Origin of the sequence: Pseudomonas sp. GM25 (assembly GCF_000282255.1) — a bacterium.
Classification (GTDB): domain Bacteria; phylum Pseudomonadota; class Gammaproteobacteria; order Pseudomonadales; family Pseudomonadaceae; genus Aquipseudomonas; species Aquipseudomonas aphyarum.
This window is the reverse complement of record NZ_AKJQ01000042.1, coordinates 1-44,884: the sequence shown is the minus strand read 5'-3', so window position 1 is coordinate 44,884 and position 44,884 is coordinate 1. Positions and strand designations below refer to the sequence as shown.

Annotated in this window: 3 protein-coding genes; all 3 read right to left on the bottom strand. The window is 64.1% G+C overall.

Annotated features, from left to right (window positions below; translation table 11 throughout):
• A partial coding sequence (locus PMI24_RS16915; protein ID WP_007955994.1) for a non-ribosomal peptide synthetase occupies positions 1-12,184 on the bottom strand: 12,184 nt, incomplete at its 3' end.
• Positions 12,181-34,764 (bottom strand): non-ribosomal peptide synthase/polyketide synthase, encoded by a 22,584-nt coding sequence (locus tag PMI24_RS16910; RefSeq protein ID WP_007955993.1) that lies wholly within the window; start codon positions 34,762-34,764, stop codon positions 12,181-12,183. The genes PMI24_RS16915 and PMI24_RS16910, both read right to left, overlap by 4 nt.
• Positions 34,761-44,884 (bottom strand): non-ribosomal peptide synthetase (locus PMI24_RS16905; RefSeq protein ID WP_007955992.1); only part of this gene is annotated, 10,124 nt, incomplete at its 5' end. The genes PMI24_RS16905 and PMI24_RS16910, both read right to left, overlap by 4 nt.

The following is a 44,884-nucleotide window of genomic DNA, read 5'->3' as shown; positions in this document are numbered from 1 at the left end:
CGCCCATCGGTACCGGTTGCTGGCGGGCGTCGAGCACGTAGACCTGGGTGTTGGAGATCGGGCCGCCGATTGGCACGCTGTCGGCATCTTCCGCCACGTCGCGCACTTCAAACGTCGTGGCGTAGGTGGTGGTTTCGGTCGGACCGTAGCAGTGCACGATGCGCAGGTTTGGTGCCTCGGTCAGCAAGCGGCGGAAGGCGGCCGGATCGGCGCGTTCGCCGCCGCAGAGCACGATGCGCAGGCCCTTCAGCGCTTCGGGAATCAGCTGCACGTACTGGTTGAACAGCGCGGTGGTGACGAACAGGATCGTGGCGCCGGTGTTGGCCAGTTCACGTCCGAAGGCTTGCGGATCAAGCAAGGTCGCATGGTCGATCACCACCACTCGCCCACCGTTGAGCAGCGGCCCCCAGACGTCCATGGTGCTGGCGTCAAACGCCGGGTTGGAAGCGAATGCCACGCGATCCTGCGCATTGAAATCCGCATAGCCGTTGTTGATCACCAGCCGGCCGATCGCCCGGTGCGGCACCATCACCCCTTTCGGCGTGCCGGTGGAACCGGAGGTGTACATGATGTAGGCCAGCGATTCGGAAGACTGCGGCAGATCCGGGTTGTGAACCGGTTGCGCGCCTAGTTCAAGTAAATCCAGATCGACCCGGCGCTCGGTGTAATCAACCGCTTCAGTGCTCAAGGTCAGCAGCGCTTTCGCCCCGCAATCCTCAACCATGAACGCCTGACGCTCGGCTGGCGCGTTGATGTCCAGCGGCACATAAGCCGCCGCACACTTGCCGATGGCCAGTTGCGCGATCAACAGATCCAGCGAACGCGGCAACAGAATCGCCACATGCTCGCCCGGTTGCACGCCCTGCCCGATCAGATAATGGGCCAGTCGGTTGGCCCGTTGATTCAGCTCGTCATAGGTCAACGCCGCGCGGCCATGCACCGCCGCCACCGCTTGCGGATGCAGTTTCACTTGCTGCTCGAACAGACCATGAACCGTCGACCCCGACGGATAATCCCGCTGGGTCGCATTGAACCCAACCAACAACTCCCGACGCTCATCCGGCGGCAGAATCGACAATTGATCGACGCCCAATTGCGGCGTCTGCTCCAAAGCCTGCAACAGGCTGCCAACCGCAAGGTGCATGTAGTCACAGATTCGCCCGGCATCAATCCCGGCCGTGGTCAACGCGGTCAGGCTGAAGTCTTCGCCCAGGTCATCGACGCTCAGGCTCAGGCGGTAGTTGCTGCGCTCTTCGGCATCGAGCAACTGCATGCCCTGCCATGCCGCCACGACCTCGGCGGACGGTGTGCCTCCGCCACCACTGTGGCGGTAATTGAACAACGCATTGAACAGCGACGCCCCCGGCGCCATGGCGCTGCAACGCTGCACCAGCGCCAGCGGCGCGTGTTCGTGATGCAACAAGCGGTTCAAGCGCTGATGGGTCGCCAGCACGGCCTCTCTTACCGATTGCCCGACCAGATCGATGCGCAGCGGCAAGGTATTGATGAACACCCCCAGCGCCCGTTCGGCCCCTTCACCGCCGTGCAGCCGGCCAAGCAGCACCGTGCCGAACACCACGTTTTCACGCCCAGACAATTGCCCCAGCACGTTGGCCCAGGCCAGGTGCATCAGGCTCGCGGCGCTGACGCCCAGACGTCTGGCCTTGGCCCTGACCCGCTGGCTCAACGCGGTGTCCAGCAACCGCTGCGCATGCCCGTTGCCGTTGTCCGCGACAGAGCCCTGGCCATACGGCAGGGTCGGTTCGTCGATATCGCCGAGCATCTCGCGGAAGAACGTTTCATGTTCCTCTTCGCTCAACCCCGAGCGCGTGCGGGCGACATAAGTGCGATATGGCACCGGTTCGGCCAGTTGCCGCACCTGGCCGAGCAGGACTGCCTGCATCTCGTGGCGCAGCACTTCCAGCGCAATGTGATCCATGACCAGGTGATGGAACAGCAACAACGCCACCACGCGCCGGTTGACCGCATCCCAGCCGTGCACCACGCGCATCAGCGGCGCCTGCGTGACAGCCATGCGGTACTGCCGGGCATCGAAGCGGCTGCGCAATTGGCTCAGCGCATCCACATCAGCGGCGTCCAGTTCGACCGTTTCACACACCAGCGATGCCTGGCGCCAGACCACTTGCACCGGCTCTTGCAGACCGTCCCAGAACAGCGACGTGCGCAGGATGTCATGGCGTTCGATCACGGCCTGCAAGGCCTCGGCGAACACCCGCAGACGTGACTCATCGGCAAAGGCGAACTGCGCCTGCAACACATACGGATCGCCCTGCGGCGCCGATAAGTGATGGAACAGAATGCCGGCCTGCAACGGCGCCAGCGGGTAAATGTCCTGCACGTTGGCCGCGCCGCCGGGAATGCTGGCGACGATGCGGTCGATGGCGGGCTGATCCAGTGCAACCAGTGGCAGCATGTCCGGGGTGATGTGTTTGCAGTCCGGCGCGATGCGGTTGGCCGGGACTTCGGTCTCCGTCTCATCGCCGACCGCGGCGGCCAGTGCGGCGAGCGTCGGCTGATTGAACAGCACGCGCACGTCGGCGGCCAGACCGACATGGCGCATCCGCGCCACCAGGTTGACGGCCATCAGCGAGTGTCCGCCCAGTTCAAAGAAATTGTCGTGGCGCCCTACCCGTTCCACGTTGAGCAATTCGGCCCAGAGTCCGGCGAGGAGGATTTCCACCTCGCCGACCGGGGCTTCGTATTCGCGGGTGATGACCGAGGCCTGATCCGGGGCCGGCAGCGCCTTGCGGTCGAGTTTGCCGTTGGGGCTCAGTGGCAGTGCATCGAGGTGCACGAACACTGCGGGCACCATGTAATCCGGCAGGTGTTCCAGCAGATGGCTGCGCAGCACGTCGATTTCCAGACCGGCGCCGGTGTAGTAAGCCACCAGACGTTTATCTCCCGGCACGTCCTCGCGGGCCAGCACCGCGGCTTCCTGCACGCCGCTGATGTCGGTCAGGCGGGACTGGATTTCGCCGAGTTCGATACGCAGGCCACGGATCTTCACCTGATCGTCGTTGCGGCCCAGGTATTCGATGTTGCCGTCCGCCAGATAACGGGCGACGTCGCCGGTGCGGTACATGCGGCCATTAGGCTGGAATGGATCCTGAAGGAAACGCTCAGCGCTCAATTCGGGACGATTCAAGTAACCGCGAGCCACTTGCACGCCACCGATGTACAGCTCGCCGACCACGCCTTGCGGTACTGGTTGCTGCTGGGCATCGAGGATGTACATGCGGGTATTGGCGATCGGTTTGCCGATCGGGGTGTTGTCCGGTGTGGTGTCGATTGGCCCGGCGCAATCCCAGGCCGTAACGTCCACTGCCGCTTCGGTCGGGCCGTAGAGATTGTGCAAGCCACTGTTCGGCAATTGCTGCTTGAAGCGCCGCACCAGACTGCCCGGCAACGCTTCACCGCTGCACATCACCTGACGCAAACCATGGCAACGCGCGGTGTCGCCATGGGCGAGGAACACGTCGAGCATCGATGGTACGAAGTGCAGCGTGGTGATGCGTTCGGCTTCGATGACTTCGCTGAGGTACAGCGGATCCTTGTGGCCGCCCGGACGGGCCATGACCAGTCGCGCGCCGGTCATCAGTGGCCAGAAGAACTCCCAGACCGATACGTCGAAACTGAACGGAGTCTTTTGGAGGACCGCATCTTCAAAACCAAGGCGATAGGCGTCCTGCATCCACAACAAGCGGTTGACCACCCCTGAATGCTCGTTGATCACACCTTTCGGCTGGCCAGTTGAGCCGGAGGTGTAGATCACATACGCCGTGTGCTGCGGAGTCAGTCCATCGACCGAAAGATTATCGGCCGACAACGATTGCCAGGTGTCGTGATCCAGATCGACCACCGGCACCGCCACTTCACCCAACAACCCACGAGTCGAACCCTGCACCAACACCGCCGACGGCGCGCTGTCCTCCAGCATGTAGGCCAGACGCTCCAGCGGATACGCCGGATCCAGCGGCACATAACCGCCGCCAGCCTTCAAAATGGCCAGCAATCCGACCACCATCTCCAACCCGCGCTCGACACAGATCGCCACCCGCGCATCCGTGCCAACGCCCAAACAGCGCAAGTGATGCGCCAAACGATTGGCCCGAGCATTCAGCTCGGCATAACTTAGTCGCTGTTCACCGGAAAGCACCGCCACAGCCTGCGGCGACCGCGCGACCTGCGCCTCGAACAGACCATGAATGCTCTGCTGAAGGTCGTAATCAACATCAGTGGCATTGAAGCCATGCAGCAAATGCCGACGCTCATCCTCCGCCAGCACATCCACCTGCTCCAGCAACGCCTGATCGTCGCCGACCATGGCCTGCAACAGCTGCTGCAAGTAACCGGCATAACGCTGAACCGTCGATTCATCGAACAGCGCCGTGGCGTATTCCAGCGAACCCCGGATCACACCCTGGGCCTCGCCCAACGTCAGCGACAGATCAAACTTGGCAAAGTGGCTCGGCTCGGCCACCCCTTCCAGCGTCAGGTCACCGAGGGCCAGCGTTGCACCGCTGCCACTGTCCCAGCTCAGCAGCGTCTGAAACAACGGGCTGTGAGACAGGCTGCGCACCGGCCGGGTGATTTCCACCACCTGCTCGAACGGCAGATCCTGATGGGCCTGCGCTCCCAGCGTGCACGCCTTGACCCGCGCCAGCAGCGCCTCGACGCTCAGCGCGCCCGAGGTGTCGATGCGCACGGCCAGCGTGTTGACGAACAGCCCGATCAGCCCTTCGATTTCCGCCCGGTTACGGTTGGCGACCGGCGAGCCGATCACCACGTCCGACTGCCCGGACAAGCGACCGAGCAACATCGCCCACGCGCTCATCACCGCCATGTACGGTGTCACGCCGTGTCGTTGGCACAGCGCCTTGAGGCCTGCGCTCAAACGCTCATCCAGCCGGATGTCGACACTGCTGCCGGCGTAATCCTGCTGGGCCGGGCGTGGACGGTCGGTCGGCAACATCAACAGTGCCGGCGCACCGGTCAGGGTCTGCTGCCAGTAATCGCTCTGACGTTGCAAGACTTCACCGCTCAGCCAGCGGCGCTGCCACGCGGCGTAGTCGGTGTACTGCAACACCAGCGGCGGCAGCGGATCGGCCTCGCCATGGCTAAACGCCTGATACAGCGCCATCAGTTCGCGGGTCAGCACACCCATCGACCAGCCATCGGAGACGATGTGGTGCAGGGTCAGCAACAGCACATGATGATCATCGGCGAGTCGCACCAGACGCCCGCGAATCAGCGGATCGTCCTGCAAATCGAACGGCCCCGAGGCTTCGCCCTGAATCAGCGCCTGCAAGGCTTCGTCGGCCTGCGGGTGCTGGCGCAAGTCTTCGACCCGTAACAGCACACCGCTGTCGAGCGGCGCGATCAGCACCTGGGCTTCCTCATTGAACTGGGCAAAGCGGCTGCGCAAGGTTTCGTGACGCTCGACGATCCGCGCCAGTGCCCGTTGCAAAGCGGCTTCGTCGAGGCGACCACGCAGGCGCAGGCCGAGCGGAATGTTGTAAGCGGTGTTGGCGCCTTCCAGCTGGGACATGAACCACAAGCGTTGCTGGGCGAACGACAACGGCAGCGCGCCCTCGCGTGGAACCGGCCTGATTGCCGGTTGCGTGCAGCGTCCAGCCTCGGCCAGGACTTCGGCCACAGCGGCGAGTTCGGCATTGGCGAACAGCTCAGCGAGGGTCAGTTCCACGCCCAGCCGCTGGCGCACCTGAGACAGCATGCGCATCGCCAGCAACGAGTGGCCGCCCAATTCGAAAAAGTGATCCTGACGCCCGACCTGTTCGACCTGCAGCACTTCGGCCCAGATCTGCGCCAGGGTGGTTTCCAGTTCACCCTGCGGCGCCTGATAGTCGCGGGTGAACAAGGCGCTGCGATCCGGCGCGGGCAACGCCTTGCGGTCGACCTTGCCGTTGGCGGTCAGCGGCAGCGCGTCGAGTCTGACGAACGCCGCCGGCACCATGTACTCAGGCAATTGGCTGAGCAAATGCGCCCGCAGTTCCGCCACGGCCAGCGGTTCGACCTGTGGCTGTTCGGTGAAATACGCCACCAACCGCACCTGGCCAGGTTCGTCTTCGCGGGCCACCAGCACCGCTTCCTGAATACCGGGCAATTGGTTGAGGCGGGTTTCGATTTCGCCGAGTTCGACCCGCACACCACGGATTTTCACTTGATCGTCGTTGCGCCCCAGGTACTCGATGGAGCCGTCGGCGCGCCATCGGGCCAGGTCGCCTGTGCGGTACATGCGCCCGTGGTTGAACGGGTCGTTTACAAAACGTTCCTCGGTCAGATCCGGACGATTCAGGTAACCCCGGGCCACACCGGCACCGCCCACATAAAGCTCCCCGGCCACGCCGACCGGCACCGGACGCCGCTGCTCATCGAGCAGGTACACCGTCGCGTTGGCGATCGGTTTGCCGATGTGCAGCGCCTGCCCCGCTTCGACGATGCCCGAGGTGGCAACCACCGTGGCCTCCGTCGGGCCGTAGTTGTTGACCACATCGAACGACTGCTGACGGTTGAATTGACGCAAGCGGTCGCCGCCGATCAGCAGCGTGCGCAGGGTCGGGTGTTCGAGGTTCTGGCTGAAGGCGTATTCGGCCACTGGCGTCGGCAGGAAACTCACGTCCAGCGGCTGTGCGCACCACCAGTCGAGCAGCGCATCCACGTCTTCGCTGCCATCGCGGGCCGGCGCCAGGTGCAGGGTCGCGCCGGCACACAGGGCCGGCCAGACTTCCCAGGCCATGGCGTCGAAGCCGAAACCGGCAAGGCTCGATGTGTGGCGACCGGCGCACAGATCGAATGCTTTGCAATGCCAGTCGACGAGGTTGCTCAAGGTGTGATGTTCGACCATCACGCCCTTGGGCAAACCGGTGGAGCCCGAGGTGTAGATCACGTAGGCCAGGTGTTCGCTGGTCAGGCCAGGCACCTGCGGATTGCCGGTTTCGGTGTCCGGCCAGACCTGCAGATCGAGGTCGATCACCGGCACGTCCAGCGCCGGCAGGCGTTCACGCAAATCACTCAGGCACAGCACGGCCACGGGCGCACTGTCGCTCAGCAGATAGTTCAAACGCTCCGCCGGGTGCGCCGGATCCACCGGCACATAACCGGCCCCCGCCTTGAGAATGGCCACCAGCCCGACCAGCGTGTCGAGCCCGCGCCGGGCGACGATGGCCACCCGATCATCGGGGCGAACACCCAACCCGATCAGGTGATGAGCCAGGGTATTGGCCTGTCGGTTCAGCTCGGCAAAGCTCAGCCCCTGCCCCTGGCTGACCGCCGCAACCGCCTCGGGACGCTCGATCACTTGCGCCTCGAATCGCTGCGCAATCGTCAGCCCCGACACAAACTCAGCGTGCGTGTCGTTGAACGCAACCAGCAACTGCTCGCGTTCGTGAGCCTGAACCATGTCGAGCTGTTCCAGTGCCGCCTGATCGTTGGCAACCATCGCACGCAGCAATTGCTCGAAGTAGCCGGTGTAACGCTGGATGGTCGACTCATCGAACAACGCCGTGGCGTATTCCATCACGCCGCGAATGCCCTCGTGGGTTTCGCCCAGGGTCAGCGACAGGTCGAACTTGGCGAAACGGGTCGGGCCGGCCACGCTTTCCAGTGCCAGCTCACCCAGCGCCAGCGCCGGGCCGACGCTGTTTTCCCAGCTCAAGGTGTTCTGGAACAACGGGCTGTGGGACAGGCTGCGCGCCGGCCGGGTGACCTCCACCACTTGTTCGAAAGGCAGGTCCTGATGGGCCTGAGCCTGTAACGTCAGCGCTTTGACCCGAGCCAGCAGCGCCTCGACGCTGAGCTCGCCGGAGGTGTCAATGCGCAGGGCCAGGGTGTTGATGAACAAGCCAATCAAACCCTCGATTTCCGCCCGGCCACGGTTGGCAATCGGCGAGCCGACCACCACGTCCGACTGCCCGGACAAGCGACCGAGCAACAGCGCCCAGGCGCTCACCATCGTCATGTACATCGTCACGCCGTGCCGCTGGCTCAGCGCCTTGAGCCCGGCGCTCAGCGGTTCATCGAGCCGGAACTCGACGCTGGCGCCGGTGTAATCCTGTTGCGCCGGACGCGGACGATCGGTCGGCAGCACCAGCAAGGTCGGGGCCCCGACCAGATTCTGCTGCCAGTAATCGCTCTGCCGTTGCAGCACTTCACCGCTCAACCAGCGCCGTTGCCAGATCGCGTAGTCGGCATATTGCAGCGCCAGCGGTGGCAGCGGATTGGCCAGGCCATGGCTGAACGCCTGATACAGCGCCATCAGTTCACGGGTCAGAACGCCCATCGACCAGCCATCGGAGATGATGTGGTGCAGGGTCAGCAGCAACACATGGTGGTCGTCGGCCAACCGCACCAGACACCCGCGAATTAGCGAATCGTGCTGCAAATCGAACGGGGTCGAGGCCTGTTCACGGATCAATGTCTGCAAGGCTTCGTCGGCGCGTGGATGCTGACGCAGATCTTCGTCCCGTAGCAGCACGCCAATGTCGAGCGGCGCAATCATCACCTGCACATCATCGTCGTGCGGGACAAAACGGCTGCGCAGGGTTTCGTGACGCTCGACGATCCGCGCCAATGCCTGTTGCAGCGCTGTTTCGTCGAGATGACCGCGCAGGCGCAGGCCCAGCGGAATGTTGTAGGCCGTGTTGACTCCTTCCATCCGCGCCAGAAACCACAGCCGTTGCTGGGCGAACGACAGCGGCAGCGCACCGTCGCGAGGCACTGGGACAATCGCCGGTTGCGAGCTGCGACCGGCCCGGGCCAGCACCTCGGCGACCGCCGCCAGTTCGGCATTGGCGAACAGCTCACTGAGGGCCAGCTCGACGCCCAGGCGTTGGCGAACCTGGGACACCATGCGCATCGCCAGCAGCGAATGCCCCCCCAGTTCGAAGAAGTGGTCCCGGCGCCCGACCCGCTCGACTTGCAGCACTTCGCCCCAGATCTGCGCCAGCGCGGTTTCCAGTTCGCCTTGCGGTGCTTCGTACTCGCGAGTGAACAGCGCCGCGCGATCCGGCGCTGGCAAGGCCTTGCGGTCGACCTTGCCGTTGGCGGTCAGCGGCAACGCATCCAGTCGCACGAACGCCGTCGGCACCATGTACTCGGGCAATTGCGCCAGCAGGCAAGCACGCAACTCAGCCACCGGTTGCGGTTCGACCTGAGCCTGTTCGGTGTAATAGGCGACGAGCCGCGGCTGGCCGGGTTCGTCTTCACGGGCCAGCAATACCGCTTCCTGAATACCGGGGAGCTGGTTGAGGCGGGTTTCAATCTCGCCCAGCTCGATGCGCACGCCGCGAATCTTCACCTGATCGTCGTTGCGTCCCAGGTATTCGAGAGTGCCGTCGCTTTGCCAGCGTGCGAGGTCACCCGTGCGATACATGCGCCCGCTGTTGAACGGATCGTCGAGAAAGCGCTCGGCCGTCAGCTCGGGACGGTTCAGATACCCCCGGGCAACCCCGGCGCCACCGACATACAACTCCCCCGCCACGCCGATAGGCACTGGACGTTGCTGTTCATCCAGCAGGTAGACCGTGGCATTGCTCACCGGCCGACCGATGTGCAGCGCCTGCCCGGCGTCGACCTTGCCCGAGGTCGCCACCACCGTGGCTTCGGTCGGGCCGTAGTTGTTGATCACATCGAAATGCTGGTGACGGCTGAACTGCCGCAGGCGATCGCCGCCGATCAGCAGTGTGCGCAAGGTCGGGTGTTCGAGGTTTTGACTGAAGGCATATTCGGCCACCGGCGTGGGCAGGAAGCTCACGTCCAGCGGCTGCGCGCGCCACCAGTCGAGCAAAGCGTCGATGTCTTCGTTGCCGTCGCGAGTCGGGGCCAGGTGCAGGGTCGCGCCGGCACACAGGGCCGGCCAGACTTCCCAGGCCATGGCGTCGAAACCGAAGCCGGCAAGGCTTGACGTGTGGCGGCCGGCGCACAGATCGAACGCGCCGCAATGCCAATCGACGAGGTTGGACAGGGTGCGGTGTTCGACCATCACGCCCTTGGGCAGACCGGTCGAGCCCGAGGTGTAGATCACGTAGGCCAGATGCTCGTTGGTCAGCCCCGGCACCTGCGGGTCGAGGGCCAGGCTCAGTGGCCAGGTGCGGCGGTCTAGGTCGATGACCGGGACGTCCAGCGTCGGCAGTCGATTACGCAGATCGCTCTGGGTCAGCACCACCACCGGGGCGCTGTCGCTGAGCAGGTAGCTCAGGCGCTCGGCCGGATGCGCCGGGTCGACCGGCACGTAACCGGCGCCGGCCTTGAGAATCGCCAGCAGGCCGGCCAGCGTATCCAGCCCTCGGCGGGCGACGATGGCCACGCGATCATCGGGGCGAACGCCCAGGCTGATCAGATGATGGGCCAGGGCGTTGGCGTGCAGGTTCAGTTCGGCGTAGGTGACCTGTTCACCGAGGAACACCGCCGCCACCGCTTCCGGCCGTTCGATGACTTGCGCCTCGAAACGTTGGTGAATTGTCAGCCCTTGCGGATAGTCGGCCCGGGTCGCATTGAAGCCGCGCAGGATCTGCTCGCGCTCCGCGTCCGGCAGGATCGATACCTGGCTGATCGGCGAATCCGGCACCTGTTCCAGCGCGGACACCAGACCGTTCAGGGCACCGAGCATGTAATCGCACACCCGCTGCGGGTCGATCTCAGTGGTGGCGAGCAGGGTCAGGCTGAAAGCATCGCCCAGGTCATCGATACTCAGGGTCAGCGGATAATTGGTGCGTTCTTCCGAGTGCAGAGTGGTGATGCCTTCCCACGCCGACAGGGTTTGTGCGCTGGCCGACCCGGCGCCATGGCTGTGACGGTAATTGAGCAAAGCGCTGAACAGCGGCGTCGGTGCGGCCACGCTGCTGCAACGCTGGGCCAGCGCCAGCGGCGCGTGTTCATGACGCATCAACGTGGTCAGGCGCGCGTGGGTCGCCTGCACGGCGCTGCGTACGCTCTGGGTGTCGACATCGACCCGCACCGGCAAAGTGTTGATGAAAATGCCCAGCGCCCGGTCGGTAGCTTCGGCGCCTTGCAGACGGCCCATCAACACTGTGCCGAACACCACGCGTTGCTTGCCGGCAAGCGTGGCCAGCACCTGCGCCCAGGCCAGATGAAACAGGCTAGCCGCGCTCACTCCGAGCTGCCGCGCCTGCCCCCGCAGGCGTTGGCCCAATGCTGACTCCACCGGCACGCTCAACTCGGTGATGCCGTGCCCGTCGCCCTGCACATCCTGCAAACCAAACGGCAAGGTCGGCTCGTCGATATCGCCGAGCATGTCGCGGAAGAACGCCTCGTGCTCGCTCTCGCTGACACCCAGTCGCGCCTGCGCCACGTAATCACGGAACGCGACCGGCCGCCCCAGCAGATTGCCCTGCCCCGTGAGGAACGCACGCATCTCATGCCGCACCACATCGAGCGCCGAGTGATCCAGCGCCATGTGATGGAACAGCAACGTCGCAACCACACGTTGCCCGGTTTCGTCCCACGCATGGGCCAGGCGCATCATCGGCGCCCGGCCCACATCCATGCGGAATTCCCGGGCATCGAAACGCTCATGCAAGTACGCCAGCGCATCGCCTTCGGCATCGATCTCTTCCACCGGCAATTCGGCGTGACGCCAGACCACTTGCTGCGGCGTATCCAGTCCATCCCATACCACCGCCGTACGCAGGATGTCGTGACGATCGATCACGGCCTGCAAAGCCTGAACGAACGCGTTCAAGCGCCCGCGATCTGCAAAGGCGAAATGCGCCTGCATCACGTACGGATCACCCTGCGTGGCGCTGACATGGTGGTAAAGAATGCCTTCCTGCAACGGCGCCAGCGGGTAGATGTCCTGCACATTGGCCGCACCGCCCGGCACGTCGGCAACCAGACGGTCGATGGTCACCTGATCAAGTTCCGCCAGGGTCAGCATTGCCGGAGTGATGCGTGTGGTGCCCGGTGCAATGCCATTGGCCGGCACCTCGACCTGACCGCTCTTGGTCGCTGAATATTGCCCGGCCTTGATCAGTTCGATCAGCGCCGGTTTGTGCTCGCGCAACAGCGCCAGCACCGCCGGATCGCTCAGCGCCTGTTTGTTGCCCTGTACCCGCAACTGGTCGTCGGTGACCGCCAACTGGATGTCTTTAGCCTTGAGTGTTGCCAACAGTTCGATCACGTTCACAGGACGATCTCCATTCTTTCCGTAATTGCGGCGTAACCGGCCAGGGTCGGTTGTTCAAACAACGCCCTGACTTCGGCTTCCATGCCTTCCTGACGTAACCGGCCGATCAGACTGACCGCCAGCAATGAGTGCCCGCCCAGTTCAAAAAAGTTGTCGTGGCGCCCTACCCGTTCCACGTTGAGCAGTTCGGCCCACAGTCCGGCCAAGAGGATTTCCACTTCGCCGACCGGTGCTTCGTATTCACGTGTGATCACAGAAGCTTGATCCGGCAATGGCAAGGCCTTGCGGTCGAGTTTGCCGTTGGGGCTCAGTGGCAGCGCATCGAGGTGCATGAACACCGCCGGCACCATGTAATCCGGTAGGTGTTCGAGCAGGTGACCGCGCAGTACGTCGATTTCCAGGCGGGCGCCGGTGTAATAGGCGACCAGACGTTTGTCCCCCGGTACGTCTTCGCGGGCCAGCACCGCCGCTTCCTGCACGCCGCTGATGTCGGTCAGGCGTGACTGGATTTCACCGAGTTCGATACGCAGGCCTCGGATCTTCACCTGATCGTCGTTGCGGCCCAGGTATTCGATGTTGCCATTGGCCAGATAACGAGCGACGTCGCCGGTGCGGTACATCCGACCATTGGGCTGGAATGGATCCTGAAGGAAACGCTCAGCGCTGAGTTCAGGACGGTTCAGGTAACCCCGCGCCACCTGCACACCACCGATGTACAACTCGCCGACCACGCCTTGCGGCACCGGTTGCTGCTGGGCATCGAGGATGTACATGCGGGTGTTGGCGATCGGTTTGCCGATTGGCGTGTTGTCCGGCGTGGTGTCGACGGGCCCGGCGCAATCCCACGCCGTGACGTCCACCGCTGCTTCGGTCGGGCCATAGAGGTTGTGCAAACCACTGTTCGGCAATTGCTGTTTGAAGCGCCGCACCAGACTGCCCGGCAAGGCTTCACCGCTGCACATCACCTGACGCAAGCCGTTGCAACGTGCGGTGTCGCCATGGGCGAGGAACACGTCGAGCATCGACGGCACGAAGTGCAGCGTGGTGATCTGCTGTTGTTCGATCACTTCGCTGAGGTACAGCGGATCCTTGTGCCCGCCCGGACGGGCCATCACCAACCGGGCGCCGGTCATCAGTGGCCAGAAGAACTCCCAGACCGAGACGTCGAAGCTGAACGGCGTCTTTTGCAGCACCGCATCTTCGAAGCCAAGGCGATAGGCGTCCTGCATCCACAGCAAGCGGTTGACCACCCCTGAATGCTCGTTGATCACGCCTTTCGGCTGACCGGTCGAACCCGAGGTGTAAATCACGTAAGCCGTGTGCTGCGGAGTCAGTCCATCGACCGACAAGTTATCGCCCGACAGCGATTGCCAGGTGTCGTGATCCAGATCGACCACCGGCACCGCCACCTCACCCAACAACCCGCGAGTCGAGCCCTGCACCAACACCGCCGACGGCGCGCTGTCTTCCAGCATGTAGGCCAGACGCTCCAGCGGATACGCCGGATCCAGCGGCACATAACCGCCGCCAGCCTTCAAAATGGCCAGCAACCCGACCACCATTTCCAGCCCGCGCTCGACACAGATCGCCACCCGCGCATCCGGGCCAACACCCAAACCGCGCAAGTGATGGGCCAAACGGTTGGCCCGAGCATTCAGCTCGGCATAACTCAGTCGCTGTTCACCGGAAAGCACCGCCACCGCCTGCGGCGTGCGCAACACTTGCGCCTCGAACAGACCATGAATGCTCTGCTCAAGGTCGTAGCCGACGTCCGTAGCATTGAGGTCGAACAACAACCGCTGCCGCTCACCCCCCTCAAGAATCGGCAAACGATTCATCGCCCGCGTCGGTGCCTGCTCCAGCGCCTCCACCAACGCCAACAGCGCCGTTTGCATGTAACCGCAAATCCGCTGCGCGCCAATGTCCGCCGGCACCATGGCAATCAACGAGAAACCGTTGCCCAGGTCATCGACGTTCAGGCTCAGCGGGTAGTTGGTGCGTTCTTCACTGCTCAGGGTCTCGATGCCTTGCCAGGCCTGAATCACGCTGTCCGAATGCTCGGCGCCGTGACTATGCCGGTAGTTGAGCATCGCGCTGAACAACGGCGACGGCGCCGCGATCCCGCTGCAACGCTGGGCCAGCGCCAGCGAAGCATGCTCATGCCCCAGCAGCGCGGTGAGACGCTGATGCGTCGCCTTGACCGCTTCGCGCACCGGGGTTTCGCCAAGATCGACCCGCAACGGCAAGGTGTTGATGAACATGCCCAGCGCGCGGTCGGCGCCCTGACCGCCCTGCATCCGGCCCATCAACACAGTGCCGAACACTACATTGTCCTGCCCGGACGTCGCCGCCAATACCTGGGCCCACGCGAGGTGGAACAGGCTGGCCACGCTGATGCCCAGCTGCCGCGCCTGACTGCGCAGACGCAGGTTCAGGCCGTTGTCGAGCGCCTGCTGCACTTCCTCAATGCCGCGTCCGTCGCCGCGCACATCGCGCAGGCTGAACGGCAAAGTCGGCTCGTCGATGTCGCCGAGCATGTCGCGGAAGAACGCTTCATGTTCCTGCTCCGTGACGCCTAGCCGCGCCTGCGCCACGTAGTTGCGGTACGGCACCGCCGCTGGCAACGGCTCGTCGGCCCCACGCAGGTACGCCTGCATTTCATGGCGCACCACTTCCAGCGCAGTGTGGTCGAGCACGATGTGATGGAACAGCAGCATCGCCACCACCCGGTCATGGGCCGGATCGCGGGCGTACACCAACCGCAGCAACGGCGCCTGAGCGATGTCGAGGCGGTAATGCCGGGCATCGAAGCGGGCGTGCAGTTGTTCAAGGATGTCGCCGGCCGAAGGATCCAGCATGACCTCCTGCACCACCAGTTCAGCCCGACGCCACACGACCTGCACCGGCACGCTCAAACCTTCCCACACCACACCGGTACGCAACACGTCATGGCGGTCGATGACGTGTTGCAACGCTGCGCTGAAACGCTGCAGACGTTCAAGACTGTCAAACGCCAGCCGCGATTGCAGCAGGTAGGGATCGCCTTCTCCCGCACTCAAGTGGTGGTAAAGAATGCCTTCCTGCAACGGCGCCAACGGATAAATATCCTGCACGTTCGCGGCGCCGCCCGGCACGCTGGACACCACGCGTTCGATAGCGGCCTGATCCAGCGAAACCAGCGTCAGCATGTCCAGGGTGATGCGGGTGCAACCGGCCGCGATGCGATTGGCCGGCACTTCGATTTCCCGCCCGCTGCCCACGGCGGCGGCCAGTGCGGCCAGGGTCGGCTGACTGAACAGCACGCGCACGTCGGTGCTCAGGCCGATCTGACGCATGCGTTCGATCAGGCTCACCGCCAGCAGCGAGTGCCCGCCCAGTTCAAAGAAGTGATCGTGACGCCCGACCCGCTCGACTTTCAGCACCTCGGCCCACAACCGGGCCAAAGCGATTTCGGTCTCGCCGACGGGAGGTTCGTATTCACGCACCAGCACCGACTCGGCACCGGGGGCCGGCAGCGCCTTGCGATCTACCTTGCCGTTGGGGCTCAGCGGCAGGCTGTCGAGCGCGACGAATGCCGACGGCACCATGTAATCGGGTAAGCGTGCGAGCAAGTGTTCGCGCAACGCCTCGATCCCCGGTTGCCCGGCTTCGGCGTGCCAGGTGAAGTACGCCACCAGACGCTCCTCACGCACCAGCACCACGGCTTCTCGCAAGGCTGGATGGCTCAACAGTTGCGCTTCGATCTCACCCGGTTCCAGACGCAAGCCACGCAGCTTGACCTGGAAGTCGTTGCGCCCGATGAATTCGAGCTGGCCATCGGCGCGGTAACGCACCCGGTCGCCCGTGGCGTACAGCCGATCGCCGGCCACGAACGGGCTCGGGATAAACCGTTCGACCATCAATTGCGGTAACCCCAGATAACCCCGCGCAACCCCGGCACCGCCAATGAACAACTGACCGGTGACGCCCATCGGCACCGGCCGTTCGGCGGCGTCGAGTACATACAGACGGGTGTTGTTGATCGGCCGTCCGATCGGCAACGCACTGTCCGGCACCGGCATCGACGGTTCCAGCGTCCACACCGTGCTGTCGACCGTGGCTTCAGTCGGACCGTAGACGTTGTGCAAACGCACTTTCGGCAAACGCTCACGTACCAGACGAGCCAGCGCCGGGGTCAGGTCGCCGCCACCACAGAACACATCGGTGAGGCTGCTGCACTGGCTGACATCGTCCTGCTCGAGGAACTGTTGCAACAGCACCGGCACGAACTGGATCACGCTGATCCGCTGCTCGCGAATCACCTGCGCCAGATACGCCGGCTCGCGGTGCCCGTCAGGACGCGCCAGCACCAGACGCAAACCGGCGCCCAACGGCCAGAACAGCTCCCAGACCGAGGCATCGAAACTGAACGGGGTTTTCTGCAACAGGGCGCCGTCCGTCACGGCAGGACACAGCTGAGAACTCCAGTGCAACAAATTGCCCACGCCGCGATGCTCGACCATCACACCTTTCGGCGAACCGGTCGAACCGGAGGTGTAGATCACATAGGCCAGGTTCGAAGCGCTCAGGTTCGGCACTTGCGGATTGTCGTCCGGATTGAATGTCCAGTGAGCCTGATCCAGATCGATCACCAGCGCGGTGCTCTCGCCCAGCAACTCACGCGTCGCCCCATGAACCAGCACCGCCACCGGGGCGCTGTCCTTGAGCATGTAATCCAGACGTTCCGCCGGATACGCCGGGTCCAGCGGCACATAGGCACCGCCCGCCTTGAGAATACCGACCAGACCGACTATCAGCTCCAGCCCGCGCTCGACACAGATCGCCACCCGCGCATCCGGCCCCACGCCCAGTTCGCGCAGGTGATGGGCCAGACGGTTGGCCTGTGCGTTGAGCTCGGCGTAAGTCAGCCGCTGTTCACCGGCCTGCAACGCAACGGCTTGCGGCGTGCGTTGTACTTGTGCCTCGAACAGCCCGTGAACGGTCTGCTCCAGATCGTCTGCGGTGTCGGTGACGTTGAGGTCGTACAGCACCTGCTGACGTTCTGCGCCGTCAAGGATCGGCAAGCGGTTCAGCGGCTGATCCGGTGCCTGCTCCAGAGCATCCGCCAGTGCCTCCAGCGCGGTCTGCATGTAGTCGCAGATCCGCTGCGAACCAATGCTCGCCGGGGTCATGGCGGTGAGCACAAAACCGCTGCCCAGATCATCGACACCCAGGCTCAATGGATAGTTGGTGCGCTCCTCGCTGCTCAGGGTCTCGATGCCTTGCCAGGCCCGACGCACGCTTTGCTGTTGCGCCTCGTCGGCGCTGTGCCGGTAGTTGAGCATCGAACTGAACAGCGGCGATGGTGCGGCCACACCGCTGCAACGCTGGGCCAGCGCCAGTGAAGCGTGTTCATGACCGAGCAAAGCACTCAGACGCGCATGCGTCGCCCGAGCCCCTTCGCGCACCGGAGTTGTCCCCAGATCGACCCGCAGCGGCAAGGTGTTGATGAACATCCCCAACGCCCGGTCGGCACCCTCGCCGCCCTGCATCCGGCCCATCAGCACCGTGCCGAATACCACACGATCCTGCCCGGATGTCGCGGCCAGCACCTGTGCCCACGCAAGGTGGAACAGGCTGGCCACGCTGATGCCCAGTTGCCGTGCGAGGCTGCGCAGACGCTGGCCGGTCGCTTCGGTCAGAGCCTGCTGCGTTTCCTCGATGTCGCTACCGTCACCTTGTACATCCTGCAATCCGAACGGCAGGGTCGGCTCGTCGATGTCGCCGAGCATTTCGTGGAAGAACGCTTCGTGCTCCTGCTCGCTGACACCCAGCCGCGCCTGCGCCACGTAGTTACGGTAAGGCACGGCCGCACCCAGCGAAGTTTCATGCCCTTGCAGGCAGGCGAGCATTTCGTGCTGCACCACGTCCAGCGCGGTGTGATCCATCACGACATGGTGGAACAGCAACATCGCGACTACCCGATCGTGGGCCGGATCACGGGCATACACCAGACGCAGCAACGGTGCCTGACTGATGTCGAGCCGGTAGTGCCGGGCATCGAAACGCCCGTGCAACTGCTCGAGGACATCGCCATCCGCCGGGTCGAGCACGATCTCCTGTACCGGCAGCTCGACGTGACGCGAGACCACTTGCATCGGCTCGGCCAGTTCCTGCCAGATCACCGCCGTGCGCAGGATGTCGTGACGGGAAATGACCTGGCGCAGCGCTGCCGCGAACGCTTCCACACGCTCGACGCTGTCGAAGGCCAGCCGCGATTGCAGCAGGTACGGGTCGCCCTGCTCTGCGCTCAAGTGGTGATAGAGGATGCCTTCCTGCAACGGTGCCAGCGGATAAATGTCCTGCACGTTGGCGGCGCCGCCCGGCACTGTGGCAACGATCCGGTCGATGCTCGGCTGATCCAGTTCGGTGAGGTTCAGCAGGTCCGGGGTGATATGGGCGCAATCAGCTGGAATGCGGTTGGCCGGCACTTCGATTTCGCGACCGCTGCCCACCGCTGCGGCCAGGGCTGCCAGAGTCGGCTGGCTGAACAGCACGCGCACGTCGGTGTTCAGGCCGATCTGGCGCAGGCGTTCGATCAGGCTGACGGCCAGCAGCGAGTGGCCGCCCAGTTCGAAGAAGTTGTCGTGGCGACCGACTTTTTCCAGCTTCAGGACATCGGCCCAGATCTGTGCCAGCGCGGTTTCCAGCGGGCCTTGCGGGGCTGCGTATTCGCGGCTGAGCCAGGCGTTCTGATCCGGTTCCGGCAAGGCCTTGCGGTCGAGTTTGCCGTTGGCGGTCAGCGGCAAGGCGTCGAGGCGCACGTAAGCCGCCGGGATCAGCGCTTGCGGCAAACGGGTTTGCAGATGATTACGCAAGGCTTCGATATCGGCAGGCGCACGTTCGGTGAACCACACCAGCAACTGCCCGTCGCGCACCAGCGCCACCGCGTCCTGCACCGCCGGATGACTGGCCAGCGCCGCTTCGATTTCTCCCAGTTCAACCCGCACGCCGCGCAGTTTGACCTGATCGTCGTTGCGGCCCAGGTACTCGATGTTGCCGTCCGCCAGCCAGCGTGCGAGGTCGCCGGTGCGGTACATCCGCGCCTGCGGCTGATCGCTGAACGGGTCGGTGAGGAAGCGTTCGGCGGTCAGATCGGTACGGTTCAGATAACCGCGCGCCACCCCAGCGCCGGCGACGTACAACTCGCCCGTCACACCTACTGGCACCGGGCGTTGTTGGTCGTCGAGCAGATAGATACGGGCGTTGGCCATCGGCCGGCCGATGTGCAGCGGCTGGCCGACTTCCACCGGGCCGGACGTAGCGACCACCGTGGCTTCGGTCGGGCCGTAGTTGTTGATTACCGCAAAGCTCTGCGCACGGTTGAACTGACGCAGCTTGTCACCACCGATCAGCAAGGTGCGCAGGGTCGGGTGTTGCAGCTCGCGACTGAAGGCGTATTCGGCCACTGGCGTCGGCAAGAAGCTCACCTGCAACGGCTGCGCCCTCCACCAGTCGAGCAGTTCGTCCAGATGCTCATTGCTCACCGATTCTGGCGGCAAGTGCAACGTCGCGCCGACGCACAGCGCCGGCCAGACTTCCCAGGCCATTGCATCGAAACCGAACCCGGCAACGCTGGCGGTGTGGCTGCCGGCGTGCAGGTCAAAGGCTTCGGCGTGCCAGTGCACAAGGTTTTCCAAAGTCGCATGTTCGACCATCACGCCTTTCGGCTGGCCGGTGGAGCCCGAGGTGTAGATCACGTACGCAAGGTGCGCCGGGGTCAGGTACGGCAGTTGTGGATTGCTGTCGGGCAGGTGTCGCCAGGCGTCACTGTCCAGATCGATCACCGGCATCATGCCCAGCAGATCCCGGGTCGAAGCCTGTGCGAGCACGGCCACCGGATCGCTGTCCTGCAACAGGTAGGCAATGCGTTCAGCCGGATGCGCCGGGTCCACCGGCACATAACCGGCGCCAGCCTTGAGAATCGCCAGCAGGCCGACCAGCATCTGCGGGCCACGACGCACGCAGAGCGCGACGCGGTCGTCCGGTTGCACACCGAGGCCGATCAAGTGATGGGCCAGTCGGTTGGCACGCTGATTAAGCTGCCCGTAGGTCAGCTGTTGCGCACCTTGAATCACCGCGAGGGCATTCGGGGTGCGCTCGGCCTGAACCTCGACCATTGCATGAATCGTCGCGCCACGGGGATAGGCCGTAACCGGTGGATTGAAGCCGTCGACCAGACGCTCCAGCTCCGCAGTCGAAAGGATCGGCAAGCGGTTCAACGGTTTTTGCGGCGTCTGTTCCAGCGCCTGCACCAGTTGCTCCAGCGCGGTGTGCATGTAACTGCAAATCCGTTGCGCGCCGATCTGGCTCACCGCCAGCACCGACAAGGCAAAGCCTTCGCCCAGATCGTCGACACTCAAGGTCAGCGGGTAGTTAGTGCGTTCTTCACCGCCGAGTTTCTGCACGCCCTCCCAGATGCCCTGCCCGTTCTGCGACGACTGCGCAGGCGCACTGTGACGGTAGTTGAACAAGGCACTGAACAATGGCGACGACGCGGCGACACCACTGCAACGCTGGGCCAGTGCCAGCGAAGCATGTTCATGCCCGAGCAATGCCGTCAGCCGTGCATGGGTCGCCTTGACCCCATCGCGCGCGCCGGCGCCGACATCGATGCGCAGCGGCAAGGTGTTGATGAACACCCCCAGCGCCCGGTCGGCACCATCGCCCCCTTGCATCCGCCCCATCATCACCGTGCCGAACACCACATCGCCGCGGTTCGACAGCACGCCCAGCACTTGCGCCCAGGCCAGGTGCATCAGGCTGGCCGCGCTCACGCCCAGTTGCCGGGCCTGTTCACGCAGGCGCCCGTTGAGCTCCGCAGCCACCGGTTGCAGCGCTTCCTCGACGCCGTGACCGTCGCCCTGCACGTCCCGCAGTCCCAGCGGCAGGGTCGGTTCGTCGATGTCGCCGAGCATCTCGCGGAAGAACGTTTCGTGCTCCTGCTCGCCGAGCCCCAGACGTGCCTGAGCCACGTAGTTTCGATAAGGGATCGGCACCGAAAGGTTTTCGACCTCACCGAACATCACACCGCGCATTTCCTCGACGATCACTTCCAACGCGGTGTGATCAAGGATCAGGTGATGGGACAGCAGGATCGCCACCACGCGCTGCTGCTTCGGATCTTCGGCATACACCATGCGCAGCAGCGGCGCCTGGCTGATGTCGAGGCGGTAGTGACGGGCGTCGAAACGCTCGTGCAACTGCTCGAGGATGTCACCCTGCACCGGGTCCAGCGTTACGTGCTGCACCACCAGTTCGGCGTGGCGCCAAACCACTTGATGAGGGTTCGCCAGGCCTTCGTGGACAACGCTGGTGCGCAGGATGTCGTGGCGTGCGATGACCTGCTGCAAGGTGTCGGTGAAGGTCCGCAGACGTTCGACACTGTCGAAGGCCAGCCGCGATTGCAGCAGGTACGGGTCGCCCTGCTCCGCGCTCAAGTGGTGATAAAGGATGCCTTCCTGCAACGGCGCCAGCGGGTAGATTTCCTGCACGTTGGCAGCGCCGCCGGGCACCGTGGCGACGATCCGGTCGATGCTGGCCTGATCCAGTTCGGTGAGGCTCAGCAGGTCCGGGGTGATGTGGGTGCAATCAGCCGGAATACGGTTGGCGGGCACTTCGATCTCGCGACCGCTGCCCACCGCTGCCGCCAGTGCAGCCAGAGTGGGTTGGCTGAAGAGCACACGCACATCGGTGCTCAGGCCGATCCGGCGCAGGCGCTCGATCAGGCTCACCGCCAGCAGCGAATGGCCGCCCAGCTCGAAGAAGTTGTCGTGGCGACCGACCTTTTCCAGCTTCAGGACATCGGCCCAGATCTGCGCCAGCGCGGTTTCCACCGGGCCTTGCGGGGCTTCGTATGCCTGGCTGAGCCAAGCGCTCGGATCCGGCCGCGGCAAGGCTTTGCGGTCGACCTTGCCGTTGTTGTTCAGCGGCAAGGCGTCGAGCTGCACCCAGGCCGAGGGCACCATGTATTCAGGCAGGCGCGCTTGCAATTGTTCGCGCAGGCTGGCGCTGTCCACGCCCTCTTCGGCCGTGAAATACGCCACCAGACGCAGCGGCTCCTGGCCGTCCTGACGGGCCAGCACAATGGCTTCCTTGACCCCTTCGCAGTTCAGCAGACGGTTTTCGATTTCCCCCAATTCGATGCGGAAGCCACGGATTTTCACCTGATCGTCGTTACGGCCGATGCATTCCAGCTGGCCCGGTGCGAGCCAGCGGGCCAAGTCGCCGGTGCGGTACAGCAGCGCACCCGGTTGGTCACTGAAAGGATCTTGCAGGAATTTCTCGGCGGTCAGATCCGGGCGATTCAGATACCCCAGCGCCACGCCTTGCCCGCCGATGTACAGCTCGCCGGTCACGCCCATCGGTACCGGTTGCTGGCGGGCGTCGAGCACGTAGACCTGGGTGTTGGAGATCGGGCCGCCGATTGGCACGCTGTCGGCATCTTCCGCCACGTCGCGCACTTCAAACGTCGTGGCGTAGGTGGTGGTTTCGGTCGGACCGTAGCAGTGCACGATGCGCAGGTTTGGTGCCTCGGTCAGCAAGCGGCGGAAGGCGGCCGGATCGGCGCGTTCGCCGCCGCAGAGCACGATGCGCAGGCCCTTCAGCGCTTCGGGAATCAGCTGCACGTACTGGTTGAACAGCGCGGTGGTGACGAACAGGATCGTGGCGCCGGTGTTGGCCAGTTCACGTCCGAAGGCTTGCGGATCAAGCAAGGTCGCATGGTCGATCACCACCACTCGCCCACCGTTGAGCAGCGGCCCCCAGACGTCCATGGTGCTGGCGTCAAACGCCGGGTTGGAAGCGAATGCCACGCGATCCTGCGCATTGAAATCCGCATAGCCGTTGTTGATCACCAGCCGGCCGATCGCCCGGTGCGGCACCATCACCCCTTTCGGCGTGCCGGTGGAACCGGAGGTGTACATGATGTAGGCCAGCGATTCGGAAGACTGCGGCAGATCCGGGTTGTGAACCGGTTGCGCGCCTAGTTCAAGTAAATCCAGATCGACCCGGCGCTCGGTGTAATCAACCGCTTCAGTGCTCAAGGTCAGCAGCGCTTTCGCCCCGCAATCCTCAACCATGAACGCCTGACGCTCGGCTGGCGCGTTGATGTCCAGCGGCACATAAGCCGCCGCACACTTGCCGATGGCCAGTTGCGCGATCAACAGATCCAGCGAACGCGGCAACAGAATCGCCACATGCTCGCCCGGTTGCACGCCCTGCCCGATCAGATAATGGGCCAGTCGGTTGGCCCGTTGATTCAGCTCGTCATAGGTCAACGCCGCGCGGCCATGCACCGCCGCCACCGCTTGCGGATGCAGTTTCACTTGCTGCTCGAACAGACCATGAACCGTCGACCCCGACGGATAATCCCGCTGGGTCGCATTGAACCCAACCAACAACTCCCGACGCTCATCCGGCGGCAGAATCGACAATTGATCGACGCCCAATTGCGGCGTCTGCTCCAAAGCCTGCAACAGGCTGCCAACCGCAAGGTGCATGTAGTCACAGATTCGCCCGGCATCAATCCCGGCCGTGGTCAACGCGGTCAGGCTGAAGTCTTCGCCCAGGTCATCGACGCTCAGGCTCAGGCGGTAGTTGCTGCGCTCTTCGGCATCGAGCAACTGCATGCCCTGCCATGCCGCCACGACCTCGGCGGACGGTGTGCCTCCGCCACCACTGTGGCGGTAATTGAACAACGCATTGAACAGCGACGCCCCCGGCGCCATGGCGCTGCAACGCTGCACCAGCGCCAGCGGCGCGTGTTCGTGATGCAACAAGCGGTTCAAGCGCTGATGGGTCGCCAGCACGGCCTCTCTTACCGATTGCCCGACCAGATCGATGCGCAGCGGCAAGGTATTGATGAACACCCCCAGCGCCCGTTCGGCCCCTTCACCGCCGTGCAGCCGGCCAAGCAGCACCGTGCCGAACACCACGTTTTCACGCCCAGACAATTGCCCCAGCACGTTGGCCCAGGCCAGGTGCATCAGGCTCGCGGCGCTGACGCCCAGACGTCTGGCCTTGGCCCTGACCCGCTGGCTCAACGCGGTGTCCAGCAACCGCTGCGCATGCCCGTTGCCGTTGTCCGCGACAGAGCCCTGGCCATACGGCAGGGTCGGTTCGTCGATATCGCCGAGCATCTCGCGGAAGAACGTTTCATGTTCCTCTTCGCTCAACCCCGAGCGCGTGCGGGCGACATAAGTGCGATATGGCACCGGTTCGGCCAGTTGCCGCACCTGGCCGAGCAGGACTGCCTGCATCTCGTGGCGCAGCACTTCCAGCGCAATGTGATCCATGACCAGGTGATGGAACAGCAACAACGCCACCACGCGCCGGTTGACCGCATCCCAGCCGTGCACCACGCGCATCAGCGGCGCCTGCGTGACAGCCATGCGGTACTGCCGGGCATCGAAGCGGCTGCGCAATTGGCTCAGCGCATCCACATCAGCGGCGTCCAGTTCGACCGTTTCACACACCAGCGATGCCTGGCGCCAGACCACTTGCACCGGCTCTTGCAGACCGTCCCAGAACAGCGACGTGCGCAGGATGTCATGGCGTTCGATCACGGCCTGCAAGGCCTCGGCGAACACCCGCAGACGTGACTCATCGGCAAAGGCGAACTGCGCCTGCAACACATACGGATCGCCCTGCGGCGCCGATAAGTGATGGAACAGAATGCCGGCCTGCAACGGCGCCAGCGGGTAAATGTCCTGCACGTTGGCCGCGCCGCCGGGAATGCTGGCGACGATGCGGTCGATGGCGGGCTGATCCAGTGCAACCAGTGGCAGCATGTCCGGGGTGATGTGTTTGCAGTCCGGCGCGATGCGGTTGGCCGGGACTTCGGTCTCCGTCTCATCGCCGACCGCGGCGGCCAGTGCGGCGAGCGTCGGCTGATTGAACAGCACGCGCACGTCGGCGGCCAGACCGACATGGCGCATCCGCGCCACCAGGTTGACGGCCATCAGCGAGTGTCCGCCCAGTTCAAAGAAATTGTCGTGGCGCCCTACCCGTTCCACGTTGAGCAATTCGGCCCAGAGTCCGGCGAGGAGGATTTCCACCTCGCCGACCGGGGCTTCGTATTCGCGGGTGATGACCGAGGCCTGATCCGGGGCCGGCAGCGCCTTGCGGTCGAGTTTGCCGTTGGGGCTCAGTGGCAGTGCATCGAGGTGCACGAACACTGCGGGCACCATGTAATCCGGCAGGTGTTCCAGCAGATGGCTGCGCAGCACGTCGATTTCCAGACCGGCGCCGGTGTAGTAAGCCACCAGACGTTTATCTCCCGGCACGTCCTCGCGGGCCAGCACCGCGGCTTCCTGCACGCCGCTGATGTCGGTCAGGCGGGACTGGATTTCGCCGAGTTCGATACGCAGGCCACGGATCTTCACCTGATCGTCGTTGCGGCCCAGGTATTCGATGTTGCCGTCCGCCAGATAACGGGCGACGTCGCCGGTGCGGTACATGCGGCCATTAGGCTGGAATGGATCCTGAAGGAAACGCTCAGCGCTCAATTCGGGACGATTCAAGTAACCGCGAGCCACTTGCACGCCACCGATGTACAGCTCGCCGACCACGCCTTGCGGTACTGGTTGCTGCTGGGCATCGAGGATGTACATGCGGGTATTGGCGATCGGTTTGCCGATCGGGGTGTTGTCCGGTGTGGTGTCGATTGGCCCGGCGCAATCCCAGGCCGTAACGTCCACTGCCGCTTCGGTCGGGCCGTAGAGATTGTGCAAGCCACTGTTCGGCAATTGCTGCTTGAAGCGCCGCACCAGACTGCCCGGCAACGCTTCACCGCTGCACATCACCTGACGCAAACCATGGCAACGCGCGGTGTCGCCATGGGCGAGGAACACGTCGAGCATCGATGGTACGAAGTGCAGCGTGGTGATGCGTTCGGCTTCGATGACTTCGCTGAGGTACAGCGGATCCTTGTGGCCGCCCGGACGGGCCATGACCAGTCGCGCGCCGGTCATCAGTGGCCAGAAGAACTCCCAGACCGATACGTCGAAACTGAACGGAGTCTTTTGGAGGACCGCATCTTCAAAACCAAGGCGATAGGCGTCCTGCATCCACAACAAGCGGTTGACCACCCCTGAATGCTCGTTGATCACACCTTTCGGCTGGCCAGTTGAGCCGGAGGTGTAGATCACATACGCCGTGTGCTGCGGAGTCAGTCCATCGACCGAAAGATTATCGGCCGACAACGATTGCCAGGTGTCGTGATCCAGATCGACCACCGGCACCGCCACTTCACCCAACAACCCACGAGTCGAACCCTGCACCAACACCGCCGACGGCGCGCTGTCCTCCAGCATGTAGGCCAGACGCTCCAGCGGATACGCCGGATCCAGCGGCACATAACCGCCGCCAGCCTTCAAAATGGCCAGCAATCCGACCACCATCTCCAACCCGCGCTCGACACAGATCGCCACCCGCGCATCCGTGCCAACGCCCAAACAGCGCAAGTGATGCGCCAAACGATTGGCCCGAGCATTCAGCTCGGCATAACTTAGTCGCTGTTCACCGGAAAGCACCGCCACAGCCTGCGGCGACCGCGCGACCTGCGCCTCGAACAGACCATGAATGCTCTGCTGAAGGTCGTAATCAACATCAGTGGCATTGAAGCCATGCAGCAAATGCCGACGCTCATCCTCCGCCAGCACATCCACCTGCTCCAGCAACGCCTGATCGTCGCCGACCATGGCCTGCAACAGCTGCTGCAAGTAACCGGCATAACGCTGAACCGTCGATTCATCGAACAGCGCCGTGGCGTATTCCAGCGAACCCCGGATCACACCCTGGGCCTCGCCCAACGTCAGCGACAGATCAAACTTGGCAAAGTGGCTCGGCTCGGCCACCCCTTCCAGCGTCAGGTCACCGAGGGCCAGCGTTGCACCGCTGCCACTGTCCCAGCTCAGCAGCGTCTGAAACAACGGGCTGTGAGACAGGCTGCGCACCGGCCGGGTGATTTCCACCACCTGCTCGAACGGCAGATCCTGATGGGCCTGCGCTCCCAGCGTGCACGCCTTGACCCGCGCCAGCAGCGCCTCGACGCTCAGCGCGCCCGAGGTGTCGATGCGCACGGCCAGCGTGTTGACGAACAGCCCGATCAGCCCTTCGATTTCCGCCCGGTTACGGTTGGCGACCGGCGAGCCGATCACCACGTCCGACTGCCCGGACAAGCGACCGAGCAACATCGCCCACGCGCTCATCACCGCCATGTACGGTGTCACGCCGTGTCGTTGGCACAGCGCCTTGAGGCCTGCGCTCAAACGCTCATCCAGCCGGATGTCGACACTGCTGCCGGCGTAATCCTGCTGGGCCGGGCGTGGACGGTCGGTCGGCAACATCAACAGTGCCGGCGCACCGGTCAGGGTCTGCTGCCAGTAATCGCTCTGACGTTGCAAGACTTCACCGCTCAGCCAGCGGCGCTGCCACGCGGCGTAGTCGGTGTACTGCAACACCAGCGGCGGCAGCGGATCGGCCTCGCCATGGCTAAACGCCTGATACAGCGCCATCAGTTCGCGGGTCAGCACACCCATCGACCAGCCATCGGAGACGATGTGGTGCAGGGTCAGCAACAGCACATGATGATCATCGGCGAGTCGCACCAGACGCCCGCGAATCAGCGGATCGTCCTGCAAATCGAACGGCCCCGAGGCTTCGCCCTGAATCAGCGCCTGCAAGGCTTCGTCGGCCTGCGGGTGCTGGCGCAAGTCTTCGACCCGTAACAGCACACCGCTGTCGAGCGGCGCGATCAGCACCTGGGCTTCCTCATTGAACTGGGCAAAGCGGCTGCGCAAGGTTTCGTGACGCTCGACGATCCGCGCCAGTGCCCGTTGCAAAGCGGCTTCGTCGAGGCGACCACGCAGGCGCAGGCCGAGCGGAATGTTGTAAGCGGTGTTGGCGCCTTCCAGCTGGGACATGAACCACAAGCGTTGCTGGGCGAACGACAACGGCAGCGCGCCCTCGCGTGGAACCGGCCTGATTGCCGGTTGCGTGCAGCGTCCAGCCTCGGCCAGGACTTCGGCCACAGCGGCGAGTTCGGCATTGGCGAACAGCTCAGCGAGGGTCAGTTCCACGCCCAGCCGCTGGCGCACCTGAGACAGCATGCGCATCGCCAGCAACGAGTGGCCGCCCAATTCGAAAAAGTGATCCTGACGCCCGACCTGTTCGACCTGCAGCACTTCGGCCCAGATCTGCGCCAGGGTGGTTTCCAGTTCACCCTGCGGCGCCTGATAGTCGCGGGTGAACAAGGCGCTGCGATCCGGCGCGGGCAACGCCTTGCGGTCGACCTTGCCGTTGGCGGTCAGCGGCAGCGCGTCGAGTCTGACGAACGCCGCCGGCACCATGTACTCAGGCAATTGGCTGAGCAAATGCGCCCGCAGTTCCGCCACGGCCAGCGGTTCGACCTGTGGCTGTTCGGTGAAATACGCCACCAACCGCACCTGGCCAGGTTCGTCTTCGCGGGCCACCAGCACCGCTTCCTGAATACCGGGCAATTGGTTGAGGCGGGTTTCGATTTCGCCGAGTTCGACCCGCACACCACGGATTTTCACTTGATCGTCGTTGCGCCCCAGGTACTCGATGGAGCCGTCGGCGCGCCATCGGGCCAGGTCGCCTGTGCGGTACATGCGCCCGTGGTTGAACGGGTCGTTTACAAAACGTTCCTCGGTCAGATCCGGACGATTCAGGTAACCCCGGGCCACACCGGCACCGCCCACATAAAGCTCCCCGGCCACGCCGACCGGCACCGGACGCCGCTGCTCATCGAGCAGGTACACCGTCGCGTTGGCGATCGGTTTGCCGATGTGCAGCGCCTGCCCCGCTTCGACGATGCCCGAGGTGGCAACCACCGTGGCCTCCGTCGGGCCGTAGTTGTTGACCACATCGAACGACTGCTGACGGTTGAATTGACGCAAGCGGTCGCCGCCGATCAGCAGCGTGCGCAGGGTCGGGTGTTCGAGGTTCTGGCTGAAGGCGTATTCGGCCACTGGCGTCGGCAGGAAACTCACGTCCAGCGGCTGTGCGCACCACCAGTCGAGCAGCGCATCCACGTCTTCGCTGCCATCGCGGGCCGGCGCCAGGTGCAGGGTCGCGCCGGCACACAGGGCCGGCCAGACTTCCCAGGCCATGGCGTCGAAGCCGAAACCGGCAAGGCTCGATGTGTGGCGACCGGCGCACAGATCGAATGCTTTGCAATGCCAGTCGACGAGGTTGCTCAAGGTGTGATGTTCGACCATCACGCCCTTGGGCAAACCGGTGGAGCCCGAGGTGTAGATCACGTAGGCCAGGTGTTCGCTGGTCAGGCCAGGCACCTGCGGATTGCCGGTTTCGGTGTCCGGCCAGACCTGCAGATCGAGGTCGATCACCGGCACGTCCAGCGCCGGCAGGCGTTCACGCAAATCACTCAGGCACAGCACGGCCACGGGCGCACTGTCGCTCAGCAGATAGTTCAAACGCTCCGCCGGGTGCGCCGGATCCACCGGCACATAACCGGCCCCCGCCTTGAGAATGGCCACCAGCCCGACCAGCGTGTCGAGCCCGCGCCGGGCGACGATGGCCACCCGATCATCGGGGCGAACACCCAACCCGATCAGGTGATGAGCCAGGGTATTGGCCTGTCGGTTCAGCTCGGCAAAGCTCAGCCCCTGCCCCTGGCTGACCGCCGCAACCGCCTCGGGACGCTCGATCACTTGCGCCTCGAATCGCTGCGCAATCGTCAGCCCCGACACAAACTCAGCGTGCGTGTCGTTGAACGCAACCAGCAACTGCTCGCGTTCGTGAGCCTGAACCATGTCGAGCTGTTCCAGTGCCGCCTGATCGTTGGCAACCATCGCACGCAGCAATTGCTCGAAGTAGCCGGTGTAACGCTGGATGGTCGACTCATCGAACAACGCCGTGGCGTATTCCATCACGCCGCGAATGCCCTCGTGGGTTTCGCCCAGGGTCAGCGACAGGTCGAACTTGGCGAAACGGGTCGGGCCGGCCACGCTTTCCAGTGCCAGCTCACCCAGCGCCAGCGCCGGGCCGACGCTGTTTTCCCAGCTCAAGGTGTTCTGGAACAACGGGCTGTGGGACAGGCTGCGCGCCGGCCGGGTGACCTCCACCACTTGTTCGAAAGGCAGGTCCTGATGGGCCTGAGCCTGTAACGTCAGCGCTTTGACCCGAGCCAGCAGCGCCTCGACGCTGAGCTCGCCGGAGGTGTCAATGCGCAGGGCCAGGGTGTTGATGAACAAGCCAATCAAACCCTCGATTTCCGCCCGGCCACGGTTGGCAATCGGCGAGCCGACCACCACGTCCGACTGCCCGGACAAGCGACCGAGCAACAGCGCCCAGGCGCTCACCATCGTCATGTACATCGTCACGCCGTGCCGCTGGCTCAGCGCCTTGAGCCCGGCGCTCAGCGGTTCATCGAGCCGGAACTCGACGCTGGCGCCGGTGTAATCCTGTTGCGCCGGACGCGGACGATCGGTCGGCAGCACCAGCAAGGTCGGGGCCCCGACCAGATTCTGCTGCCAGTAATCGCTCTGCCGTTGCAGCACTTCACCGCTCAACCAGCGCCGTTGCCAGATCGCGTAGTCGGCATATTGCAGCGCCAGCGGTGGCAGCGGATTGGCCAGGCCATGGCTGAACGCCTGATACAGCGCCATCAGTTCACGGGTCAGAACGCCCATCGACCAGCCATCGGAGATGATGTGGTGCAGGGTCAGCAGCAACACATGGTGGTCGTCGGCCAACCGCACCAGACACCCGCGAATTAGCGAATCGTGCTGCAAATCGAACGGGGTCGAGGCCTGTTCACGGATCAATGTCTGCAAGGCTTCGTCGGCGCGTGGATGCTGACGCAGATCTTCGTCCCGTAGCAGCACGCCAATGTCGAGCGGCGCAATCATCACCTGCACATCATCGTCGTGCGGGACAAAACGGCTGCGCAGGGTTTCGTGACGCTCGACGATCCGCGCCAATGCCTGTTGCAGCGCTGTTTCGTCGAGATGACCGCGCAGGCGCAGGCCCAGCGGAATGTTGTAGGCCGTGTTGACTCCTTCCATCCGCGCCAGAAACCACAGCCGTTGCTGGGCGAACGACAGCGGCAGCGCACCGTCGCGAGGCACTGGGACAATCGCCGGTTGCGAGCTGCGACCGGCCCGGGCCAGCACCTCGGCGACCGCCGCCAGTTCGGCATTGGCGAACAGCTCACTGAGGGCCAGCTCGACGCCCAGGCGTTGGCGAACCTGGGACACCATGCGCATCGCCAGCAGCGAATGCCCCCCCAGTTCGAAGAAGTGGTCCCGGCGCCCGACCCGCTCGACTTGCAGCACTTCGCCCCAGATCTGCGCCAGCGCGGTTTCCAGTTCGCCTTGCGGTGCTTCGTACTCGCGAGTGAACAGCGCCGCGCGATCCGGCGCTGGCAAGGCCTTGCGGTCGACCTTGCCGTTGGCGGTCAGCGGCAACGCATCCAGTCGCACGAACGCCGTCGGCACCATGTACTCGGGCAATTGCGCCAGCAGGCAAGCACGCAACTCAGCCACCGGTTGCGGTTCGACCTGAGCCTGTTCGGTGTAATAGGCGACGAGCCGCGGCTGGCCGGGTTCGTCTTCACGGGCCAGCAATACCGCTTCCTGAATACCGGGGAGCTGGTTGAGGCGGGTTTCAATCTCGCCCAGCTCGATGCGCACGCCGCGAATCTTCACCTGATCGTCGTTGCGTCCCAGGTATTCGAGAGTGCCGTCGCTTTGCCAGCGTGCGAGGTCACCCGTGCGATACATGCGCCCGCTGTTGAACGGATCGTCGAGAAAGCGCTCGGCCGTCAGCTCGGGACGGTTCAGATACCCCCGGGCAACCCCGGCGCCACCGACATACAACTCCCCCGCCACGCCGATAGGCACTGGACGTTGCTGTTCATCCAGCAGGTAGACCGTGGCATTGCTCACCGGCCGACCGATGTGCAGCGCCTGCCCGGCGTCGACCTTGCCCGAGGTCGCCACCACCGTGGCTTCGGTCGGGCCGTAGTTGTTGATCACATCGAAATGCTGGTGACGGCTGAACTGCCGCAGGCGATCGCCGCCGATCAGCAGTGTGCGCAAGGTCGGGTGTTCGAGGTTTTGACTGAAGGCATATTCGGCCACCGGCGTGGGCAGGAAGCTCACGTCCAGCGGCTGCGCGCGCCACCAGTCGAGCAAAGCGTCGATGTCTTCGTTGCCGTCGCGAGTCGGGGCCAGGTGCAGGGTCGCGCCGGCACACAGGGCCGGCCAGACTTCCCAGGCCATGGCGTCGAAACCGAAGCCGGCAAGGCTTGACGTGTGGCGGCCGGCGCACAGATCGAACGCGCCGCAATGCCAATCGACGAGGTTGGACAGGGTGCGGTGTTCGACCATCACGCCCTTGGGCAGACCGGTCGAGCCCGAGGTGTAGATCACGTAGGCCAGATGCTCGTTGGTCAGCCCCGGCACCTGCGGGTCGAGGGCCAGGCTCAGTGGCCAGGTGCGGCGGTCTAGGTCGATGACCGGGACGTCCAGCGTCGGCAGTCGATTACGCAGATCGCTCTGGGTCAGCACCACCACCGGGGCGCTGTCGCTGAGCAGGTAGCTCAGGCGCTCGGCCGGATGCGCCGGGTCGACCGGCACGTAACCGGCGCCGGCCTTGAGAATCGCCAGCAGGCCGGCCAGCGTATCCAGCCCTCGGCGGGCGACGATGGCCACGCGATCATCGGGGCGAACGCCCAGGCTGATCAGATGATGGGCCAGGGCGTTGGCGTGCAGGTTCAGTTCGGCGTAGGTGACCTGTTCACCGAGGAACACCGCCGCCACCGCTTCCGGCCGTTCGATGACTTGCGCCTCGAAACGTTGGTGAATTGTCAGCCCTTGCGGATAGTCGGCCCGGGTCGCATTGAAGCCGCGCAGGATCTGCTCGCGCTCCGCGTCCGGCAGGATCGATACCTGGCTGATCGGCGAATCCGGCACCTGTTCCAGCGCGGACACCAGACCGTTCAGGGCACCGAGCATGTAATCGCACACCCGCTGCGGGTCGATCTCAGTGGTGGCGAGCAGGGTCAGGCTGAAAGCATCGCCCAGGTCATCGATACTCAGGGTCAGCGGATAATTGGTGCGTTCTTCCGAGTGCAGAGTGGTGATGCCTTCCCACGCCGACAGGGTTTGTGCGCTGGCCGACCCGGCGCCATGGCTGTGACGGTAATTGAGCAAAGCGCTGAACAGCGGCGTCGGTGCGGCCACGCTGCTGCAACGCTGGGCCAGCGCCAGCGGCGCGTGTTCATGACGCATCAACGTGGTCAGGCGCGCGTGGGTCGCCTGCACGGCGCTGCGTACGCTCTGGGTGTCGACATCGACCCGCACCGGCAAAGTGTTGATGAAAATGCCCAGCGCCCGGTCGGTAGCTTCGGCGCCTTGCAGACGGCCCATCAACACTGTGCCGAACACCACGCGTTGCTTGCCGGCAAGCGTGGCCAGCACCTGCGCCCAGGCCAGATGAAACAGGCTAGCCGCGCTCACTCCGAGCTGCCGCGCCTGCCCCCGCAGGCGTTGGCCCAATGCTGACTCCACCGGCACGCTCAACTCGGTGATGCCGTGCCCGTCGCCCTGCACATCCTGCAAACCAAACGGCAAGGTCGGCTCGTCGATATCGCCGAGCATGTCGCGGAAGAACGCCTCGTGCTCGCTCTCGCTGACACCCAGTCGCGCCTGCGCCACGTAATCACGGAACGCGACCGGCCGCCCCAGCAGATTGCCCTGCCCCGTGAGGAACGCACGCATCTCATGCCGCACCACATCGAGCGCCGAGTGATCCAGCGCCATGTGATGGAACAGCAACGTCGCAACCACACGTTGCCCGGTTTCGTCCCACGCATGGGCCAGGCGCATCATCGGCGCCCGGCCCACATCCATGCGGAATTCCCGGGCATCGAAACGCTCATGCAAGTACGCCAGCGCATCGCCTTCGGCATCGATCTCTTCCACCGGCAATTCGGCGTGACGCCAGACCACTTGCTGCGGCGTATCCAGTCCATCCCATACCACCGCCGTACGCAGGATGTCGTGACGATCGATCACGGCCTGCAAAGCCTGAACGAACGCGTTCAAGCGCCCGCGATCTGCAAAGGCGAAATGCGCCTGCATCACGTACGGATCACCCTGCGTGGCGCTGACATGGTGGTAAAGAATGCCTTCCTGCAACGGCGCCAGCGGGTAGATGTCCTGCACATTGGCCGCACCGCCCGGCACGTCGGCAACCAGACGGTCGATGGTCACCTGATCAAGTTCCGCCAGGGTCAGCATTGCCGGAGTGATGCGTGTGGTGCCCGGTGCAATGCCATTGGCCGGCACCTCGACCTGACCGCTCTTGGTCGCTGAATATTGCCCGGCCTTGATCAGTTCGATCAGCGCCGGTTTGTGCTCGCGCAACAGCGCCAGCACCGCCGGATCGCTCAGCGCCTGTTTGTTGCCCTGTACCCGCAACTGGTCGTCGGTGACCGCCAACTGGATGTCTTTAGCCTTGAGTGTTGCCAACAGTTCGATCACGTTCACAGGACGATCTCCATTCTTTCCGTAATTGCGGCGTAACCGGCCAGGGTCGGTTGTTCAAACAACGCCCTGACTTCGGCTTCCATGCCTTCCTGACGTAACCGGCCGATCAGACTGACCGCCAGCAATGAGTGCCCGCCCAGTTCAAAAAAGTTGTCGTGGCGCCCTACCCGTTCCACGTTGAGCAGTTCGGCCCACAGTCCGGCCAAGAGGATTTCCACTTCGCCGACCGGTGCTTCGTATTCACGTGTGATCACAGAAGCTTGATCCGGCAATGGCAAGGCCTTGCGGTCGAGTTTGCCGTTGGGGCTCAGTGGCAGCGCATCGAGGTGCATGAACACCGCCGGCACCATGTAATCCGGTAGGTGTTCGAGCAGGTGACCGCGCAGTACGTCGATTTCCAGGCGGGCGCCGGTGTAATAGGCGACCAGACGTTTGTCCCCCGGTACGTCTTCGCGGGCCAGCACCGCCGCTTCCTGCACGCCGCTGATGTCGGTCAGGCGTGACTGGATTTCACCGAGTTCGATACGCAGGCCTCGGATCTTCACCTGATCGTCGTTGCGGCCCAGGTATTCGATGTTGCCATTGGCCAGATAACGAGCGACGTCGCCGGTGCGGTACATCCGACCATTGGGCTGGAATGGATCCTGAAGGAAACGCTCAGCGCTGAGTTCAGGACGGTTCAGGTAACCCCGCGCCACCTGCACACCACCGATGTACAACTCGCCGACCACGCCTTGCGGCACCGGTTGCTGCTGGGCATCGAGGATGTACATGCGGGTGTTGGCGATCGGTTTGCCGATTGGCGTGTTGTCCGGCGTGGTGTCGACGGGCCCGGCGCAATCCCACGCCGTGACGTCCACCGCTGCTTCGGTCGGGCCATAGAGGTTGTGCAAACCACTGTTCGGCAATTGCTGTTTGAAGCGCCGCACCAGACTGCCCGGCAAGGCTTCACCGCTGCACATCACCTGACGCAAGCCGTTGCAACGTGCGGTGTCGCCATGGGCGAGGAACACGTCGAGCATCGACGGCACGAAGTGCAGCGTGGTGATCTGCTGTTGTTCGATCACTTCGCTGAGGTACAGCGGATCCTTGTGCCCGCCCGGACGGGCCATCACCAACCGGGCGCCGGTCATCAGTGGCCAGAAGAACTCCCAGACCGAGACGTCGAAGCTGAACGGCGTCTTTTGCAGCACCGCATCTTCGAAGCCAAGGCGATAGGCGTCCTGCATCCACAGCAAGCGGTTGACCACCCCTGAATGCTCGTTGATCACGCCTTTCGGCTGACCGGTCGAACCCGAGGTGTAAATCACGTAAGCCGTGTGCTGCGGAGTCAGTCCATCGACCGACAAGTTATCGCCCGACAGCGATTGCCAGGTGTCGTGATCCAGATCGACCACCGGCACCGCCACCTCACCCAACAACCCGCGAGTCGAGCCCTGCACCAACACCGCCGACGGCGCGCTGTCTTCCAGCATGTAGGCCAGACGCTCCAGCGGATACGCCGGATCCAGCGGCACATAACCGCCGCCAGCCTTCAAAATGGCCAGCAACCCGACCACCATTTCCAGCCCGCGCTCGACACAGATCGCCACCCGCGCATCCGGGCCAACACCCAAACCGCGCAAGTGATGGGCCAAACGGTTGGCCCGAGCATTCAGCTCGGCATAACTCAGTCGCTGTTCACCGGAAAGCACCGCCACCGCCTGCGGCGTGCGCAACACTTGCGCCTCGAACAGACCATGAATGCTCTGCTCAAGGTCGTAGCCGACGTCCGTAGCATTGAGGTCGAACAACAACCGCTGCCGCTCACCCCCCTCAAGAATCGGCAAACGATTCATCGCCCGCGTCGGTGCCTGCTCCAGCGCCTCCACCAACGCCAACAGCGCCGTTTGCATGTAACCGCAAATCCGCTGCGCGCCAATGTCCGCCGGCACCATGGCAATCAACGAGAAACCGTTGCCCAGGTCATCGACGTTCAGGCTCAGCGGGTAGTTGGTGCGTTCTTCACTGCTCAGGGTCTCGATGCCTTGCCAGGCCTGAATCACGCTGTCCGAATGCTCGGCGCCGTGACTATGCCGGTAGTTGAGCATCGCGCTGAACAACGGCGACGGCGCCGCGATCCCGCTGCAACGCTGGGCCAGCGCCAGCGAAGCATGCTCATGCCCCAGCAGCGCGGTGAGACGCTGATGCGTCGCCTTGACCGCTTCGCGCACCGGGGTTTCGCCAAGATCGACCCGCAACGGCAAGGTGTTGATGAACATGCCCAGCGCGCGGTCGGCGCCCTGACCGCCCTGCATCCGGCCCATCAACACAGTGCCGAACACTACATTGTCCTGCCCGGACGTCGCCGCCAATACCTGGGCCCACGCGAGGTGGAACAGGCTGGCCACGCTGATGCCCAGCTGCCGCGCCTGACTGCGCAGACGCAGGTTCAGGCCGTTGTCGAGCGCCTGCTGCACTTCCTCAATGCCGCGTCCGTCGCCGCGCACATCGCGCAGGCTGAACGGCAAAGTCGGCTCGTCGATGTCGCCGAGCATGTCGCGGAAGAACGCTTCATGTTCCTGCTCCGTGACGCCTAGCCGCGCCTGCGCCACGTAGTTGCGGTACGGCACCGCCGCTGGCAACGGCTCGTCGGCCCCACGCAGGTACGCCTGCATTTCATGGCGCACCACTTCCAGCGCAGTGTGGTCGAGCACGATGTGATGGAACAGCAGCATCGCCACCACCCGGTCATGGGCCGGATCGCGGGCGTACACCAACCGCAGCAACGGCGCCTGAGCGATGTCGAGGCGGTAATGCCGGGCATCGAAGCGGGCGTGCAGTTGTTCAAGGATGTCGCCGGCCGAAGGATCCAGCATGACCTCCTGCACCACCAGTTCAGCCCGACGCCACACGACCTGCACCGGCACGCTCAAACCTTCCCACACCACACCGGTACGCAACACGTCATGGCGGTCGATGACGTGTTGCAACGCTGCGCTGAAACGCTGCAGACGTTCAAGACTGTCAAACGCCAGCCGCGATTGCAGCAGGTAGGGATCGCCTTCTCCCGCACTCAAGTGGTGGTAAAGAATGCCTTCCTGCAACGGCGCCAACGGATAAATATCCTGCACGTTCGCGGCGCCGCCCGGCACGCTGGACACCACGCGTTCGATAGCGGCCTGATCCAGCGAAACCAGCGTCAGCATGTCCAGGGTGATGCGGGTGCAACCGGCCGCGATGCGATTGGCCGGCACTTCGATTTCCCGCCCGCTGCCCACGGCGGCGGCCAGTGCGGCCAGGGTCGGCTGACTGAACAGCACGCGCACGTCGGTGCTCAGGCCGATCTGACGCATGCGTTCGATCAGGCTCACCGCCAGCAGCGAGTGCCCGCCCAGTTCAAAGAAGTGATCGTGACGCCCGACCCGCTCGACTTTCAGCACCTCGGCCCACAACCGGGCCAAAGCGATTTCGGTCTCGCCGACGGGAGGTTCGTATTCACGCACCAGCACCGACTCGGCACCGGGGGCCGGCAGCGCCTTGCGATCTACCTTGCCGTTGGGGCTCAGCGGCAGGCTGTCGAGCGCGACGAATGCCGACGGCACCATGTAATCGGGTAAGCGTGCGAGCAAGTGTTCGCGCAACGCCTCGATCCCCGGTTGCCCGGCTTCGGCGTGCCAGGTGAAGTACGCCACCAGACGCTCCTCACGCACCAGCACCACGGCTTCTCGCAAGGCTGGATGGCTCAACAGTTGCGCTTCGATCTCACCCGGTTCCAGACGCAAGCCACGCAGCTTGACCTGGAAGTCGTTGCGCCCGATGAATTCGAGCTGGCCATCGGCGCGGTAACGCACCCGGTCGCCCGTGGCGTACAGCCGATCGCCGGCCACGAACGGGCTCGGGATAAACCGTTCGACCATCAATTGCGGTAACCCCAGATAACCCCGCGCAACCCCGGCACCGCCAATGAACAACTGACCGGTGACGCCCATCGGCACCGGCCGTTCGGCGGCGTCGAGTACATACAGACGGGTGTTGTTGATCGGCCGTCCGATCGGCAACGCACTGTCCGGCACCGGCATCGACGGTTCCAGCGTCCACACCGTGCTGTCGACCGTGGCTTCAGTCGGACCGTAGACGTTGTGCAAACGCACTTTCGGCAAACGCTCACGTACCAGACGAGCCAGCGCCGGGGTCAGGTCGCCGCCACCACAGAACACATCGGTGAGGCTGCTGCACTGGCTGACATCGTCCTGCTCGAGGAACTGTTGCAACAGCACCGGCACGAACTGGATCACGCTGATCCGCTGCTCGCGAATCACCTGCGCCAGATACGCCGGCTCGCGGTGCCCGTCAGGACGCGCCAGCACCAGACGCAAACCGGCGCCCAACGGCCAGAACAGCTCCCAGACCGAGGCATCGAAACTGAACGGGGTTTTCTGCAACAGGGCGCCGTCCGTCACGGCAGGACACAGCTGAGAACTCCAGTGCAACAAATTGCCCACGCCGCGATGCTCGACCATCACACCTTTCGGCGAACCGGTCGAACCGGAGGTGTAGATCACATAGGCCAGGTTCGAAGCGCTCAGGTTCGGCACTTGCGGATTGTCGTCCGGATTGAATGTCCAGTGAGCCTGATCCAGATCGATCACCAGCGCGGTGCTCTCGCCCAGCAACTCACGCGTCGCCCCATGAACCAGCACCGCCACCGGGGCGCTGTCCTTGAGCATGTAATCCAGACGTTCCGCCGGATACGCCGGGTCCAGCGGCACATAGGCACCGCCCGCCTTGAGAATACCGACCAGACCGACTATCAGCTCCAGCCCGCGCTCGACACAGATCGCCACCCGCGCATCCGGCCCCACGCCCAGTTCGCGCAGGTGATGGGCCAGACGGTTGGCCTGTGCGTTGAGCTCGGCGTAAGTCAGCCGCTGTTCACCGGCCTGCAACGCAACGGCTTGCGGCGTGCGTTGTACTTGTGCCTCGAACAGCCCGTGAACGGTCTGCTCCAGATCGTCTGCGGTGTCGGTGACGTTGAGGTCGTACAGCACCTGCTGACGTTCTGCGCCGTCAAGGATCGGCAAGCGGTTCAGCGGCTGATCCGGTGCCTGCTCCAGAGCATCCGCCAGTGCCTCCAGCGCGGTCTGCATGTAGTCGCAGATCCGCTGCGAACCAATGCTCGCCGGGGTCATGGCGGTGAGCACAAAACCGCTGCCCAGATCATCGACACCCAGGCTCAATGGATAGTTGGTGCGCTCCTCGCTGCTCAGGGTCTCGATGCCTTGCCAGGCCCGACGCACGCTTTGCTGTTGCGCCTCGTCGGCGCTGTGCCGGTAGTTGAGCATCGAACTGAACAGCGGCGATGGTGCGGCCACACCGCTGCAACGCTGGGCCAGCGCCAGTGAAGCGTGTTCATGACCGAGCAAAGCACTCAGACGCGCATGCGTCGCCCGAGCCCCTTCGCGCACCGGAGTTGTCCCCAGATCGACCCGCAGCGGCAAGGTGTTGATGAACATCCCCAACGCCCGGTCGGCACCCTCGCCGCCCTGCATCCGGCCCATCAGCACCGTGCCGAATACCACACGATCCTGCCCGGATGTCGCGGCCAGCACCTGTGCCCACGCAAGGTGGAACAGGCTGGCCACGCTGATGCCCAGTTGCCGTGCGAGGCTGCGCAGACGCTGGCCGGTCGCTTCGGTCAGAGCCTGCTGCGTTTCCTCGATGTCGCTACCGTCACCTTGTACATCCTGCAATCCGAACGGCAGGGTCGGCTCGTCGATGTCGCCGAGCATTTCGTGGAAGAACGCTTCGTGCTCCTGCTCGCTGACACCCAGCCGCGCCTGCGCCACGTAGTTACGGTAAGGCACGGCCGCACCCAGCGAAGTTTCATGCCCTTGCAGGCAGGCGAGCATTTCGTGCTGCACCACGTCCAGCGCGGTGTGATCCATCACGACATGGTGGAACAGCAACATCGCGACTACCCGATCGTGGGCCGGATCACGGGCATACACCAGACGCAGCAACGGTGCCTGACTGATGTCGAGCCGGTAGTGCCGGGCATCGAAACGCCCGTGCAACTGCTCGAGGACATCGCCATCCGCCGGGTCGAGCACGATCTCCTGTACCGGCAGCTCGACGTGACGCGAGACCACTTGCATCGGCTCGGCCAGTTCCTGCCAGATCACCGCCGTGCGCAGGATGTCGTGACGGGAAATGACCTGGCGCAGCGCTGCCGCGAACGCTTCCACACGCTCGACGCTGTCGAAGGCCAGCCGCGATTGCAGCAGGTACGGGTCGCCCTGCTCTGCGCTCAAGTGGTGATAGAGGATGCCTTCCTGCAACGGTGCCAGCGGATAAATGTCCTGCACGTTGGCGGCGCCGCCCGGCACTGTGGCAACGATCCGGTCGATGCTCGGCTGATCCAGTTCGGTGAGGTTCAGCAGGTCCGGGGTGATATGGGCGCAATCAGCTGGAATGCGGTTGGCCGGCACTTCGATTTCGCGACCGCTGCCCACCGCTGCGGCCAGGGCTGCCAGAGTCGGCTGGCTGAACAGCACGCGCACGTCGGTGTTCAGGCCGATCTGGCGCAGGCGTTCGATCAGGCTGACGGCCAGCAGCGAGTGGCCGCCCAGTTCGAAGAAGTTGTCGTGGCGACCGACTTTTTCCAGCTTCAGGACATCGGCCCAGATCTGTGCCAGCGCGGTTTCCAGCGGGCCTTGCGGGGCTGCGTATTCGCGGCTGAGCCAGGCGTTCTGATCCGGTTCCGGCAAGGCCTTGCGGTCGAGTTTGCCGTTGGCGGTCAGCGGCAAGGCGTCGAGGCGCACGTAAGCCGCCGGGATCAGCGCTTGCGGCAAACGGGTTTGCAGATGATTACGCAAGGCTTCGATATCGGCAGGCGCACGTTCGGTGAACCACACCAGCAACTGCCCGTCGCGCACCAGCGCCACCGCGTCCTGCACCGCCGGATGACTGGCCAGCGCCGCTTCGATTTCTCCCAGTTCAACCCGCACGCCGCGCAGTTTGACCTGATCGTCGTTGCGGCCCAGGTACTCGATGTTGCCGTCCGCCAGCCAGCGTGCGAGGTCGCCGGTGCGGTACATCCGCGCCTGCGGCTGATCGCTGAACGGGTCGGTGAGGAAGCGTTCGGCGGTCAGATCGGTACGGTTCAGATAACCGCGCGCCACCCCAGCGCCGGCGACGTACAACTCGCCCGTCACACCTACTGGCACCGGGCGTTGTTGGTCGTCGAGCAGATAGATACGGGCGTTGGCCATCGGCCGGCCGATGTGCAGCGGCTGGCCGACTTCCACCGGGCCGGACGTAGCGACCACCGTGGCTTCGGTCGGGCCGTAGTTGTTGATTACCGCAAAGCTCTGCGCACGGTTGAACTGACGCAGCTTGTCACCACCGATCAGCAAGGTGCGCAGGGTCGGGTGTTGCAGCTCGCGACTGAAGGCGTATTCGGCCACTGGCGTCGGCAAGAAGCTCACCTGCAACGGCTGCGCCCTCCACCAGTCGAGCAGTTCGTCCAGATGCTCATTGCTCACCGATTCTGGCGGCAAGTGCAACGTCGCGCCGACGCACAGCGCCGGCCAGACTTCCCAGGCCATTGCATCGAAACCGAACCCGGCAACGCTGGCGGTGTGGCTGCCGGCGTGCAGGTCAAAGGCTTCGGCGTGCCAGTGCACAAGGTTTTCCAAAGTCGCATGTTCGACCATCACGCCTTTCGGCTGGCCGGTGGAGCCCGAGGTGTAGATCACGTACGCAAGGTGCGCCGGGGTCAGGTACGGCAGTTGTGGATTGCTGTCGGGCAGGTGTCGCCAGGCGTCACTGTCCAGATCGATCACCGGCATCATGCCCAGCAGATCCCGGGTCGAAGCCTGTGCGAGCACGGCCACCGGATCGCTGTCCTGCAACAGGTAGGCAATGCGTTCAGCCGGATGCGCCGGGTCCACCGGCACATAACCGGCGCCAGCCTTGAGAATCGCCAGCAGGCCGACCAGCATCTGCGGGCCACGACGCACGCAGAGCGCGACGCGGTCGTCCGGTTGCACACCGAGGCCGATCAAGTGATGGGCCAGTCGGTTGGCACGCTGATTAAGCTGCCCGTAGGTCAGCTGTTGCGCACCTTGAATCACCGCGAGGGCATTCGGGGTGCGCTCGGCCTGAACCTCGACCATTGCATGAATCGTCGCGCCACGGGGATAGGCCGTAACCGGTGGATTGAAGCCGTCGACCAGACGCTCCAGCTCCGCAGTCGAAAGGATCGGCAAGCGGTTCAACGGTTTTTGCGGCGTCTGTTCCAGCGCCTGCACCAGTTGCTCCAGCGCGGTGTGCATGTAACTGCAAATCCGTTGCGCGCCGATCTGGCTCACCGCCAGCACCGACAAGGCAAAGCCTTCGCCCAGATCGTCGACACTCAAGGTCAGCGGGTAGTTAGTGCGTTCTTCACCGCCGAGTTTCTGCACGCCCTCCCAGATGCCCTGCCCGTTCTGCGACGACTGCGCAGGCGCACTGTGACGGTAGTTGAACAAGGCACTGAACAATGGCGACGACGCGGCGACACCACTGCAACGCTGGGCCAGTGCCAGCGAAGCATGTTCATGCCCGAGCAATGCCGTCAGCCGTGCATGGGTCGCCTTGACCCCATCGCGCGCGCCGGCGCCGACATCGATGCGCAGCGGCAAGGTGTTGATGAACACCCCCAGCGCCCGGTCGGCACCATCGCCCCCTTGCATCCGCCCCATCATCACCGTGCCGAACACCACATCGCCGCGGTTCGACAGCACGCCCAGCACTTGCGCCCAGGCCAGGTGCATCAGGCTGGCCGCGCTCACGCCCAGTTGCCGGGCCTGTTCACGCAGGCGCCCGTTGAGCTCCGCAGCCACCGGTTGCAGCGCTTCCTCGACGCCGTGACCGTCGCCCTGCACGTCCCGCAGTCCCAGCGGCAGGGTCGGTTCGTCGATGTCGCCGAGCATCTCGCGGAAGAACGTTTCGTGCTCCTGCTCGCCGAGCCCCAGACGTGCCTGAGCCACGTAGTTTCGATAAGGGATCGGCACCGAAAGGTTTTCGACCTCACCGAACATCACACCGCGCATTTCCTCGACGATCACTTCCAACGCGGTGTGATCAAGGATCAGGTGATGGGACAGCAGGATCGCCACCACGCGCTGCTGCTTCGGATCTTCGGCATACACCATGCGCAGCAGCGGCGCCTGGCTGATGTCGAGGCGGTAGTGACGGGCGTCGAAACGCTCGTGCAACTGCTCGAGGATGTCACCCTGCACCGGGTCCAGCGTTACGTGCTGCACCACCAGTTCGGCGTGGCGCCAAACCACTTGATGAGGGTTCGCCAGGCCTTCGTGGACAACGCTGGTGCGCAGGATGTCGTGGCGTGCGATGACCTGCTGCAAGGTGTCGGTGAAGGTCCGCAGACGTTCGACACTGTCGAAGGCCAGCCGCGATTGCAGCAGGTACGGGTCGCCCTGCTCCGCGCTCAAGTGGTGATAAAGGATGCCTTCCTGCAACGGCGCCAGCGGGTAGATTTCCTGCACGTTGGCAGCGCCGCCGGGCACCGTGGCGACGATCCGGTCGATGCTGGCCTGATCCAGTTCGGTGAGGCTCAGCAGGTCCGGGGTGATGTGGGTGCAATCAGCCGGAATACGGTTGGCGGGCACTTCGATCTCGCGACCGCTGCCCACCGCTGCCGCCAGTGCAGCCAGAGTGGGTTGGCTGAAGAGCACACGCACATCGGTGCTCAGGCCGATCCGGCGCAGGCGCTCGATCAGGCTCACCGCCAGCAGCGAATGGCCGCCCAGCTCGAAGAAGTTGTCGTGGCGACCGACCTTTTCCAGCTTCAGGACATCGGCCCAGATCTGCGCCAGCGCGGTTTCCACCGGGCCTTGCGGGGCTTCGTATGCCTGGCTGAGCCAAGCGCTCGGATCCGGCCGCGGCAAGGCTTTGCGGTCGACCTTGCCGTTGTTGTTCAGCGGCAAGGCGTCGAGCTGCACCCAGGCCGAGGGCACCATGTATTCAGGCAGGCGCGCTTGCAATTGTTCGCGCAGGCTGGCGCTGTCCACGCCCTCTTCGGCCGTGAAATACGCCACCAGACGCAGCGGCTCCTGGCCGTCCTGACGGGCCA